The sequence below is a fragment of the Pseudomonas sp. A39 genome, assembly GCF_058145955.1.
Genome location: NZ_JBYVMD010000002.1, coordinates 56,770 through 111,497, shown reverse-complemented (window position 1 = coordinate 111,497; position 54,728 = coordinate 56,770). Strand labels below are relative to the sequence as shown.

Annotated in this window: 58 protein-coding genes (2 of these 58 only partly in view); 33 read left to right on the top strand and 25 right to left on the bottom strand. The window is 60.4% G+C overall.

Features of this window, described 5'->3' with window-relative positions:
• The 3 genes from AC3ZU9_RS02130 to AC3ZU9_RS02120 form a co-directional block, all read right to left on the bottom strand.
• Positions 1-130 carry the 5' end (the start) of a hypothetical protein gene (locus AC3ZU9_RS02130; RefSeq protein ID WP_015885787.1) on the bottom strand. The gene continues 437 nt to the left of window position 1, outside the view, so the window shows 130 of its 567 coding nt (coding positions 1-130); it begins with the start codon at positions 128-130; the stop codon falls past the left edge of the window.
• Positions 131-221: 91 nt separating this feature from the next.
• Positions 222-1,574: a sensor histidine kinase gene (locus tag AC3ZU9_RS02125; protein WP_490090259.1), complete on the bottom strand. Its 1,353-nt coding sequence runs from the start codon at positions 1,572-1,574 to the stop codon at positions 222-224.
• Positions 1,571-2,233 carry a response regulator gene (locus AC3ZU9_RS02120; RefSeq protein WP_015885789.1) on the bottom strand — a complete coding sequence of 221 codons (663 nt, stop codon included), beginning with the start codon at positions 2,231-2,233 and terminating at the stop codon, positions 1,571-1,573. Before AC3ZU9_RS02120 ends, AC3ZU9_RS02125 begins: the two co-directional genes overlap by 4 nt.
• A gap of 147 nt (positions 2,234-2,380) precedes the next feature.
• Here AC3ZU9_RS02120 and AC3ZU9_RS02115 point away from each other — a divergent pair, with 147 nt between their 5' ends.
• From AC3ZU9_RS02115 to AC3ZU9_RS02095, 5 genes are all read left to right on the top strand, one after another.
• Positions 2,381-2,647: a PepSY domain-containing protein gene (locus tag AC3ZU9_RS02115; RefSeq protein WP_490090258.1), complete on the top strand. Its 267-nt coding sequence runs from the start codon at positions 2,381-2,383 to the stop codon at positions 2,645-2,647.
• On the top strand, positions 2,647-3,192 hold the full coding sequence (locus tag AC3ZU9_RS02110) for a cytochrome b/b6 domain-containing protein (protein ID WP_015885791.1): 546 nt from the start codon (positions 2,647-2,649) through the stop codon (positions 3,190-3,192). Before AC3ZU9_RS02115 ends, AC3ZU9_RS02110 begins: the two co-directional genes overlap by 1 nt.
• Positions 3,193-3,213: 21 nt before the next feature.
• Positions 3,214-4,482, top strand: a complete 1,269-nt coding sequence (locus tag AC3ZU9_RS02105) for a sialidase family protein (protein WP_490090257.1) — start codon at positions 3,214-3,216, stop codon at positions 4,480-4,482.
• Positions 4,482-5,093, top strand: a complete 612-nt coding sequence (locus AC3ZU9_RS02100) for a hypothetical protein (RefSeq protein ID WP_490090256.1) — start codon at positions 4,482-4,484, stop codon at positions 5,091-5,093. Before AC3ZU9_RS02105 ends, AC3ZU9_RS02100 begins: the two co-directional genes overlap by 1 nt.
• 68 nt (positions 5,094-5,161) lie before the next feature.
• Complete coding sequence (locus AC3ZU9_RS02095) at positions 5,162-7,183, top strand: LTA synthase family protein (protein ID WP_490090255.1); 2,022 nt, start codon at positions 5,162-5,164, stop codon at positions 7,181-7,183.
• Here AC3ZU9_RS02095 and AC3ZU9_RS02090 read toward each other — a convergent pair whose 3' ends face one another.
• A complete protein-coding gene (locus AC3ZU9_RS02090) occupies positions 7,184-7,558 on the bottom strand; it encodes a c-type cytochrome (protein WP_015885795.1) in 375 nt (124 codons plus the stop codon).
• Between the two features lie 182 nt (positions 7,559-7,740).
• Here AC3ZU9_RS02090 and AC3ZU9_RS02085 point away from each other — a divergent pair, with 182 nt between their 5' ends.
• The 3 genes from AC3ZU9_RS02085 to AC3ZU9_RS02075 all read left to right on the top strand — a co-directional run bounded on the left by AC3ZU9_RS02085 (position 7,741) and on the right by AC3ZU9_RS02075 (position 11,171).
• Positions 7,741-8,121 (top strand): response regulator, encoded by a 381-nt coding sequence (locus AC3ZU9_RS02085; protein WP_015885796.1) that lies wholly within the window; start codon positions 7,741-7,743, stop codon positions 8,119-8,121.
• Between the two features lie 195 nt (positions 8,122-8,316).
• Entirely contained in the window at positions 8,317-8,931 is a 615-nt protein-coding gene (locus AC3ZU9_RS02080) for a biliverdin-producing heme oxygenase (RefSeq protein WP_015885797.1), read from the top strand.
• Positions 8,928-11,171, top strand: a complete 2,244-nt coding sequence (locus AC3ZU9_RS02075) for an ATP-binding protein (protein ID WP_490090254.1) — start codon at positions 8,928-8,930, stop codon at positions 11,169-11,171. The genes AC3ZU9_RS02080 and AC3ZU9_RS02075 overlap by 4 nt, the downstream gene beginning before the upstream one ends.
• Positions 11,172-11,710: 539 nt before the next feature.
• On the opposite strand, the gene AC3ZU9_RS02070 is transcribed toward AC3ZU9_RS02075, so the two are convergent.
• Together AC3ZU9_RS02070 and AC3ZU9_RS02065 are read right to left on the bottom strand one after the other, a co-directional pair.
• Positions 11,711-13,030 carry a sensor histidine kinase gene (locus AC3ZU9_RS02070; protein ID WP_122811861.1) on the bottom strand — a complete coding sequence of 440 codons (1,320 nt, stop codon included), beginning with the start codon at positions 13,028-13,030 and terminating at the stop codon, positions 11,711-11,713.
• Complete coding sequence (locus AC3ZU9_RS02065; RefSeq protein ID WP_122811860.1) at positions 13,027-13,737, bottom strand: response regulator; 711 nt, start codon at positions 13,735-13,737, stop codon at positions 13,027-13,029. Before AC3ZU9_RS02065 ends, AC3ZU9_RS02070 begins: the two co-directional genes overlap by 4 nt.
• A 164-nt stretch (positions 13,738-13,901) precedes the next feature.
• On the opposite strand from AC3ZU9_RS02065, the gene AC3ZU9_RS02060 reads away from it, so the two are divergent.
• The 6 genes from AC3ZU9_RS02060 (at position 13,902) to AC3ZU9_RS02035 (ending at position 19,083) form a co-directional block, all read left to right on the top strand.
• Positions 13,902-14,690, top strand: a complete 789-nt coding sequence (locus AC3ZU9_RS02060; protein WP_122811859.1) for an MlaA family lipoprotein — start codon at positions 13,902-13,904, stop codon at positions 14,688-14,690.
• A gap of 130 nt (positions 14,691-14,820) precedes the next feature.
• Entirely contained in the window at positions 14,821-15,027 is a 207-nt protein-coding gene (locus AC3ZU9_RS02055) for a hypothetical protein (RefSeq protein ID WP_490090253.1), read from the top strand.
• A 111-nt stretch (positions 15,028-15,138) separates the two neighbouring features.
• On the top strand, positions 15,139-17,028 hold the full coding sequence (locus tag AC3ZU9_RS02050; protein WP_490090252.1) for an alkaline phosphatase D family protein: 1,890 nt from the start codon (positions 15,139-15,141) through the stop codon (positions 17,026-17,028).
• Between the two features lie 192 nt (positions 17,029-17,220).
• A complete protein-coding gene (locus tag AC3ZU9_RS02045; protein ID WP_015885801.1) occupies positions 17,221-17,562 on the top strand; it encodes a type II toxin-antitoxin system RelE/ParE family toxin in 342 nt (113 codons plus the stop codon).
• A 10-nt stretch (positions 17,563-17,572) separates the two neighbouring features.
• Positions 17,573-17,881 (top strand): helix-turn-helix domain-containing protein, encoded by a 309-nt coding sequence (locus AC3ZU9_RS02040; protein WP_015885802.1) that lies wholly within the window; start codon positions 17,573-17,575, stop codon positions 17,879-17,881.
• Between the two features lie 191 nt (positions 17,882-18,072).
• Entirely contained in the window at positions 18,073-19,083 is a 1,011-nt protein-coding gene (locus tag AC3ZU9_RS02035) for a sensor domain-containing diguanylate cyclase (RefSeq protein WP_490090251.1), read from the top strand.
• 12 nt (positions 19,084-19,095) lie between these two features.
• Here the strand turns inward: AC3ZU9_RS02035 and AC3ZU9_RS02030 are convergent, their stop codons facing one another.
• Positions 19,096-20,124 carry an amino acid ABC transporter substrate-binding protein gene (locus tag AC3ZU9_RS02030; protein ID WP_046035205.1) on the bottom strand — a complete coding sequence of 343 codons (1,029 nt, stop codon included), beginning with the start codon at positions 20,122-20,124 and terminating at the stop codon, positions 19,096-19,098.
• A 143-nt stretch (positions 20,125-20,267) separates the two neighbouring features.
• On the opposite strand from AC3ZU9_RS02030, the gene AC3ZU9_RS02025 reads away from it, so the two are divergent.
• The 6 genes from AC3ZU9_RS02025 (at position 20,268) to AC3ZU9_RS02000 (ending at position 24,642) form a co-directional block, all read left to right on the top strand.
• The gene (locus AC3ZU9_RS02025; protein ID WP_490090250.1) at positions 20,268-21,161 is read left to right on the top strand and encodes a LysR substrate-binding domain-containing protein; all 894 of its coding nucleotides are present in this window, start codon (positions 20,268-20,270) and stop codon (positions 21,159-21,161) included.
• Positions 21,162-21,250: 89 nt separating this feature from the next.
• Positions 21,251-22,504, top strand: a complete 1,254-nt coding sequence (locus AC3ZU9_RS02020; protein ID WP_490090249.1) for a 2-aminoadipate transaminase — start codon at positions 21,251-21,253, stop codon at positions 22,502-22,504.
• A 285-nt stretch (positions 22,505-22,789) separates the two neighbouring features.
• The gene (locus AC3ZU9_RS02015) at positions 22,790-23,044 is read left to right on the top strand and encodes a type II toxin-antitoxin system Phd/YefM family antitoxin (protein WP_490090248.1); all 255 of its coding nucleotides are present in this window, start codon (positions 22,790-22,792) and stop codon (positions 23,042-23,044) included.
• Positions 23,041-23,295 carry a Txe/YoeB family addiction module toxin gene (locus tag AC3ZU9_RS02010; protein ID WP_490090247.1) on the top strand — a complete coding sequence of 85 codons (255 nt, stop codon included), beginning with the start codon at positions 23,041-23,043 and terminating at the stop codon, positions 23,293-23,295. The genes AC3ZU9_RS02015 and AC3ZU9_RS02010 overlap by 4 nt, the downstream gene beginning before the upstream one ends.
• 53 nt (positions 23,296-23,348) lie before the next feature.
• Positions 23,349-23,852 (top strand): DUF6622 family protein, encoded by a 504-nt coding sequence (locus tag AC3ZU9_RS02005; protein WP_015885809.1) that lies wholly within the window; start codon positions 23,349-23,351, stop codon positions 23,850-23,852.
• A 70-nt stretch (positions 23,853-23,922) separates the two neighbouring features.
• Positions 23,923-24,642 carry a hypothetical protein gene (locus tag AC3ZU9_RS02000; protein WP_046035200.1) on the top strand — a complete coding sequence of 240 codons (720 nt, stop codon included), beginning with the start codon at positions 23,923-23,925 and terminating at the stop codon, positions 24,640-24,642.
• 50 nt (positions 24,643-24,692) lie between these two features.
• Here the strand turns inward: AC3ZU9_RS02000 and ptaA are convergent, their stop codons facing one another.
• The 8 genes from ptaA to hmpA all read right to left on the bottom strand — a co-directional run bounded on the left by ptaA (position 24,693) and on the right by hmpA (position 33,501).
• Complete coding sequence (ptaA, locus tag AC3ZU9_RS01995; RefSeq protein WP_102062160.1) at positions 24,693-25,787, bottom strand: pyoverdine biosynthesis transaminase PtaA; 1,095 nt, start codon at positions 25,785-25,787, stop codon at positions 24,693-24,695.
• 159 nt (positions 25,788-25,946) lie between these two features.
• Positions 25,947-26,834, bottom strand: coding sequence for a heme o synthase (gene cyoE / locus AC3ZU9_RS01990; protein ID WP_015885812.1), 888 nt, complete (start codon positions 26,832-26,834; stop codon positions 25,947-25,949).
• Positions 26,835-26,845: 11 nt separating this feature from the next.
• Entirely contained in the window at positions 26,846-27,187 is a 342-nt protein-coding gene (gene cyoD / locus AC3ZU9_RS01985; protein WP_010206434.1) for a cytochrome o ubiquinol oxidase subunit IV, read from the bottom strand.
• Positions 27,187-27,813 carry a cytochrome o ubiquinol oxidase subunit III gene (locus tag AC3ZU9_RS01980; protein WP_010206435.1) on the bottom strand — a complete coding sequence of 209 codons (627 nt, stop codon included), beginning with the start codon at positions 27,811-27,813 and terminating at the stop codon, positions 27,187-27,189. Before AC3ZU9_RS01980 ends, cyoD begins: the two co-directional genes overlap by 1 nt.
• Positions 27,814-27,816: 3 nt before the next feature.
• Positions 27,817-29,835, bottom strand: a complete 2,019-nt coding sequence (gene cyoB / locus AC3ZU9_RS01975; protein WP_015885813.1) for a cytochrome o ubiquinol oxidase subunit I — start codon at positions 29,833-29,835, stop codon at positions 27,817-27,819.
• A gap of 3 nt (positions 29,836-29,838) precedes the next feature.
• Positions 29,839-30,780, bottom strand: a complete 942-nt coding sequence (gene cyoA, locus AC3ZU9_RS01970) for a ubiquinol oxidase subunit II (protein WP_043205874.1) — start codon at positions 30,778-30,780, stop codon at positions 29,839-29,841.
• A gap of 792 nt (positions 30,781-31,572) precedes the next feature.
• Complete coding sequence (locus AC3ZU9_RS01965; protein WP_015885815.1) at positions 31,573-32,079, bottom strand: disulfide bond formation protein B; 507 nt, start codon at positions 32,077-32,079, stop codon at positions 31,573-31,575.
• A 240-nt stretch (positions 32,080-32,319) separates the two neighbouring features.
• Complete coding sequence (gene hmpA / locus AC3ZU9_RS01960) at positions 32,320-33,501, bottom strand: NO-inducible flavohemoprotein (protein WP_064055171.1); 1,182 nt, start codon at positions 33,499-33,501, stop codon at positions 32,320-32,322.
• Positions 33,502-33,648: 147 nt separating this feature from the next.
• Between hmpA and norR the strand changes: the two genes are divergently transcribed.
• Positions 33,649-35,193, top strand: a complete 1,545-nt coding sequence (gene norR, locus AC3ZU9_RS01955) for a nitric oxide reductase transcriptional regulator NorR (RefSeq protein WP_490090246.1) — start codon at positions 33,649-33,651, stop codon at positions 35,191-35,193.
• Positions 35,194-35,296: 103 nt separating this feature from the next.
• On the opposite strand, the gene AC3ZU9_RS01950 is transcribed toward norR, so the two are convergent.
• Positions 35,297-36,199, bottom strand: a complete 903-nt coding sequence (locus tag AC3ZU9_RS01950) for a DMT family transporter (protein ID WP_102062158.1) — start codon at positions 36,197-36,199, stop codon at positions 35,297-35,299.
• 138 nt (positions 36,200-36,337) lie between these two features.
• Here AC3ZU9_RS01950 and AC3ZU9_RS01945 point away from each other — a divergent pair, with 138 nt between their 5' ends.
• Positions 36,338-37,213, top strand: coding sequence for a helix-turn-helix domain-containing protein (locus AC3ZU9_RS01945; protein WP_093543363.1), 876 nt, complete (start codon positions 36,338-36,340; stop codon positions 37,211-37,213).
• Here AC3ZU9_RS01945 and AC3ZU9_RS01940 read toward each other — a convergent pair.
• The 3 genes from AC3ZU9_RS01940 to AC3ZU9_RS01930 form a co-directional block, all read right to left on the bottom strand.
• Entirely contained in the window at positions 37,210-39,711 is a 2,502-nt protein-coding gene (locus AC3ZU9_RS01940; protein ID WP_490090245.1) for a LuxR C-terminal-related transcriptional regulator, read from the bottom strand. The two genes, AC3ZU9_RS01945 and AC3ZU9_RS01940, sit on opposite strands and share 4 nt — an antisense overlap.
• Before the next feature lie 241 nt (positions 39,712-39,952).
• On the bottom strand, positions 39,953-41,311 hold the full coding sequence (locus AC3ZU9_RS01935; protein WP_015885821.1) for a DUF1329 domain-containing protein: 1,359 nt from the start codon (positions 41,309-41,311) through the stop codon (positions 39,953-39,955).
• A gap of 26 nt (positions 41,312-41,337) precedes the next feature.
• Positions 41,338-43,128, bottom strand: a complete 1,791-nt coding sequence (locus AC3ZU9_RS01930; protein ID WP_122811852.1) for a DUF1302 domain-containing protein — start codon at positions 43,126-43,128, stop codon at positions 41,338-41,340.
• A 79-nt stretch (positions 43,129-43,207) separates the two neighbouring features.
• Here AC3ZU9_RS01930 and AC3ZU9_RS01925 point away from each other — a divergent pair, with 79 nt between their 5' ends.
• The gene (locus AC3ZU9_RS01925; protein WP_154845763.1) at positions 43,208-43,450 is read left to right on the top strand and encodes a hypothetical protein; all 243 of its coding nucleotides are present in this window, start codon (positions 43,208-43,210) and stop codon (positions 43,448-43,450) included.
• 161 nt (positions 43,451-43,611) lie between these two features.
• Here the strand turns inward: AC3ZU9_RS01925 and AC3ZU9_RS01920 are convergent, their stop codons facing one another.
• The 4 genes from AC3ZU9_RS01920 to AC3ZU9_RS01905 all read right to left on the bottom strand — a co-directional run bounded on the left by AC3ZU9_RS01920 (position 43,612) and on the right by AC3ZU9_RS01905 (position 47,092).
• Positions 43,612-44,523, bottom strand: coding sequence for an SDR family oxidoreductase (locus tag AC3ZU9_RS01920; RefSeq protein ID WP_122811851.1), 912 nt, complete (start codon positions 44,521-44,523; stop codon positions 43,612-43,614).
• A 173-nt stretch (positions 44,524-44,696) separates the two neighbouring features.
• Positions 44,697-45,602, bottom strand: a complete 906-nt coding sequence (locus tag AC3ZU9_RS01915; RefSeq protein ID WP_122811850.1) for an alpha/beta fold hydrolase — start codon at positions 45,600-45,602, stop codon at positions 44,697-44,699.
• Positions 45,602-46,384 carry a class II aldolase/adducin family protein gene (locus AC3ZU9_RS01910; RefSeq protein ID WP_490090244.1) on the bottom strand — a complete coding sequence of 261 codons (783 nt, stop codon included), beginning with the start codon at positions 46,382-46,384 and terminating at the stop codon, positions 45,602-45,604. Before AC3ZU9_RS01910 ends, AC3ZU9_RS01915 begins: the two co-directional genes overlap by 1 nt.
• Before the next feature lie 246 nt (positions 46,385-46,630).
• Positions 46,631-47,092 (bottom strand): flavodoxin, encoded by a 462-nt coding sequence (locus tag AC3ZU9_RS01905; RefSeq protein WP_015885826.1) that lies wholly within the window; start codon positions 47,090-47,092, stop codon positions 46,631-46,633.
• 129 nt (positions 47,093-47,221) lie between these two features.
• Between AC3ZU9_RS01905 and AC3ZU9_RS01900 the strand changes: the two genes are divergently transcribed.
• The gene (locus AC3ZU9_RS01900) at positions 47,222-47,689 is read left to right on the top strand and encodes a PAS domain-containing protein (protein ID WP_015885827.1); all 468 of its coding nucleotides are present in this window, start codon (positions 47,222-47,224) and stop codon (positions 47,687-47,689) included.
• Positions 47,690-47,750: 61 nt separating this feature from the next.
• Positions 47,751-48,356, top strand: coding sequence for a hypothetical protein (locus AC3ZU9_RS01895; RefSeq protein WP_015885828.1), 606 nt, complete (start codon positions 47,751-47,753; stop codon positions 48,354-48,356).
• A gap of 2 nt (positions 48,357-48,358) precedes the next feature.
• Here AC3ZU9_RS01895 and AC3ZU9_RS01890 read toward each other — a convergent pair whose 3' ends face one another.
• Positions 48,359-49,228: a MerR family transcriptional regulator gene (locus AC3ZU9_RS01890; RefSeq protein WP_231809111.1), complete on the bottom strand. Its 870-nt coding sequence runs from the start codon at positions 49,226-49,228 to the stop codon at positions 48,359-48,361.
• A gap of 301 nt (positions 49,229-49,529) precedes the next feature.
• Here AC3ZU9_RS01890 and AC3ZU9_RS01885 point away from each other — a divergent pair, with 301 nt between their 5' ends.
• From AC3ZU9_RS01885 to AC3ZU9_RS01860, 6 genes are read left to right on the top strand one after another with little or no spacing between them, the layout of a single operon-like run.
• Positions 49,530-50,090 (top strand): putative antibiotic biosynthesis monooxygenase, encoded by a 561-nt coding sequence (locus tag AC3ZU9_RS01885; RefSeq protein WP_093543370.1) that lies wholly within the window; start codon positions 49,530-49,532, stop codon positions 50,088-50,090.
• Between the two features lie 57 nt (positions 50,091-50,147).
• The gene (folM, locus tag AC3ZU9_RS01880) at positions 50,148-50,858 is read left to right on the top strand and encodes a dihydromonapterin reductase (protein ID WP_122811848.1); all 711 of its coding nucleotides are present in this window, start codon (positions 50,148-50,150) and stop codon (positions 50,856-50,858) included.
• A 20-nt stretch (positions 50,859-50,878) separates the two neighbouring features.
• Positions 50,879-51,439: a GTP cyclohydrolase I FolE gene (gene folE, locus AC3ZU9_RS01875; RefSeq protein WP_015885832.1), complete on the top strand. Its 561-nt coding sequence runs from the start codon at positions 50,879-50,881 to the stop codon at positions 51,437-51,439.
• Between the two features lie 2 nt (positions 51,440-51,441).
• Positions 51,442-51,819: a dihydroneopterin triphosphate 2'-epimerase gene (folX, locus tag AC3ZU9_RS01870; RefSeq protein WP_043205882.1), complete on the top strand. Its 378-nt coding sequence runs from the start codon at positions 51,442-51,444 to the stop codon at positions 51,817-51,819.
• 16 nt (positions 51,820-51,835) lie between these two features.
• Positions 51,836-52,132: a DUF1244 domain-containing protein gene (locus AC3ZU9_RS01865; RefSeq protein WP_015885834.1), complete on the top strand. Its 297-nt coding sequence runs from the start codon at positions 51,836-51,838 to the stop codon at positions 52,130-52,132.
• Positions 52,125-52,466 carry a HopJ type III effector protein gene (locus AC3ZU9_RS01860; protein ID WP_490090243.1) on the top strand — a complete coding sequence of 114 codons (342 nt, stop codon included), beginning with the start codon at positions 52,125-52,127 and terminating at the stop codon, positions 52,464-52,466. Before AC3ZU9_RS01865 ends, AC3ZU9_RS01860 begins: the two co-directional genes overlap by 8 nt.
• A 79-nt stretch (positions 52,467-52,545) precedes the next feature.
• Here the strand turns inward: AC3ZU9_RS01860 and trxB are convergent, their stop codons facing one another.
• Complete coding sequence (trxB, locus tag AC3ZU9_RS01855; protein WP_102062155.1) at positions 52,546-53,508, bottom strand: thioredoxin-disulfide reductase; 963 nt, start codon at positions 53,506-53,508, stop codon at positions 52,546-52,548.
• Positions 53,509-53,803: 295 nt separating this feature from the next.
• Here trxB and cysZ point away from each other — a divergent pair, with 295 nt between their 5' ends.
• Together cysZ and AC3ZU9_RS01845 are read left to right on the top strand one after the other, a co-directional pair.
• The gene (gene cysZ / locus AC3ZU9_RS01850) at positions 53,804-54,571 is read left to right on the top strand and encodes a sulfate transporter CysZ (protein ID WP_015885837.1); all 768 of its coding nucleotides are present in this window, start codon (positions 53,804-53,806) and stop codon (positions 54,569-54,571) included.
• A gap of 54 nt (positions 54,572-54,625) precedes the next feature.
• On the top strand, positions 54,626-54,728 hold the 5' end (the start) of the coding sequence (locus AC3ZU9_RS01845; RefSeq protein ID WP_015885838.1) for a glycosyltransferase family 4 protein. It continues 1,100 nt past the right edge of the window; 103 of the gene's 1,203 nt are visible here — the first part of the coding sequence; its start codon is at positions 54,626-54,628; the stop codon falls past the right edge of the window.

Genomic DNA, 54,728 nt, shown 5'->3' with positions numbered 1-54,728 from the left:
CCGCATCCACAGCCACGGTTTTCTGGCGAAACTGAATGCCGTCCTTGAGCAGGCTGGGCGATGAGTCACGTTGGTTGGATTGACAGGCGCCCAGGGCCAGGGCGAGGGAGAGCAGCACGATTCGCTTCACGGGGATGTCCTTATCGGGGAAGAGTGTGATGACTGGACCCGAATTTAAACGGATTGTTCCGTTTTAGGAGGGGATTAGCGGTGCGGCCGTTTCAAGTGCGGTCAAACACCAACCGCGCGCGCAACCCACCCTGCTCCCGGTTATGCAGCGCCAACCGGCAGCCGATCTTGCCGACGATCATTTGCACAATGGCCAACCCCAAGCCCGCGCCATTGGCATTGCCCCGGCTGTAGAACCGTTCGAACAGGCGCTCCATTTGCGCCTCATCAATTCCCGGCCCCTGGTCTTCCACGCTCAGGCAATGAGCACCAATCACCACCTTCACTTCACTGCCTGCCGGGGAAAAGTTAAGGGCATTGGTCACCAGGTTCTGCAATGCAATCGCCAACGCCGCCGGTTCGGTTTTCACCCAACATTGCTCCTCTCCTTCAAGCACCAGTTCCACACCTTTTTCCATGGCCAAGGGGGTCAACTCGGCAAGTTCTTCGCGCACCAGTTCGGTCAATTGCACACGTTCACACACGGGGTTGTTCAACTGCGGCTCGATGCGGGCCATGGTCAGCAGTTGGCTGCCGATGCGGGTGGCACGGTCGACGCCGTTGACCAAAAAGTCCAACGCCTCACGTCGCTGCGCCTCAGTGATGGCACTCTGCGCGTTCTGGGCGTGAATCCGCAGGATCGCCAGCGGTGTACGCAGTTCGTGGGCGGCGTCGGCGATGAAGCGGCGTTCGCGCTCCAGCAGCGCATCCACTTGCACCAACAGCCGGTTAAGCGCGGTTTGCATGGGTTCAAGATCGCTGGGCAAAGGCTTGAGGTGCAAGGGTTGCAAGGTCTCGGCAGTTCGCCCACGGATGGACAGGGCCATGGCGCGCAAAGGTTTGAAGCCCCAGCCGATTACCCACCAGATCAACAGCGTCAGCAGCGGCACGCCGATCAGCGTCGGCCAGAGGGTGTGGCGCATGATGCGCTGGATCACGTCCTGGCGAATGTCATCGCGCTCGCCCACCCAGATCAGCAATCCCTGTTGCGGATCGGCAAGGAGGAAGGCGCACCAGTCATTGCCGTTGTCCATCAGGTCGTGGGAACCGAGGGTCGTCGGCGGTGCCGCCAGCACGGGCGCTTCGGCGGAGCGCACGAGCAATTGACCCGCGCTGTTCCATACTTGGAAGGTCAGGCGGGTTTCATAGGGGTGGGCCACGCCATCTTTACCCACGCGACTCATGGCCTGGTCGAACGCCTGGTACAACCGCTCCCAATCCGCTTCCCCTGGATCCCGCTGGCGCAGCACGCCTTGCAGCAGGCGCGCGCTCTGGGCGAGTTGGGCGTCGTAGACTTCTTCGATTTCATGGTGGCTGTCGCGCAGCACCAGCCAGCTGATCAGGGCGTCACCCGCCAATATCAGCAGCAAGACCGGGATGAGGATACGTGCACGAACCGAGGTCATGGTTTGAGCGCCAGCACATAGCCGACACCGCGCACGGTGCGAATCAGCTCGGTGGATAACTTTTTGCGCAGGTTGTGGATCAGCACTTCCAAGGTATTGCTCTCGACCCGATCCTGCCAACCGTACAGCGCGCGGGACAACCGCTCGCGGGTCACGACTTTGCCGGGGCGCACCATCAGTTGGTGCAGCAGTTGGTACTCCATCGGGGTGACGATGATGTCGGCGTCCTGATAGCGCACTTGCTGGGTGGCCGGGTCGAGGCTGATGCCGGCGTGTTCCAACATCGGTTGTGCGCGGCCCTGGCTGCGGCGCAACAGGGCGCGCACGCGGGCTTTGAGCTCTTCGACGTCGAAGGGTTTGACCAAGTAGTCGTCGGCCCCCGCGTCCAAGCCGGCGATGCGCTCCGCGGTACCGTCGCGGGCGGTGAGGATCAGCACCGGCACGTCATGTTGCTCGGCGCGCAGTTGCTGCAACAGGTCGAGGCCGTCGAGGCGCGGCAGGCCGAGGTCGAGCAGCAACAGGTCGAAGCTTTCCGTGCGCAAGGCATGCAGGGCCGCAACGCCATCCTGCAACCAATCGAGGGTGTAGCCTTCGGCGCCCAATGCCACACGAATGCCTTGGCCGAGGGCACGGTCATCTTCGACAAGGAGTAGGCGCATAGCAGAATCTCTGTAGGAATCGGCGGCATCATGCCGGGTTCTGGCATGGGTTATTTCGGCAAAGATGTTACGGCGCGTTGCCAACTAAGGTTGCGCTAAGGTTGGTTTTGCACTGTGAAACCTCCCACCTCTGCTGAGAGCTTTTCCATGCGCAAAATTGTCCTGCTGTCCCTGATTCTCGCCAGCCCCCTGGCCGTCGCCGGCCCGCAGTGCACCACCGCCGAGCGCTCGCAATGGCAAGACGAAAAAGCCTTCCAGGACAAGCTCAAGGCTGAAGGCTACACAATCAGCAAGTTCAAAGTCACCGATGGCAACTGCTACGAGATCTACGGCTTCGACAAGGACAAGCGCAAGGTCGAGATCTACCACGACCCCGTCACCGGCAAAGCCGTGAAGACTGAGATCAAGGGCTGATGCCAGGCGAATCCCTGCGCCTGTGGGACCCGCTGGTGAGACTGTTTCATCTGTCGATCGCCGGGGTCTTTGTCGCCAATTACTTCTTTAACGAAGCAGGCGATGACTGGCATGTCTGGCTGGGCTACTACGCCATGGCCTGGCTGCTGGTACGGTGGGTGTGGGGATTTGTCGGACCGCGCAGTGCGCGTTGGGCGGACTTCTGGCCGACGCCAAAGCGCCTGACGGCCCACATGCGCTCGCTGCTCAACGGCCGGCCCCAGCATCGCCTGGGCCATTCGCCGATTGGCGCGCTGGTGATGCTGTTGATGTTGCTGGCGCTGCTGAGCATCGGCATCAGCGGTTTCCTGATGCAGGAAGTCGACGCCTTGTGGGGAGCCGATTGGCCGCTGCAAATCCACGAAACCGCTGCCAACGTGCTGCTCGGCCTGGTCTGCGTGCATGTGCTGGCGGCGGTGTTCGAAAGTATCCAGGTGCGGGACAACCTGCCGTTATCCATGCTCACCGGTCGCAGGAAGCGCCTGCCGGATGAACCTGCGCAGTAATCCTTTATCCACAGGTCCCCTATGCGCTCCGCCTTATTGATTTGCGGCCTGCTGGCGGTGTTTTTCGCCGCCTGGCAGAGCCATCCGCCCCATGTATTGGCGCCGTTTGCCCAGGCCAGCCCGAACACCGCAAAAGTCGCAGCGCCGGCGCAGTACAGCAGCCGGTTCGTGTCCACCCAGCTCACCGACTTTGTGCACTCGTCGTCCGTCACCGCCCTGCCCGGCGGCGACTTGATGGCGGTGTGGTTCGCCGGCTCCCGCGAAGGCGCGGCCGATGTGCAGGTGCGCACCGCACGCTTTGATGCACGCAGCGGCGAATGGGGCGCCGAACAGGTGCTGGCCACGCGCGAAAGCACCCGCGACGGCACCCAGCGCTACATCCGCAAGTTGGGCAACCCAGTAATCGCCCTGGGCCCGGATAAACGCCTGTGGATGTTTTACGTGTCGGTGTCAGTCGGCGGCTGGGCTACCAGTGCGATCAACCTGATGGTGTCGGACGACCTCGGCGCCAGTTGGTCGGCGCCAAGGCAACTGGTGACTTCGCCGTTCTTCAATATCAGCACCCTGGTGCGCGCCGCGCCGGTGTTCCATGCCGACGGTTCCATCGGCCTGCCGGTGTACCACGAGTTCATGGGCAAGTTTGCCGAATACCTGTACCTGAGCGCCGATGGGGCGGTGATCGATAAATTCCGCATCAGCCGCGGCAAGAATTCCCTGCAGCCGACCATCGTGCCGCTGGATGGCCAGCGCGCCGTAGCGATGTTGCGCTATGCCGGTGACACCCATCACCGCGTGCTCGCCACCCGCACCGAAGACGCCGGGCAAACCTGGAGCGAGCCGTATCCGTTGGAGCCGGCCAACCCCAATTCATCGCTGGCAGCAGTGGCCACGCAGGACGACGGCTTGCTGGTGGCCCTCAACGATCTGCAGGACGGCCGCTTCAAACTCAGTCTCTACGGCACCGACGCCCAGCTCAGCCAATGGCGCACGGTGGTGCAGCTGGATGAGTCTCCCGACCCGCTCGGCCAGCCATTCTCACCCGAGGCCTATAAAGAAATCATCGGCGAAGGTTTCCGTGCTTCCAGCGGCGCCCGGCGTTTGCCGTTGGAGCAGCGCTTCCTCAGCAACCTCGACTACCGGGTGTGCAAACCCCGTGGCTGCGATTTCGAATACGAGTACCCGTATTTCAGCCGCAGCCCGGACGGCATGTACCACTTGGTCTACTCGTGGAATAACACCTTTATCAAACATGTCAGCTTCAACGAAGCCTGGCTGGCGGAGCGGCTGTGATGGTTTATTTGTGGCAGGCGCATTTGAGTTTTGTGCTGTTGGGTTTTGTGTTCCTGAGCCTGTTTCGATTCACCGCGCCGTGGCGGCCGTGGTTGCTGCCGCTGTTGGCGGCGGTCAGTTTTATCCCGGTCAATGAATTGCCGCTGGCGGCGTATGTGCGCAGTTTTACCGATGACCTGGCGATCAGCACGTTGGTGTTGCTGGCGTGGGTTGCACTCAGTCGACTGGGCGTGGTGCAGCCGCTCAATCGACGGCACCACGTGCAGACGCTAATGGTGTTTGGGCTGTTGAGCCTGGCCCTGTACCCGGCCACGTTGGGCCTGACCTACTTCGATCCGTACCGCTGGGGCTTCAACCCCCGGCCGATGATTGTGCTGGTGGGCGCGGCCGCACTGCTGATGCTGTGGCTACGCAATGCCCAGGCGGTGTGGATGCTGGCGATCGGCACGCTGGCCTTCGCGCTGCGGCTCAAGGCGTCGGAAAACTATTGGGATTATCTGGTCGATCCGCTGTTGGCGGGTTACTGCATCGTCGCTGGACTGATGCCATTCAAACTGTGGGAGGGGGCTTGCTCCCGATGGCGGCGTGTCAGCCAGCACCTCCGGCACTGAACCACCGCCATCGGGAGCCCCCCGTCTCCCACATTGGATTTGTGTTGTTTTAGAGAATGGGAAAAATGATGAGTGCGTTGCAATCACGCCGCCTGCGCTACGGCGTGGGCGCGATCGGGTTGGTGTTTGCCTTGCTGGCCGCATTGCGGCTGGTGTTTGTGCTGGGTTTTTCCGGCCTTGATTTGAGTACCCCGGCACTGCTGGAAACCCTGGGCATCGGCCTGCGTTTCGACCTGCGCCTGGCGGTGCTGCTCCTGCTGCCGCTGGCGCTGCTGGCCTGGATTCCACGCTGGAACCTGACCACCCTCCCGGCCCTGCGCTGGCTGGCCCGCGCCTATCTGGTGGTGGCGCTGGCCGTGGTCGGCCTGGTGTACATCGTCGACTTCGGCCACTACGCCTACCTCGGCGTGCGCATCAACGCGACCGTGCTGCGTTACCTGCAAGACGCGCAGATTTCACAACAGATGGTGTGGGAAACCTACCCGGTGCTGTGGATAACCGCGTGCTGGCTGGCGGCGGTGGCCTTGTGGGTGTGGGCGCTGGTCTGCCTTGAGCGGTTGACCCTGGACCGCGCGCCCAGCACCCGCGGCAAACTGTCATTGGTGGCTGTTTCCGTCATCGGCGTGATCGGTGTGCTGCTGGCCCTGCTCGGCCGTGTCGCCCATCTCAACCTTGAGAACCCGGTGCCGCTGCGCTGGAGCGACGCGTTCTTTTCCGGCAACCCGCAGGTGGCCGCCGTGGGGCTGAACCCGGTGCTGTTTCTGTACGACACGCTCAAGGTCGGCCAATCGCAATTCGATGAGGTCCAGGTGCGCGAGCATTACCCACAGGTCGCCCACTACCTGGGCGTCGACCGCCCCGATGCCCAGCAACTGAACTTCATCCGCGAACAAGGCGTGCAGCCCTATCGACTGGCCGGCGAGCGAGCGCCCAACGTGATCTTCGTGATGCTCGAATCCCTCGGCACCAGCGCTGTCGGCGCCTACGGCAACCCACTCAACCCCACGCCGAACCTGGACAAACTGGCCACGCAAAGCTGGTTCTTCAAACACTTCTACGTGCCTGTCACCGGCACCGCCAAGACCGTATGGGCGAGCATCACCGGCGTGCCCGACGTCACCCGCCAGGAGACTGCCACCCGCAACCCGCTGATCACTCGGCAACACACGCTGATCAACGCGTTCGAGGGTTACCAGAAGTTCTACATGATCGGTGGCAACGCCGGCTGGGCCAATATCAATGCCTTGATCCGCCAGAGCATCGACGGCGTGCAGCTGTTTGAAGAAAACCATTGGCGCTCGCCACGGGTAGACGTGTGGGGCATTTCCGACCTGGATCTGTTCAAGGAAGGTGACGAACTACTGCGCGCGGTCCCGAAGGACCAACCCTTCTTTGCCTACCTGCAAACCTCCGGCAATCACCGTCCGTTCACCATTCCCAAGCACAACGATGGCTTCCAGGTCCGCGACGTGACGCTGGAGCAGGCCCAAGCCGCCGGTTCACGCAGTGTCGAGCAATACAACGCCGTGCGCCTGCTGGACTACAACATCGGCCGGCTGATGGAAATCGCCAAGGCGGGCGGTTACTACGACAACAGCATCTTTGTGTTCTTCGGCGACCACAACACCCGTATCAGCCAGATTCCGCACATGGCGCCGGCCTTCGAACAACTGGGACTGGAGAGCAATAACGTGCCGTTGCTGATCCACGCACCCGGCCTGCAACCCCGGGTGATCGAAGAAGCCGTCGGCCTGGCGGACTTGCTGCCCACCGTGGCCGGCTTGGCGGGTGTGCCGTTTAGTCACGGCACGATGGGGCGGGATATCCAGCAACCGGCACCGGAAGGCGAACGCATGGTGCCGCTGGTGTTGCGCGAGGGGACCTTCCCGGTGATCGGCGGCGTGACCCGCCACTTCCTGTTGCAGATGCAGCATGACGGCAGCTCACCGACCCTGCACGACCTGGCATCGCCCACCCCGCGTGACGACGTGGCTGCGCTGCATCCCGATGAGTTTAAGCGTTTGCAGGGGCTGACCCGAGGCCTGCATGAGAGCGCGCGGTTGATGCTGTTCAGGAATGTGCGGGAGTGATTATTTGTCCTGGAACGTTTCGAGGTACGCCAGGATGTTCTCGATCTTCTCCTGGTCACTGATGCCCCAGAAGATCATCCGCGTGCCACTCACCACTTTCTTCGGGGCCTCGATGTAAGCCGCGAGTTTGTCGCGGGTCCAGACCACACCGGAGTTCTTCATCGCATCGGAGTACTGATAGTCAGCGGTCGTCCCCGCAGGGCGTCCGATGATGCCGTTGAGTTCCGGGCCAAAGCCGCCGCGCGCGCCTTCGCCGATACTGTGGCAACCGCCGCAGGTCTTGGCGAAAAGCTTACCGCCCGCCTCGGCATCGCCCGCAGCAAACGCCGAGTGGGTATTGAGTAACAGGACGAGGGAGAGTAACGCGTACTTCATGATGGCTCCGCATCGGGCAAGGAGGGAGCGATTATGCCTGTATCCGCTGCGCTGCGCCGTTCGAGGAAACACTCTCTAAACCGCTCTAAAACGACCACCCATCGCCCCACAGACATCCAATCGAACCTATTCCAACCCATTCCACTCCACCTTACTGAACCCATGATGGAGGAGTAAGGATCATGGCTCAGCCATCGATTTTGGTACTGGAAGACGACGAAATCATTCGCGCGTTAATGGTGGATGTGCTGGAAGATTTCGGTGCAGTCGTCACGTCTTTTCCTTCGGCGGATGAGGGAATGATTTACCTGGAGCGGGCCGATGATCCGGTCGACTTGATTGTCAGCGATATCCAGATGCCTGGTTTACTCAATGGCTACGATTTGAGCCGCGTGGTTGCACACCGCTGGCCGTCGGTGCCCGTGCTGCTGACCTCCGGTAACACGAAAATTGCGTCGCAGCTGGGGGGGTCGGTGCGGTTTCTGCCCAAGCCGTGGAGCACTGAGCACTTGATTGAGTGTGTGCAAACAGCATTGACACAGCAAGGCATGTCCATGCATTGATAGCGTCGCGATATCACGCTTACCGAACTTCGTTGCAGGCTCGGAGGTCATTATTGATGCAAGGAGCGACTTTTCTGATCCGTCGGTCAGCCTTTTCGCCTTGTGCGCTCAGTTGCCGACGATGAGTTGTGTAGAATTGTCGCCCATTTCCATGCGTCATTCATGGCCGAGAGGCCCACAGTTCGAGCTCATTGAATGCATTCACAGGCCCCTGACGTCGGTGCGCCCTCAACGCTGGAAGCGCTGCGCACCGGTACGGCCCTGCTGCACGTGGCGCTGGAAAAGCGCTTGCCGTTTTTTTCCGAGCGTTTGGATGCCAGCTGGTATCAGCGCTTACTCCAGGCGTACTACGGCTTTTATGCGCCGATGGAAGCGGTACTGTACGACGGTGAGTTGATCCCCGAAGGCTTCGACCCGGTGATGCGGGTGAAAACGCCTACGCTGGTGAACGACCTTCACGCCCTTGGCCTGAATGACCGCGCTATCAACACCCTGCCCCGCTGCGCCAACCTGCCGCCCCTGGATACTCCCGCCGCCTGCCTGGGTGCCCTGTACGTGCTGGAAGGCGCGACCTTGGGTGGCCAGGTACTGCGCCGGGAAATGGCCGAGCGCCTGGACGTGAGCGGCGACAACGGCGGCGCGTTCCTCAACGTATACGGCGCCGAGACCGGCCGTCGCTGGAAAGAATTCCTTGATTACCTGGGCCGCCTGCCGCTGGACGCTCTCGCCAGACAGCACGCTGTGGACGCCGCCCGTTCGACATTCAGCTGCTTTGAGCAATGGCTCGACAGCCAGGAGGTACTGCTATGAAACCCGACGATTTTGAAGAGCTGCTTGCCAACTGTGCCGACGAGCCCATCCGCTTTCCAGGGGCGATCCAGCCCCACGGCGTGTTGCTGACGTTGTCGGAGCCGGACCTGAAGGTCATTCAGGTCAGCGCCAACATCGGCACCTTGTTCGGGCATGCGCCCGAAGCGCTGCTGAACCAGCCGCTGCACACCCTGGTGGGCACCGAGCACGCCAAGGCCGTCGCCGCCATGGCCGAAAACAACACGTTTTTCGACGCCCCGCCGCTGCACGTCAGTTTTAACGGCGCGGAGTTCGAAGGCCTGCTGCATCGCCATCAAAACGTGCTGGTGCTCGAGTTCGAACCCCTGCTCAAGGATTTCCGCCCACGGGCGCTCAACGGTCGCACCAGCGACCTGGGCAAGATGCTGCAACGCCTGCAGTCGGCAAAAACCCTGCAAGCGCTGTACGAAATCAGCGTGAATGAAATCCAGGCCATGACCGGCTACGACCGTGTGCTGATCTATCGCTTCGAAGAGGAAGGCCACGGCCAGGTGATCGCCGAGGCGTCCGCGCCGTCCATGGAGCTGTTCAACGGACTCTTCTTCCCTGCGTCCGACATCCCGGAGCAAGCCCGCGAGCTGTATCGCACCAACTGGCTGCGCATCATCCCGAATGCGGCCTACGAGCCGGTCCCCCTGCTGCCCAAGCTGCGCCCGGACACCGGCCAGCCGCTGGACTTGAGTTTTGCCACCCTGCGCAGTGTGTCGCCGATTCACTGCCAGTACATGCAGAACATGGGCGTGTTGTCGTCCATGAGTATCTCGCTGATGAAGGGCGACAGACTCTGGGGCCTGATCAGCTGCGGCAACCGCCAGCCACTGTTGGTGCCTAACGACCTGCGCACCGCCTGCCAGACCATCGGCCAGGTACTGTCGTTGCAGATCAGCGCGATGGAAGCCCTGGACCTGAGCCGCCAGCGCGAGGAGAAAGTCGAGGCTTTGGCCCTGCTGGATCGGGCGATGAAGGCGTCGGAAGTGAATGTATTCGACGGCCTGGCACAGCAAGGTCAGTTGCTGATGGACCTGACGCTGTCCGGCGGCGTGGCAATCATCGAAGACAAGCAACTGCACCGCTACGGCAACTGCCCGGAACCGGCGCAGATCCGCGCGTTGCACAGGTGGCTGCAGGAGAGTGGCGAGCCGGTGTTTTCCAGCCATAACCTGGCGTCGGTCTACCCGCCGGCGGTGGAGTTCCAACAGATAGCCAGTGGTGTATTGGCCATGAGCTTGCCCAAGCCCGTGGATAACGGCGTGCTGTGGTTCCGCCCGGAAGTGAAAGAGAACATCAACTGGAGCGGTGACCCGACAAAGCCGCTGGACCTGGAAAATTCCGACGCCGGCCTGCGCCTTCGCCCACGCACCTCGTTTGAAATCTGGAAGGTAGAAATGGCCGGCATCTCCACCAAGTGGAGCCATGGCGACCTGTTTGCGGCCAACGACCTGCGCCGCTCCGCGCTGGAAAACGACCTGGCGCGCCAGGTGCAACGTGAGCAACAAGCCGTGCGTGCGCGTGATGAGCTGGTGGCGGTGGTGTCCCATGACTTGCGCAACCCGATGACCGTGCTTTCCATGCTCTGCGGCATGATGCAAAAAGCCTTCAGTTCCGATGGCCCACATACTTCGCGGCGGATTTCCTCGGCCATCGACACCATGCAACAGGCCGCCGCGCGCATGAACGTGCTGCTGGAAGACTTGCTCGACACCTCGAAAATCGAGGCCGGACGCTATGTGGTCAAGCCGGTTGCGCTGGACGTGAGCCAGATGTTCGAAGAGGCCTACTCGTTGCTCGCACCGCTGGCGATGGAGAAAGGCATCGACCTATCGTTCAACGCCGAGCCCGGGCTGCAGATCAATGGCGACCCCGAGCGCCTGTTCCAGGTGCTGTCGAACCTGATCGGCAACGCCATCAAGTTCACGCCGCGTCAGGGCAATATCGGCATCAGCGCCATGAGCAATGGCGAAGAAATTGTCTTCTCGGTACGCGATTCCGGCGAAGGGATTGCGCCGGAACAACTGCCGCATGTGTTTGATCGCTACTGGACCCAGACGGAAAACAACCCGACCGGTAGTGGGCTGGGGCTGTACATCACGCAAGGTATCGTCCAGGCCCATGGCGGCAAGATCGTTGCCGAGAGTGAAGTGGGTCGGGGGAGTGAGTTTCGGTTTACGGTGCCGAGGGTCATCGAAGACTCGTATACCTGACGCGGTAAGAATGTAAGGTTTGCGTGGGAGCCGGGGTTGCCCGCGATGGGCATAGGTATCTACACCACGCTGGGTACGGCGCTGGACCTGTGGCGAGGGAGCTTGCTCCCGTGGCGGCCTGACAGCTGACCTGGATGTTGGATCGGACCGGGTACATATCTGTTATTTAGGTAACGGCCACTATGGGTTCCGCTTTTACAGCGGCTCACTTTTGAAGAGCGCAAAAGTAAGCAAAACGCTCTTGCCCCAACACTCGGCACCTCGCTCACGCTCGGTGTGCCCGTAATCCGACAGGTATTTGGGGGGCCGCCGCCACGCGCCATCCATGGCGCGGGGCGGCTAAACCGGCATCCCTGCCGGTTTACCCCCCAAATCCCTGTCGAATTCCGGCCAGCGTGTTTGACGGGGCGCCTGAGATCAAAAGCTAGATCAAGATCACGATCAAGAGCGGCTCGCTTCGCATCGTGGTTACGTGGTTGCTACAACGTTGTGTAGTTAGTTATGGCTATCGCAACTTGTTTTGCATTGCCAGGTAAACCTCATACGGGCAACACCACCACTGCCTCCAACCCTCCGCCCTGGCGTTCTGTCAGGGTCAGCGTTCCGCCGTGCTCCAGCACAATCGCCCGTGCGGTCGATAACCCCAGCCCGACACCGCCGGTGCTTTTGTTGCGCGAGCCTTCGAGGCGATAAAACGGCAGGAACACCTGTTCCCGATATTCAGCCGCGATGCCGGGGCCTCGGTCCAGCACCCGAATCACCACTTCTTCCGGCCTTTGCTGCAACTCGATCTCCGGCGCCACGCCGTAGTGGATCGCGTTGTCCATCAGGTTGGTCATCACCCGTTTGAGGCCCAGGGGCCGGCCGAAGTACACCAGGCGCGGGGGGCCACGAAAGGTGAGGTCGAGGGACTGGTCGCGGTAGTCATCGATCAGGGTTTGCAGCAATTCCGCCAGGTCCAGTTGGGTGGCCTGCTCCAGGCGGGCGTCGTCGCGGAAAAATTCCAGGGCGGTGTTGATCATGGCTTGCATTTCATCGACGTCGCGGAACAGTCGCTGTTGTTGGTCCGCATCTTCGATGAACTCACCGCGCAGGCGCAGGCGGGTCAAGGGTGCGCGCAGGTCATGGGAGATGGCCGCAAGCATTTGGGTACGGTCCTGGATGAAGTGTCGCAACTGCGCCTGCATGCTGTTGAAGGCAAGAATCGCCTGGCGCAGTTCAAGAGGGCCCATCGGTTCGATGGGCGGCGCACGGAAGTCGGCACCGAAACGTCGCACGCCCAAGGCAAAGTGTTGCAGAGGCCGAGCCAGGCGACGGGTCGCGACCAGGGTGACCAGCGCGGTGGAGATCAGCACCAACAGCGCCACGATCAGATGGCGCGCGCCATCGTCCAGCCCCCAACTGCGCGACGACGCGCTGAACATCAGCCAGGACCGGTCAGCCAATTGCACCAGCAGCGCGTAGTGGCCGTTGCCCTCCGGCCAATCGGAGGGTTCATAGGCTTCCATCGGACGAGGCGGCCCCTGGAGCAGGTGCTTGAAGACCTGCTCGCCCGAGTGGAAATCAGGATCGTTCAGAACGGGTAAACCCAGCGCCTGCCGCTGGGCCGCCCACGTCACCTTGAACCCCTCATCCCCCACCGCCTGGGCCAGACGTGCCCGTTGTGGCGGCTCCGAGGCCTCGACTACGCGCACCACCACGGCGATTTTTTCCAGCAATCCGGTTTCGGCCAGCGGCGGTCGTGCCCACACCCCTGCCAGCTGTACAAACAAGGCGTTGAACGCCAGGGCGGTAAGCATCGCGACCAGGATGGTCAGGGCAATCCAACGGGCCACCGTATCGCGCGGTAGTCGGCTCATGAGCGGGTCACACTGGCGGTGAACTGATAACCGCCATTGCGCACCGTGCGGATCATTGCCGGGCGCTTGGTATCGAATTCCAGCTTGCGGCGCAGGCGGCTCACTTGCACGTCGATGCTGCGATCGAACGCGTCATGGCTATGGCCCCGCGCCAGGTTCAGCAGTTGCTCGCGGGTCAGTACGCGCTGGGGGTGTTCGGCGAACACCAGCAGCAGGTCGAATTCACCGGACGACAGCGGGATCATCACGTGGTCGGGCGAACGCAGCTCGCGGCGCATGAGGTCCAGCTGCCAGCCGGCAAAATGGATCAACGGGCGCGCGACCTCGCCCACGGGCGCCCGGTGTTCACCCGCCCGGCGCAATACCGCCCGCACCCGCGCCAGTAATTCGCGGGCGTCGAAGGGTTTGCTCAGGTAGTCGTCGGCCCCCATTTCCAGGCCCACCACGCGGTCGCTGAGTTCGCCCATGGCCGTGAGCATGATCACCGGCGTGGCGTATTGCTGGCGCAGGCGCTGGCAGAGCAGCAAACCGTTATCGCCGGGGAGCATCAGGTCGAGAATGATCAGGTCGGTAGGCTGGCGCTCCATGGCCGCCCACAGCTCGGTGCCACTGGCCACGGTCTCGACCGCATAGCCGTGTTGCAGGAAAAATTTCTTCAGCAGGGCGAGGACTTCGAGGTCATCGTCCACGATTAACAGGTTGCTCACCGGCAGGCTTCACTGGGCTGGGTCGAGGTGCCATCTAAAACCATTCGACGCGGCCCGTCATATATTTCAATCGTGCAATAAAGCGTCAACGGCGCAATAAACCAGACATCTTTGCGCAAGACCACAATGCCAGGATCGGCCTCCTTTTTGCGGAGACTGTGCCCATGCGTTCGCTGACCTACCCCCAGCATCTGGCCCGCCAGGCCGTGCTGTTGCTGACTGTATCTTACCTGACGGGCTGTGCGAGCCCGGCCCCCGTAACACCCACCACCGGCTGCGCGCAGGTGAGCTCGCCCGTCTATGACCCGGGCGAGCCGGTCAACCGCAGCGTGTTTGCATTCAACCGCGCGGTGGATCACTACGCCCTGGCACCTGTGGCTCGCGGTTACCGTGACCTGCCAGATTTTTTTCAACAGGGTGTGCATAACTTCGCGAGCAACTTCAGCGAGCCGAAGGTGTTTATCAACGACGTGTTGCAAGGCAACCCGCGCCGCTCAGTCAATACCCTGGGGCGTTTTGCTGTGAATACCACGGTGGGCGTGGTGGGGCTGTTCGATGTGTCGGACCGCTTGGGCATCCCGCGCCATACAGCCGACTTCGGCCAGACGTTCGGCGTGTGGGGTGTCGGCAATGGACCGATTGTGGAATTGCCATTGCTGGGCACCAGCAACAGCCGGGATGCGGCAGGCAAAGTGTTGAGCTTCCTGGTTTCACCGCTGGGGGATAGCGATACGGTGCAGACGCTGGGCACCATCAGCCTGATAGGCGGCACTGTCGATACAAGGGCCTCGCTGTTACCGCTCACCGACAGCCTGCAGAAGCTACCGGATTACTACAGCGCGTTACGCAATGTGGTGGCGGAAAATCGGCTGGCCTTTGTGCAGGAGGGTAAAGAAGGCGCGACCTCTCCCGGGCTGGACGGCTGCGCGAAGGGCCGCGCGGATGACTTCTGATTCGAACCCCGCAGGGCAGTCATATCTTGCAGCAGCGTGTTTATAGCCGACCCGCTTTGGCCTCTATAAGTTTGGCCTCACTTCGCTCCGACAGGCGAAGTAACCCTCTGCTCAATAGAAGGAAACATCCATGCTTAGCGCTATCAACCACTCACTGGGCAATATTCAATACCCTCCCCTGCAGCAGGATGATGCAGAGCCCCAGCGCAAGAAGCGCAGCGCTGATGCAATGCACACGCAACCGTACGCTGCCGACGCCCCCCACACAGCAGCCAACGACCGGCCCCGCAAGAACGGCGGCGGGCTAGACAGCCTGGGTCAGGGCAACATCCTTTAAACCGCCTGATGCGAAGGGCAGTGCACGGCCCTTCGTACTCGCCCTTAACAAAACCATGACATTCACTGGATTAATCTTGCTGGTTCTATCCAGTCTGGAATCCATAACTGCATGCCGCACACCGATACACTGCCCGCCGTACTGGCCGGCCCACTGCTGCGACGCCTCGAACCTCGGCGCCTGGTTATGTGGTTGGTGGGAAGTCGAACACTGGCGTTGACGCTGAAGCTGCACCTGCCCGCGCAGACGGTGGAGATAAACCTCGACCCGTGCCAGGTCATCCCCGTGGGGCGCCATGCCTTTATCCACCTGATCGATGTGCCGTTGAGCGATGCCCTGCCCCTCGACGTGGTCATCAGCTACGACCTGTTGTTCGACAACACCGGCATCGCCGACTGGGCACCGCACCTGCTGTACGCCGACGCCCAACTGCCCAGTTTCGTTTTGCACAGCCGTATCCATCAGTTGGTGCACGGCTCCTGCCGCAAACCCCATCACAGCGCAGACGAAGGCCTGCTGTGCGTCGACCGCCTGCTGGCCGACGCCCGTACCCCGGCCGACCGCCCCGCCCTGCTGATGATGAGTGGCGACCAAGTCTACGCCGACGATGTCGCCGGCCCGATGCTACGGGCGATACATGCGTTGATCACACGCTTGGGCCTCTTCGACGAATACCTGGAGGGCGCCGTGGTGGATGACAGCGCCAGCCTCTATGGGCATCGCGCCAGTTATTACCATCGCGCCGACTTGCTGCCCGCACTGGACAGCAACGAAACCCTGCGCGAGCGGTTTTTTGGTGGCGTGAAAAAACCGATCTTCACCAGCAGCACCGCCGACAATCACCTGGTGACCTTCGCTGAAGTCATCGCGATGTACTTGCTGGTGTGGTCGCCCACGCCCTGGACGCTGATCGCACCGCAAACGCCGCAACTGAACACAGAAGAACAGCAGCGCTATGCCCGCGAACAGGTGCAGGTCGATACATTCCGCGACGGCCTGCCGGGCGTTGCGCGGGTCTTCGCCCACCTGTCCACCTTGATGATCTTTGACGATCACGACATCACCGACGACTGGAACCTCAGCGCACAGTGGGAAGAAACCGCCTACGGTCACCCGTTCTCCAAACGCATCATCGGCAACGCCCTGCTGGCCTATCTGCTGTGCCAGGGTTGGGGCAACCAGCCGGATGTGTTTGACGGGCTGATAAAGCAAAGCCAGGCGCTCACCCTCCAGCCCCAGGCCAACCACCTGGATGCCGCCGCGCAGGATGAATTGCTCGAAGCGCTGCTCATGTTCCAGCACTGGCACTACGTACTGCCCACCACCCCTGCGCTGGTGGTGCTCGACACCCGCACCCGCCGCTGGCGCAGCGAGTTCACCTTCAAGCAACCTTCCGGCCTGCTCGACTGGGAAGCCTTGAGCGAACTGCAACAGGAACTGCTCGACCACCCTTCAGCCATCATCGTCTCGCCCGCGCCGATCTTTGGCGTCAAGTTGATCGAGACAGTGCAGAAAATCTTCAGCTGGTGCGGCCACCCCTTGCTGGTGGACGCAGAAAACTGGATGGCCCATCGCGGCGCAGCCCAGGTGATCCTCAATATATTCCGCCATTCGCGAACGCCGGGTAACTACGTGATCCTGTCAGGTGACGTGCATTACTCGTTCGTCTACGAAGTGCTGATCCGTCATCGCAACGCCGGCCCCCGGATCTGGCAGATCACCAGCAGCGGCATCAAGAACGAATTCCCTCCACGCTTGCTGGAATGGTTCGACCGCCTCAACCGCTGGCTCTACTCGCCGCGCTCGCCCCTCAACTGGTTCACCCGCCGACGCACCATGCAGGTGGTGCCGCATATTCCGGAACATGCCGAAGCGGGCGAACGATTATGGAATTCGGCGGGGATTGGCCAGGTGTTTTTCAACCAACAAGGCCAGCCTGAAGCGATTTACCAGCACAACGCGGATGGCAATGCGCCGACGAGGATGGTGGCGCCGAAGTAACCCTTCCCACAGATATGAAAGCACGTTCACACCAAGCGTGTGGAAATTTCACAAGCATCTGTTTTAGTTGAATTTATTTGAAAAAATTCAACCCCGTCTTCATTCAAAAAAAATGCCAGGCTCTGACCTCTCCTCGCGATAAGCCTTATCAATCGCCGATGGTCAAATGAACCTTTTTTGGTACAATCTCCAGTGAACGACCTACATTTCGTGCTGAACGTTGTTTTCTATCGAACCGATGCGGGTAACGAGCCGGTACGCGAATGGTTAATGGAGCTACCTAGGGAAGCCAGAAAACTCATAGGTATCGACATCAAATCCGTCCAGATCGGATGGCCGCAGGGAATGCCTCTGGTTCGAAAGCTGGAGCACCGGCTTTGGGAGGTCAGAACCGATCTTGGGAGGCATATCGCACGGGTGATTTTTACGCTGGTTGACGGTGAGATCGTGCTGCTGCACGGCTTCATTAAAAAGAGCCAGAAAACGCCTGTGGTAGAGCTGGATACCGCGCGGCGTCGTAAAAACAAGCTATGAGGAAAACCACATGAACAAACATATCGGTTCCAACTTCGACGATTTTCTCAACGACGACGGGCTCATTGAGGAAGTATCCGCCGGAGCGTTGAAACGTGTTATCGCCTGGCAGTTGGCTGAAGCGATGAAGGCGCAGAAAATCAGCAAAAAAGCGCTGGCTGAACGTATGCATACCAGCCGCACCGCCGTAGATCGCGCACTCGATCAGAACGATGCAGGCATGACCTTGGCCACTCTGGCAAGTGCAGCACGGGCACTGGGCCAACGGGTAGAAGTTCGGCTTGTACCTGATTCAGACGCAAGGCCCTCGATAAACTGAAACACTGCGTGACCCTTGGATATCGCGAAACACATCTACAAAAATGCAGAAATAGCCAAAAGCCATCAACCTTTAGCCTTACATCTGCCCTATTCAAAGCATCCAAGCCCCGTTGTACAGTAGCGCCAGCCACGGAGTATCGGCGTCAACAATGGCAGGCCTTGACGGCTGCCCACGCAAGGAATGCGCAGATGGACGATACCTCCGACAACACTCCGTTGAGGCAAGATTTCTCTCACTTCAACGCCGACATGCTGCACACCGTTCTGGAGTTGGTCAGCGATGGAATCTGGGATTGGAACGCCAATACCGGGTTCGTCTACCGCAACCCAGGGTGGTACGAAATGCTCGGCTATCCCCGCCATGCGCTGGAGAACAGCGTGTTCACCTGGGAAAACGTGATTCACCCGGAGGACTATCCTCAGGTGATGAAGCTGTTTGACGACTACATTCACCGTCGGGCGCCCCACTATCAAGCCGAGTACCGTTGCCGCAAAAAAGATGGCAGCTACCTGTGGATCGAAGACCGGGGCTACGTGATTGCCCGTAATGCTGACGGCTCCGTGGCGCGCATGGTGGGCGCCCACCGCGATATTCATCTCAGAAAATGTTCCGTCGAACAGTTGGAACGACGCAATCAATCCCTCGAAGCGCTGGTGGCAGAACGCACGCACGAACTGTCGCGGGTCAATCAGCAGTTGCAACTTCAGTTGGACGAGAACCGCTCAATGGCCGAGCGGGATGCACTGACCCTCGTCGCCAATCGCTATCGCCTGGAAAAAGTGCTGCTGGAAGAATGTGACCGTGCCCAGCGCTTTCGCCTGCCGCTTTCAATGATTGCGATGGATATCGATGATTTCAAGCCGATCAATGACCGATACGGTCATGGCGTGGGCGACCAGACGCTGGTACGGGTGGTGGAATGCCTGGAACACGCTATTCGCCCCGATGACCTGCTGGCCCGCTGGGGTGGCGATGAGTTTGTGCTGGTCCTGCCAAAGACCTCGCTGGAGGTTGCAACGGCATTGGCAGAGCGCATTCGGCAAACGTTGAAGAACCTCCCGAGTGGTGACTTCAAGGTCACCCTGAGCCTGGGCGTGGCCCAGCGAAAAACGCATGAAGCCCCCGCCGCCCTGATGATGCGCGCCGACCAGGCGCTGTATCGCGCAAAGGCTGCGGGAAAGGACGGGGTGTCGGAGTAACACCCCGCAAGGCTATCGAACCGGCGGCGCGTACTGGATGCCGCCGTTGTTCCACAGCGCATTGAGCCCGCGCTTGATCTTCAGCACGCTGCCCTGGCCGATATTGCGCTCGAACACTTCGCCGTAGTTGCCCACTTGCTTGACGATCTGCACCACCCAGTCCTTGCGCAGTTTCAGGTCTTTACCGTATTCGCCGTCGGCACCCAGCAAGCGTGCAATGTCAGGGTTCTTGGTGGTCTTGGCCTGCTCTTCGACGTTCTGCGAGGTGATGCCCATTTCCTCGGCATTGAGCATGGCGAACAGGGTCCACTTGACGATGCTGAACCACTCGTCATCGCCTTTACGCACCAGCGGCCCCAACGGCTCCTTGGAGATCACTTCCGGCAGCACCACGAACTCGTCCGGGTGGGCCATCTTGATGCGCTGGGCGTACAGGCCCGACTGGTCGGTGGTCAGCACGTCACACCGCCCGGCCTCCAGGCCCTTGGCGCTTTCGTCGGCCGTGTCGAAGGTGATCGGCGTGTACTTCATGCCATTGGTACGGAAGTAATCGGAGACATTGAGTTCGGTGGTGGTACCCGCCTGGATGCACACCGTCGCGCCGTCCAATTGCTTGGCACCGGTGACGCCCAACTTGTTGTTCACCAGAAAGCCGATGCCGTCGTAGTAAGTCACACCGGTAAACACCAGGCCCATGCCCGAGTCACGGGAGCTGGTCCACGTGGTGTTGCGTGAGATCACGTCGATCTCACCGGACTGCAGCGCGGTGAAGCGCTCCTTGGCGGTCAACTGGGTAAACTTCACTTTCGATGCATCGCCGAAGACCGCCGCCGCCACCGCGTGGCACACGTCCACATCGATGCCAGTCATCTTGCCATTGCTGTCCGGTACGCCGAAGCCCGGCAGCCCGTCACTGACGCCGCATTGGATGAAGCCTTTTTTCTGGATGGCGTCCAAGGTCACGCCCGCCTGAGCGGTGCTCGCCAGGCCAAGGGCCGCGGTGGCGCCGATCGCGGCCAACGTCGTTTTGAATGGGTTCATGCAAGGCTCTCCCTGTCATTCCTTATTATTCGGCGCCCCACAGCCCGCGCCGGTTTATAGTGCTGCCGGGCAGTATCAACGGCTTATACCACTGCCACAAACGACCTTTAGGCAAAGGCTCCTTCCGATTTGGAATGAACTGCATGATTTCAAAACGCTTGACCCCTTCGATGACGGCCCTGCAGTGCTTCGAAGCCGCCGCCCGCCATTTAAGCTTCACCCGCGCCGCCGAAGAGCTGCACCTGACCCAGAGTGCCGTGAGCAAGCAGGTGGCGCAGTTGGAGGAGATGCTCTGCCACAACTTGTTCGAACGGGTGCGCCAGCGCTTGTACCTGTCGCCGGCGGGGTCGCTGTACCTCGCCGAAGTGCACAAGATCCTGACCCAGGTGGACATCTCCAGCCGCTATATCCTCACCTACGGCGGCGAAACCGAAGTGCTGCGCATCGCCACCCAACCGACCTTCGGCGACCGTTGGCTGGTGCCCAAGCTCAAGGATTTTGCGGCGAAACATCCGAAAATTCACTTGGATGTGCGCAACGAGCTGGAGCCTTTTGACGTGTTGCAGGCCAAGGCCGATATCGCGTTTTTCTTCGGCCAGGGCTCATGGCCGGGGGCGACTTGCATCGAGTTGTTCCGTGAGGCGGTGGTGCCGGTGTGTGCACCGGGTTTTGTCCCCGAGGGCAGCGATGCTTCGTCGCGCCACACCTTGCTGCAATGCACCTCGCGCCCGGAGGCCTGGCACGAATGGTTCCTGGAACAGGGCCTGCATTCGCAGAACAGCTACCACGGGCCGCGTTTCGACACGTTCTACATGTGCATTCGCGCGGCGCAATCGGGTTATGGCGTGGCGTTGGTGCCGCAGTACCTGGTGGCCGAAGAACTGGCCCAGGGCAGCCTGATGATTCCGTGGGACTACGCGATGCCCAGCAGCGGCGCGCACTTTATTGCGCATGCCGAACATGCCGGTGAGATTCCCAAGGTGAACGCTTTCCTGAACTGGATGGTGGAATACACCCAAGCACATCCCGACTTTTAATAATGACCCGGCGATTTTATTTCGTTTGCGACAAGGGCGGGCACCCGGCTTAGATAAAAACAAACCTGTCACTGCCGAGTCCCCGATTCATGAGCCGCGAAACCATCAGCCAGTCGATTTCCATCGTTCACCCCATCAGCCTCAGCCACGGTAAAAACGCCGAGGTCTGGGACACTTCGGGCAAACGCTATATCGATTTTGTCGGCGGTATCGGCGTGCTCAACCTCGGCCATTGTCACCCTGGCGTGGTCGAGGCAATTCGTGAACAGGCGACCCGGCTGACCCATTACGCGTTCAACGCCGCGCCTCACACGCCCTACCTCGAGCTGATGGATCGCCTGACGGCGTTCATCCCGGTGGACTACGCGGTCAGCGGCATGCTCACCAACAGCGGCGCGGAAGCGGCGGAAAACGCGCTGAAGATTGTGCGCGGCGCCACCGGCCGTACGGCGGTGATCGCCTTTGACGGCGCCTTCCATGGCCGCACCCTGGCCACGCTCAACCTCAACGGCAAGGTGGCGCCCTACAAACAAAAGGTCGGTGTACTGCCGGGCCCGGTGTATCACCTGCCCTACCCCAGCGCCGACAACGACGTGACCTGCGCCGAAGCGCTGAAGGCCATGGACCGTTTGTTCAGCGTGGAAATCGACGTCAACGACGTAGCGTGTTTCATCATCGAGCCGGTGCAGGGCGAAGGGGGTTTCCTTGCGCTGGGCATCGAGTTCGCCCAGGCCCTGCGGCGCTTTTGCGATGCGCACGACATCCTGCTGATTGCCGATGAAATCCAGTCGGGTTTTGGTCGTACCGGCCTGCGTTTCGCGTTCTCGCGCCTGGGTATCGAACCGGACTTGATCCTGTTGGGTAAAAGCATCGCGGGCGGTGTGCCGCTGGGCGCAGTCGTCGGACGCAAGGCGCTGATGGACAACCTGCCCAAAGGCGGCCTGGGCGGAACGTATTCCGGCAACCCCATCGCCTGTGCGGCGGCCTTGGCCACGCTGGATGCAATGACCGATGAGCACCTGAAAACCTGGGGTTCACAACAGGAAGAGGCCATCGTCCGCCGTTATGAAACCTGGCGCGCACAGGGCCTGACGCCCTACCTCGGCCGGCTCACCGGCGTCGGCGCCATGCGCGGTATCGAGCTGGCCAACGCCGATGGCACCCCAGCGCCAAAACAGCTGGCTCAATTATTGAGCCTGGCGCGGGACGCCGGGTTGCTGCTGATGCCCAGCGGCAAGGCGCGGCACATCATCCGTTTGCTGGCCCCGCTGACCATCGAGTCCGCGGTGCTGGAGGAAGGCCTGGATATCCTCGAGGCCTGCTTCAAGCAGTTGGACTCGTAACGCGCATCCACGGGTTGGCCTGTCCTTGACCTTGCCGGGGACGTCCGGGCTCGCTTGCCCCGAGAAATACGCCGCCACGTCCACCGCACCCTGGCTGGGTGCAGGTCAGTGGTCGCTTTTATAGGTTCATCAGGCCAGTATGTTTCAACGGGTTTAGCGAAAAGGGCCGTTGATAGGGGTCAGGACGAATCGATGACAACAACTTGCACTTGACCGTTGATAAGATGCCGTTTGATGACATGTACGTATTTCTGTACGTTTCAACCATCGATCGAGGACGCCATCATGGAAACCATCAACTCCACCAATGCCCGCGCCCATCTTTCCGAAACGATGGATCGGGTTAACGAAGACCACGTACCACTGCTGGTAACACGGCAAAAAGGTGAGCCGGTGGTGATGATTTCGTTGTCAGAGTTCAATGCGCTTGAAGAGACGGCCTATCTGCTGCGCTCGCCTAAAAATGCCGAACGCCTCATCAACTCAGTCAACAGCCTGCAAGCTGGCAAAGCCAAGCCAAGGCGGTTGATTGAAGAATGAACATACCCTTTACCCCTGAGGGCTGGGACGACTACCTCTGGTTTCAACAAAACGATAAGGCCGGGCTCAAGCGTATCAATTTGCTGATCAAGGCCATCCAGAGAGATCCGTTTGATGGGGTTGGAAAACCTGAACCCCTCAAGCACAACCTGAGTGGTTTCGGGTCGCGGCGGATTACAGCAGAGCATCGTCTCGTATATGGAATAGAAGACAATGAGGTACAGATTCTGATGTGCCGCTATCACTACTAACAACCTGCTCAGACCGATCTGAAATTGCCCAATGCAGCGCAAGGAAGCATTCGATGCTTGATATCCTCCAAGGCACGCCCGTTTGGGTTTACGCCATCTACCTGTGGGTCTGCTACTACGGCATCAAGGCCTGCCTGGGCGGCCGCGAGAATCGTCGCTCGCTGGTGATCTTGCCGGTGGTGCTGGTGGTGTGGTCGCTGATGTCGCTGGCGCCTTCAATCTTGTCGAGCGGCGCCTGGGGCGGCGGCGCGGCTCTGGGCAGCCTGGTGGGCATGCTGCTGTTCAATGCGCAAGGCGCCCGGCTGGATGCCAATGGCGAAACCCTGGTGTTGCCAGGCACCTGGAAGACCCTGCTGATCTCACAGTTGTTCTTTGCGGTGAAGTATTACTTCGGCTACCAACAGGCGGTACATCCGTTGCTGCTCAGCACGCCGTCGATGCTGATGACGCTGGGCGGCGTATCGGGCTTTACCGTGGGCCTGTTTTGCGGACGGGCAATCCGGTTGCAACGGACGCTGACGGCATTGCGTCGGGACAAGGGCATTGTGCTGCCTTGACCTGATCCCCCTGCGCGCTGAAAATGCGCGACGCTTTTTTGTCCTCGTTTACTGAAGTAGTGAAATTTCAATGTCCGATTCTTACACCGAAAAATCCGCCCCCGAAGAATCCGTACTCGCCTTGCAGTCCAAAGCCGAGTACGAAAACGCCATCAATCTTTCACAGCATGTGCCGGCCGCCAAGATCATCAGCGAGATGGTGCTGGACGCTTTCCACACTTCCAAGGAAAGCGACCAGATCCGCGAGCTGCGCGTGGCGATCCGCCAGGCCCATGACGCCTTCGACGACGACAAGGCCTATGACCTGATGGGCCAGCTCAAGCAACTCAAGGATGCAGAAGCCGCGGACAACGCCGCCCTGGAAAACCTGAGCAGCCAGTTTTCCATCAGTCGCATCCTGTCCAGCTTCAAGGACGACCCCGAGTTTCAGGAGTTGGTCTACGGTTTGGCGTTGAAGGTGCTGAACCAGAGCCACCAGGCCATCAGCAACCCGAGCGCCGGCAAGAGCAAGGCGTCACGGCCCAAGAAAGAAGCCGAGGTGTTTGTGATCAGCAAGGATGGCATCAGTGTCACCCTACCGTTGCGCACGCCGCGCTCGAAGCTGAACGTTGACCGTGAGGCGTTCGAGTTTTTGGGCTTCAGCTTTGTGGGTGAAGGCGATGAAGCGGAGCTGGAGGTGGAGAGCTTTGTGGATAACGCCGGCGCCGAGCAGCCGTTGAGCCGCAAGAGCGTGATCACTGCGTTGCAGCAGCAGACGGCGTTTGAGGGGTACAGCATCGCGCAGCAGTAACTGACACCATGGAGTAACTGTGGGAGCCCCCTCCCACAGCTTGAATTGTGTCAGTTGATCGGTTCGATCTGCGCCGCAAACACTTCGCGAAACCGCTCCATCTCCCGCTTGTTCCCTACTGTCACCCGCACCCACTGCGGCCAGTCTTTCCACACCCGTCCGATCAGCACGCCTTGCGCGGCCAGTTTCTCGATCACCTGCGCCGCCGGCTGTTTCACGTCGATCATGAAACAGTTCGCCTGGGAGGCCGTGCAGGTGAACCCACGCCCTTTCAGCCAGGCTACCGTCTCGTCGCGCAGTTGGTTATTGAGCGCCTTGCGTTGCGGCAGCAGTTTCACATCTTCAAGGCTGGCGAGGCCGCCAAGCAGGGTACAGCCCGCCGGGACGTTGTCGCCGCCAAACACGGCCAGCCGCTCCAACAGCGCCGGGTGGCCGATCGCCAAGCCCAGGCGGGCGCCGGCCATGCCATAGATTTTCGAGAAGGTGCGCAGCACCAGCAGGTCGTCGTGGTCCTTGACCCAACTGACGACGCTGGGCACGTCGGCGAAGTCGATATAGGCCTCGTCCACCACCAGCACGCTGCCTTTGGGTTTATCCGCCAAGGCTTGGCGGATGGCGTCGATGGGGGTCACGGTGCCTGTGGGGTTGTTGGGGTTGCACAGGTAGAGCATCCCGGCCTGTGGATCGGCGGCGAGCATGGCCGGGATGTCGTGGGCGTGGTCGGCGTTCAGGCTGACCTCCTTCACCGGCGCCCTGCTCGACTCGGCGGCCTGACGCGGCACTTCGTAAGACGGCGTGGGCATTACCAGGCCGCGGGTTTCGCTGGTGAATGCCAGCACGGCATAACGCAACGCGGCCATCGAGCCTGCGAAAACGGCCACTTGCTCCTCGGCAATGCCTTGCTGCTGGGCAAACAACCCGGCCAGGGCGTACATGTGTTTGTAGGGATAACGCCCGGACGTGGCGATCCCTTGCTGCATTGCGTCACGGGCGGCGCGTGAGGGCCCGTAGGGGCTTTCGTTGTAGTTGAGCAGCACCTTGTCAGTCTTGGTCGGCGGTGGGCTGGCAACGGCCCAATCCAGGCGCCCCAGCAGTGGCAGGGCTGCGCCCAGGGCGAGAAGGGACCGGCGACTGACGGTGACCATAGGGCTACTCCTTGTAAAGACGTCCTTGTAGACGGGTGATGGATTCGCACAACTCGTACAGAGGGGTATGACGAGATAAACCTCCGCAGATTTAAACCCGCGCCCAAGAAAAAGCCCCGCGCTTCTCTCGAAGGCGGGGCTTTTTCACTGCGAGGCCACTCAGTGAGCGTAGGTCAGCAACAGCTCTTTCGGCACTTGGAAATCCAGGGACATCATCACGCTGAGCGCGGTGATGGTGAAGATCGAGAACACGAACAGCTTGCGGGCCCAGACGGTGTCGTCCACCGCCTTGTAGCCGGTCCAGGCCATGTACAACCAGTACATGCCCATGGCCGCCGCGACGGCGAGGTAGCTCATGCCGGCGTAGCCACTGAAGGTCAACATCAAGGTCGCCACGAGGAAGGCCAGGATGTACAGCAGGATGTGTTTCTTGGCGACCTGGATGCCACGCTTGACCGGCAATACCGGAATCGACGCAGCCAGGTAGTCGTTGAAACGGAAGATCGCGATGGCGTAGGAATGCGGCATCTGCCACAGGCTGAACATCACCAGCAGCACCAGCGCAGCCATGTCGAAGCTATTGGTCACAGCCACATAACCAATCACCGGCGGCATCGCCCCCGACAGACTGCCCACCAGCGTGCCGTGAACCGACTTGCGCTTGAGGTACAGGCTGTAGAGGCCGACGTAGATGACAAAGCCGATCACGGCAAACAACGCCGCCAACGGATTGGCCACCTTGTACAACAACACCACGCCGGCGACACCCAGGACGGTCGCGAAGATCAGTGCCAGCTTCAGGGAGATCAAGCCCTGAACCAGCACGCGATTCTTGGTGCGCTCCATCTTGATGTCGATGTCGCGGTCGATGCAGTTGTTGAATACACAACCGGAAGCTACCACCAGGGACGTACCGATCATCGCAGCCAGGAAGATGGCCAGATCGACATGTCCCTGGGAGGCCAGGAAGAAACCGCCCGCCACAGAAAGCACGTTACCGAAAATGATCCCCGGTTTGGTGATTTGGATAAAGTGCTTAAGCGACATCGGGTCTTACCTCACTTCGCCATCATGAACGTATGGATGCTGAACATGATCCATATCGACAGGCCAACCAGCAGCAGGATTACTAAGCCTGCGAAGACGAACGCAATCACGTTATCGCGCTGCTCTTTAGAGCGGTCCAAGTGCAGGAAGTACACCAGGTGAACCAGCACCTGAATCACCGCGAACGCCAAGACGATCATCAAGGTGATCGACTTCGGCAGGGTCGGGTACATCACCAGACCGAACGGGATGAGCGTCAGGATTACCGACAGGATGAAGCCGATAGCGTAAGACTTAACGCTGCCGTGGCTCGCATCATGGCTGTCATGGTCATGGGAGTGTGCATTAGCCATTACAGAGTCCCCATCAGGTAAACAACGGTGAAGACGCAGATCCAGACCACGTCCAGGAAGTGCCAGAACAGGCTCAGGCAGCTCAGGCGAGTCTTGTTGGTGTTGGTCAGGCCGTGTTTATTGACCTGATACATCATCACCGCCATCCACAGCAGGCCGGCCGTTACGTGCAGACCGTGGGTGCCGACCAGCGTGAAGAACGCCGACAGGAAACCGGAACGGTGCGGGCCGTAGCCTTCGGAGATCAGCAGGTGGAACTCGTTGATCTCCATGCCGATGAAGCCCAGGCCGAACAGGAAGGTCAGTGCCAACCAGCTCAGTACGCCTTTTTTGTTGCCCTTGTAGAAGGCCAACATGGCGAAGCCGTAGGTGATCGAACTGAACAACAGCAAGGCAGTTTCGCCGAGCACGTAAGGCAGTTCGAAGATGTCGTGGCCCGACGGGCCACCCGCTACGTTGTTTACCAGTACCGCGTACACCGCGAAGATCGACGCAAACAAGATGCAGTCGGTCATCAGGTAGAGCCAGAAACCGAAAACGGTCATCGGCCCCGAGTCGTGGTGATGGTCATCGTGCCCATGGTCATCGACATGGGCGTGTCCAGCATTGGTCACTAAGTTCGACATGGTTTAAGCCTGTTCCAACGAGGTTTCTACACGGTTGGCCGGGATTTTCTTCTCGGCGACCAGGCGAGCGTGTTGCTCGGCTTCGATGCGTTCGATCGTTTCGACCGGCACCATGTAGCCTTGATCATCACGTGCAGCGTGGACGATGAAGTAACCGATGGTGCCCACCAGGCCCACGATTGCCAGCCACCAGATGTGCCAGATCATCGCGAAACCGAACACGGTCAACAGCGCACCCATCACCACGCCGGTGGCGGTGTTGTTTGGCATGTGGATCGGTTCGTAGTGCTTAGGACGCTGGTACGCAGTACCGTCTTCCTTGGCTTCGGTGAACGCATCAATGGTGTTCGCAGTCGGGATCACGGCGAAGTTGTAGAACGGTGGTGGCGACGAGGTCGACCATTCCAGGGTGTGGCCATTCCATGGGTCGCCAGAGTCGCAAGCGTTCTGCTTACGGTCACGGATGCTCACGTACAGCTGGATCAACTGGCAGGCGATACCCACAGCGATCATGATTGCACCGAACATGGCGACGTACAGGTACGGCACCCACTCAGGGTTGGTGGTGGCGTTCAGACGACGGGTCATGCCCATGAAGCCCAGTGCATAGAGCGGCATGAACGCGACGAAGAAGCCCGAGATCCAGAACCAGAATGCAGCCTTGCCCCAGCCTTCGTGCAGCTTGAAGCCGAACGCTTTCGGGAAGTAGAAGCTGAAACCAGCGATGTAACCGAATACAGCACCACCGATGATCACGTTGTGGAAGTGAGCGATCACGAACAGGCTGTTGTGCAGGACGAAGTCAGCACCCGGGATGGCCAGCAGTACGCCGGTCATGCCGCCGATGGCGAAGGTCACCATGAAGCCCAGGGTCCACAGGACCTGGCTGGTCATGCGCAGACGGCCGTGGTAGATGGTGAACAGCCAGTTGAATAGCTTCACCCCCGTCGGGATGGAAATCAGCATCGTCGCCAGGCCGAAGAAGGCGTTGACGCTGGCCCCCGAACCCATGGTGAAGAAGTGGTGCAGCCACACCATGAAGCCCAGTACGGAGATTGCGCCCGATGCGTAAACCATCGAGTGGTGACCGAACAGGCGCTTGCCGGTAAAGGTCGAGATCACTTCGGAGAAGATACCGAACGCTGGCAGGATCAGGATGTACACCTCAGGGTGACCCCATGCCCAGAACAGGTTCACGTACATCATTGGATTGCCACCAAGTTCGTTGGTGAAAATGTGGAAATCCAGGTAACGGTCAAGCGACAGCAGCGCCATGGTAGCGGCCAGGATCGGGAACGAAGCCACGATCAGGACGTTGGCCCAGGTGCAGGTCCAGGTGAAGATCGGCATGTCCATCAGTTTCATGCCAGGGGCGCGCATTTTCAGGACGGTGGCCAGGAAGTTGACCCCCGTCAGTGTCGTCCCGAGTCCTGATAACTGTAGCGCCCAGATGTAGTAGTCCACACCCACGCCAGGGCTGTATTGCAGGCCCGACAATGGCGGATACGCAACCCAACCGGTCTTGGCGAATTCGCCGACACCCAGGGATACGTTGATCAGCACAACGCCGGAAACCAGCAGCCAGAAGCTCAGGGAGTTCAGGAACGGGTAGGCAACGTCACGGGCGCCAATCTGCAGCGGCAAGGCAAGGTTCATCAGGCCGGTGAAGAATGGCATCGCCATGAAGATGATCATGATCACACCGTGGGCGGTGAAGATCTGGTCATAGTGTTCAGGTGGCAGGTAGCCAGGCGAACCCTCGGTGGCCATGGCCAACTGGGTACGCATCATGATGGCGTCGGCAAAACCACGCAGCAGCATGACCATGGCCACGATGACGTACATGACACCGATTTTCTTGTGGTCGACCGACGTCAACCACTCGGTCCACAGGTAGGTCCACTTCTTGAAATAAGTGATTGCTGCAAACAGTGCCAGACCACCCAGCGCGATCATGGCGATGGTAATCATCACAATCGGCTCGTGGAACGGGACCGCATCCCAACTTAATTTACCAAACATCGTTTACTCCTCTGCCCCAGCAGTTGAATGCGAGCCCGTGTCAGAACCTTCAACCGCGGCCACTTCTTTCTTCTCGTGCTTGACCGGCTTGCCTGGTTTCATGCCTTCGTACTTGTCGACGATTTTCTGAAACAGGTTCGGCTCATACGTGGAGTACAGGGCGACTGGGTTGTTCTGGCTTGGTTTGGTCAGGGCGTCGTATTCAGCTTGATCAAGCTGTTTAGGTGCGGCCTTGACTTCGGCTACCCAGGCGTTGAAATCTTCCTGGCTCGTCGAGATGGCTTTGAATTTCATGCCGGTGAAGCCAGCGCCGCTGTAGTTCGCGGAGATGCCTTCCATTTCAGCTTTTTCGTTGGCGATCAGGTGCAGTCGGGTCTGCATGCCTGCCATCGCGTAGATCTGACCGCCCAGGGCAGGGATGAAGAACGAGTTCATCACGGCGTCGGAGGTGATCCGGAAATTAAGCGGGGTGTTTTCCGGGAAGCGGATCTGGTTAACGGTGGCGATACCCAGGTCCGGGTAGATGAACAGCCACTTCCAGTCCAGCGCGACCACTTCGATGTTGATCGGCTTGACGTCGGACTCCAGCGGACGGTACGGGTCCAGCTCGTGGGTCGACTTATAGGTGATGTAACCCAAGGCGATGATGATGAGGATCGGAACCAGCCACACCGCGATTTCGATCTTGGTGGAGTGCGACCACTTCGGCGCGTAGGTCGCGTTGGTGTTCGACGCGCGGTATTTCCAGGCGAAGGCGAAGGTCATGATGATCACAGGCACCACGACCAACAGCATCAGCAGGGTGGCGGTGATGATCAGGTTTCGTTGATCCAGACCGATCTGTCCTTTTGGGTCCATCAAGGTCCACTTGCAGCCTCCCAGCATTAACATCATGCCCAGCAGCGGCAAAAAGCCTAGTAATCGGGGGTACCTGTTTTTACTCATCTCACGACCTCTAAAGCAGCTTGCGCAATGCAGTTGGGTTTTGATCGCCAACACTTCACCCTGCCAAGGGTTGGCATTTCTCTTCGATTGAATAAGAGCCTGCCCGTCACGCCATAACTGTACGTTTCACGGACCTGCGGTGAGTTCTTATTCGATTTCGTGGTTAAAGGCCTTGTTACAGACCAATTCCATTTGGTGCGGATAGTTGAAAGGCTGCCGGAACCTTGGGGTCGCACAGAGCCATCCATCTGCCCCTCGACCGCTCCAGTGCTCAAATATTGAACAGCACAGGACATTCAGTGCGGGCGATTGTAGTTAGCTAGCGATGTATAAACCATGTCTTATAAAGAAATAATTTTTATCGATTACAGCAATAATCCTTCACCATTATTGCAACGGTTCGCGATCTTATCGCGTTCAATTCTCAACAAAAACCACAAAAATTGCCGTGTTATAGGGCAATCCGCCACAGCCCTTACAGCGCGTAAGGGCATGCCAAACCGATGCAACCCCCCATAAAACAAGGCATTCGGACATCACCGAATCGCTGGTTCGGCGTGAGGTGCGTGGCATTGGCGCAACCACAAACTGACAGCACATCTTGGCCGCTTGATGCAAATTTAAGCAGCCGTTTGGCCGGTCAGAAACGTCCTGCGGACGCTTCCGTGTGACAACATGTCGCACGCTGCGCGCACCTGAAATTGTCCGGCGTCACGTTCTGTTCACAAATCCCCACAAGCAAAAACGCCCCGGCCTTCCGTTAAGAAAGACCGGGGCGTTTGGGTGATGGGCTCAGGCTGTGTGCTGGCGATTCCGGTAGATACCCAGCGGTACCAGGATCACCGTCAGCACGAAGGCGACCAATGCCCACTGCGCCAGTGACAGACCGAGTACGGGTGGATAAGGGGTGCTGCAGAAGCCATCAACCTGGAAGCCCAGGGGAAACACCTTGGCCAGGGGCAGGTCATCGACAATCGGTTGCAGCACATCGATGCCGCAGCTCACCTGAGGGAAGAACTGGGTGTACACATGATGGCCGGCGGCGGCCACCCCGCCGAGGGCGCTGAGTATCACCAGGCCTTCAAACAGCGTGAGGGCGCCTTTGGTGCGCATGGCTGCGCCGATGAACGCGAAGATCGCGATCAACAGCAAGGCGTAGCGTTGCAGGATGCACAGCGGGCATGGGGCCTCGCCCAGTACGACCTGCATGTAGAGCGCACCGCCGATCAGCGCCAGGCAGATGATGCCCAGCAACACCAGAAAGCGCCGCTCCCTGCCTAAACGCAATTCGTCACTCATCTCCGTTTCCCTTTGCCTGATTATGGTTGTGGCGTATGGCCGCAAGTTTACACACAGGGAGTGGTTTAAACAGAGGGGGTTAACGGGGGATTAATCATGGGAAATGTTGTGGCGGACCTGTGGCGAGGGCGCTTGCTCCCGTTGGGCTGCGAAGCGGCCCTAAAAAGATGGGAGCGCTGCGCACTGGAGCGCCAGCCCGGTCCAACGGGAGCAAGCTCCCTCGCCACAGGTTATGTGTACCTATTCCAGGGCCGCCGCTGGGCCGAAGAATTCATAGCGGCTTTGTTTTTCGGGGACACCCAAGGCTTTGAGGTGGCGTTTGATCGCGGCCATGAAGCCTTTAGGGCCGAGGAAGTAAGCATCGATGTCGCGCTGCTCGGGCAACCAGGCGGCCAGCTGTTCCTGGCTCAGCAGGCCGACGTTGTCCGCTGCGGGGCTCACACCGTCGTCTTCGGCGTAGCAGTAGTAACGCTTGAGTTGCGGGTGCTGGGCCGCCAGGGCATCCACCCAGTCGCGGAACGCATGCACGGCGCCATTACGTGCGCAGTGGATAAAGTGCACCGGGCGCTCAGTGGCCAAGGCGGCTTCGAGCATCGGCAAGGTCGGCGTGATGCCTACCCCGCCGCTGATCAGCACCAACGGTTTGTCGCTGGCCGCCAGGGTGAACTCGCCCGACGGTGGGAACAGGTCGATGGTCGCCCCGACGTGCAGTTGGTCGTGCAGGTAGTTGGACACCCGCCCACCCGCTTCGCGCTTGACGCTGATGCGGTACTGGCCCGCATCGGTCAGGGCCGACAGCGAATAGTTGCGGCGTACTTCTTCACCCTCCAGCACCAGCTTCATGCCGATGTACTGGCCAGGCGCGGCGGCGAGGACTGGGCCGTTATCCACCGGGGCGAAATAGAAGGAGGTGATTTCAGCACTCTCCTCCACGCGCTTGACCAGCGTGAACGGCCGCGCACCGCGCCAGCCGCCGGGGGCCTGGGCTTTCTCCTCATAGATCGCCGCCTCGGCGCCAATCAGGATATCCGCCAACTGGCCGTAGGCTGCACCCCAGGCATTCATCACCTCGGGGGTCGCGATCTCGCTGCCGAGCACTTCGGAAATGGCGCGCAGCAGGCAGGCGCCGACGATCGGGTAGTGCTCCGGCAGGATCTGCAGCGCCACGTGCTTGTTGATGATCTTGGCCACCAAATCGCCAAGCTGGTCCAACTGGTCGATATGCCGCGCGTACATCAACACGCCGTTGGCCAGGGCGCGAGGTTGGTCACCGCTCGCCTGGTGCGCCTGGTTAAACAGCGGGCGAACCTCCGGGTACTCAGAGAGCATCATGCGGTAGAAATGGGTGATCAGCGCTTCGCCACCGCTTTCCAGCAAGGGCACGGTGGATTTGACGATGGCACGGTCTTGGGCACTAAGCATGGGAGCCTCCTGGGCTTCTTCACTGATTACCCTGACGTACTCAGTATTCGTACCAACTTATAAACCTATATTTTTCAATGAGTTAAATAACTAGTAGTCAATATGACTTCCTACAATCTATAGTCATAAGGACTACAAGGAGTCATTATGACTGCGAAATCACTGCTCACCACCCTGCTGCCCTTGGTCGCCGACCTGTCCCGCGAACTGCCCGAAGGCGAGCGTTACCGCCGCCTGCTGCAAGCCATGCGCGCCCTGCTGCCCTGCGACGCCGCCGCGCTGTTGCGCCTGGACGGCGACTCGCTGGTGCCGCTCGCCGTCGACGGTTTGAGCGCCGATACCCTGGGCCGGCGCTTCAAGGTCAGTGAGCATCCGCGCTTCGCCGTATTGCTGAGCAGCCCCGGCCCCACGCGCTTCGACAGCGACAGCGAATTGCCCGACCCCTACGACGGCCTGGTCGATGGACTGCACGGCCACCTGGAAGTGCACGACTGCATGGGCTGCCCACTGTTTGTCGACGACCATCCCTGGGGCTTGCTGACCCTGGACGCGCTCGACACCGAACGTTTCGAACGCGTTGAGCTGGATGCCCTGCAAGCCTTCGCCAGCCTCGCCGCCGCCACCGTCAACGTCGCCGAGCGCATCGAGCGCCTGGCCCTGCGTGCCGAAGACGAACACCAGCGTGCCGAGATCTACCGCCAGGCCAGCGGCCAGCAGCACAAGGAAATGATCGGGCAGAGCAAAACCCACAAACGCCTGGTGGAGGAAATCAAGTGGGTGGGCGGCAGCGACCTCACCGTGCTGATCACTGGCGAAACCGGCGTGGGCAAGGAACTGGTGGCCCAGGCCATTCACGCCGCCTCACATCGCGCGGACAAACCGCTGATCAGCCTCAACTGCGCCGCCCTGCCGGAAACCCTGGTGGAAAGCGAGCTGTTCGGCCATGTACGCGGCGCCTTTACCGGTGCGCTGAACGAACGCCGGGGCAAGTTCGAGTTGGCCAATGGCGGCACGCTGTTCCTGGATGAAGTGGGCGAGCTGTCGTTGACGGTACAGGCCAAGCTGCTGCGGGTGCTGCAAAGCGGCCAGTTGCAGCGCCTGGGGTCGGACAAGGAGCATCAGGTGGATGTGCGCTTGATCGCCGCCACCAACCGCGACCTCGCTGACGAAGTACGCAACGGCCGCTACCGCGCCGACTTCTACCACCGCCTCAGTGTGTACCCGCTGCAAGTGCCGGCGCTGCGCGAGCGCGGGCGCGATGTGTTGCTGCTGGCCGGTTTCTTCCTTGAACAGAACCGCTCACGCATGGGCCTGGGCAGCCTGCGCCTGACCAGCGATGCCCAGGCGGCGCTGTTGGCCTATAACTGGCCAGGCAACGTACGAGAGCTGGAACATTTGATCGGACGCAGCGCGCTGAAAGCCCTCGGCAACTGTCGCGAGCGTCCGAAGATTCTCAGCCTGAGTGCACAGGACCTCGACCTGCCCGATATCAGCGCGCCGGTGGTCGAAGCGCCGGCCGACACCGGCCTCGCCGTCACCGGCGACCTGCGCCAGGCCACCGAGCAATACCAACGCCAAGTCATCAGCGCCTGCCTGGAACGCCATCAGCACAACTGGGCCAGCGCCGCTCGCGAACTGGGCCTGGACCGCGCCAACCTCGGCCGCATGGCCAAGCGCCTGGGGATGAAATAAAAGGATCCCCCCCCTCTAAATGGGGGCTTGCCTGCGATAGCGGTGAACCAATCAAAGATAAGGCGGCTGACACAACGCCATCGGGGGCAAGCCCCCTCCCACACTAGACTGCCTTCGCTTCGAAAACCGGGCTCGTAACCTTCGGTTTCCTAAACACCAACACATTCCCCACCATCACCAGCACCAACCCCGCCAACGCCGGCGCGGTCCACTGATACCCCTCGGCAAACGCCGACACATTCAACGCCACCACCGGGAACAGCACCGTGCAATACGCAGCACGCTCCGGCCCCATGCGCCCCACCAGCGTCAGGTACGCCGTGAACCCGATCACCGACCCTGGGATCACCAAGTACCACAACGCCGCGACATACCGCGCACTCCAGTCCATCTCGAACGGGATCCCGCGCACCGCGCAATACGTTGCCAGCATCGCCGCGCCATACGCCATGCCCCAGGCATTGGTGGTCAACGGCCTGAGCCCAGCCTTCTGCTGCAGACTCGAGAGCATATTGCCGGCCGAGAAACACATCGTCCCCAACAACGCCAAGCCCAGGCCAAGCAGGGTCTGCGGGCTAGCGGTATGCCCCACCACTTCCGGCCAGAACAACAAGCCCAACCCGGCCAACCCCAGGCCGCCGCCCATCAACACATTACGCGCGACCCGCTGGCCGAAAAACACCCGGGCATTGAGTGCGTTCCACAACGTGGCCGTGGAAAACACCACCGCCACCAGGCCGCTGGGGATCCATTGGCTGGCGGTCAGGAAGCACATGAAGTTAACGCAGAACAGGCACAAGCCCTGGGCGACGCAGATCAGGTGCCCGCGGCGGTTCATCACCTGCAACTTGCGGCTCAGCAGCAACAGCGCAAACAGCACCAGCGCCGCCAGGCCGAAGCGATACACGATGGACACAGGAATCGCCACCACGCCCAGCTGCCATTTGAGGGCAATCCAGGTGGTGCCCCAGATCAGCACGGTGAGTAAGTAGAGGGAAAGGTTCATGACGGGCTCCGGTGATTGAGCCCCAGTGTCACCCTGCCCCCGCGGAAGGGTCTTGCACAATCTTGCGCTTTTGTCGGGCAGCGGGAGCACAGCGCCAGCATCGCGGAGTAGGATGCAAGGCGTCGGAGAGTATTCACCATGCCAGATCTGGAATCCCTGCAAGTCTTTCAAGCGCTTAACCGCTCGCCCAACGCACGGCTCGAAGCCTGCGCCGAGCTCGGTGACGGCTTGTCTGCAGCCTTGTGGAGCAACCACCACGACTCGCAGGATTACCAGGCGCCCAGCCATCACACCCTGTCGTGCTACATCGGCGGCGGCACCGGCACGTTCCGGCGCGACCAGCCCGGCACCAAGGGTGGGCCGGACAAGCTGTGCATCCTGCCCGCCGAGCATCAGTCGGCGTGGGTGATCAACGGCGAGATTCGCCTGGCCCACGTGTATTTCAGCCCGGAGCAATTTGCCCTCGGTTGCATCACCCTGCTCGACCGCGAGCCCCGCGCGTTGCAACTGCGGGAAAGCACCTTTCTGGAGGACGCCAGCCAGGCCCGACGCTTTCACCAGTTGATCGCCCTCAACTGGCACGAACCCGCCGAGCGCCTGCTGACCAGCAGCCTGGCCCATGAAATGCTCAGCCATACCTTGCTCAGCCAGGTAGGCGCGCGCGAGGGGCTGCGTTTGAAAGGCGGGCTGGCGGCGCATCAACGGCGGCGATTGGTGGAGTACATCGACCAGCACCTGGAAGACCCGATCAGCCTGGGCCAACTGGCCGGGATGTGCGCGTTGTCCGAGTACCATTTCGCGCGGATGTTCCGCCAAAGCTTCGGCCTGCCGCCCCATCAATACCTGCTGGCACGGCGGCTGACCCGCGCCCAGGCGCTACTGCGCAGCGGCGCCTTGCCCCTGGGCGAGATCGCGTTGCTGTGCGGTTTCTCCAGCGCCAGCCACTTCACCCATCGTTTTCGCCAAGCCATGGGCGCCACGCCCGGCGAATACCGCCAGGCGCTCGGCGCTTAGGTCATCAACCCCAGGGCCTTGGCCTTGGCCACCGCTTGTGTACGTCGCTCCACACCCAACTTGCTGTGGATGCGCCGCGCATGGGTTTTGACGGTGTGCAGGGAGATAAACAGCCGATCGGCGATTTCCAGGTTGGAGTTACCAAGGGCGATCAACTGCAGCACTTCCAATTCGCGCTGGCTCAGGGGGTTGTCCACCGCGCCCGGCGTTGACGCCTGCGGCTCCATCCCCAGCTCACGCAACAACCCCGGCGAACGCAAACGCAGTTCACGAATCGCCTGCTGCACCTGACAACGACCGGCCAGTTCCAAGCCGGTTTGCAGCGAGCGACGCGCCAGGGCAGCGTCGCCCAATTGCCAGGCCACTTCACCCAACACCAGGTGCAGCTCGGTTTCCAGGCAGAGCATGCCGCGCTGGTGGGTGGTTTCCAGCAAGGCACTGAGCCGCGCCACCGGTTGTTCGGCGCAGCCCAGTTTGACCTCTGCCAGCACCAGCAAATATTCCAGGCGCGGAATCAATTCCAGGGTGGCCGGCGGCGCCTGTTTGGCCAGGGGCCCACGGAAGTGGCGGAGCACACGGCGCACCGCTTCTGCGGTCAGTTCGGCGCGACCTTGCTGCAGCCAGAAATGCCCGCTGACCAACAGCAGCACCGCACGGTACACCGTCTCGGGCACCTGGCGTTGCTGCATCAGCCGTTCCGCGTCGCGCAGCTGCACAAAGGCCTGGGCGTAGTCGCCACGGTTGGCGGCCAGCAGGGCCAGGCCGAGAAACCCATAAAGGACGCGCTTATCCTGGCTGTGCAGGCACATTTTCAAGCCTGCCTGGAAACAGGCGTCCGCCAGGCTGTCTTGCCCCTGGCGCAATGCCAAGTGCCCGCGCCGCAGGGCAATACGTCCCACCAATGGCCCGGCCTTGAGCCGCTGCTTGAGCAACATCGCCTGCACGTTTTCCAACAAACTCTGTGCCCGATAGGGGGCACCGCGCTGTTCCAGCAACTGTGCGTGATCCAGTTCGAGCAGGGCCTCGAGCAACAATGAACCCTGGGCGCGCGCCAGGCACAGCGCTTCACGGTTCAGGGCCTGGGCAATGTCCAGCTCGCCGCGCAGCAAGGCTTGCTGGGTCAGGCCCGACAGGCACATCAACCGCGAGGTCCAGGCGCTGTCGGGCAAGGCTTGCAACGCTTCAAGGAAATGCTCGCGGGAACGCTCGGCGTCACCGCCCAAGTGCAACAGCCAGCCCCACTGCGCTTGCCAGCGCGCGAGTAAATGCCGCTGCAGTGCCGCCGTCGGTTGCGGAGCGAAGCGCGCCAACTGGTCGATGCATTGCGCGGCCTGGTCGAAGCGCCCGGCGAACAGCAGCGCCGCCGTCACCAGCCCCACCAGTTGTGCCGAGCCGAGCATCAATTCGTCGCCGTGCTGTTCATGCAGGCGCAACAGCAACACCGCGTTCTGCTGACGGAACAAGTCCTCGAAACTGAAATGCTGTAACAGGCTCACCGCCACTTCATATTCTTCGGCCAGCAGCGCTTGTTCAAACGCAGCCTGCCAGTCCTGCTCGGTGGTGAACCACTGGCAGGCGCGACGGTGCCAGGAACGTTTGGCCGGCCAGGGCTCATCGCGCAGCAATTGGGCAAGCGGTGGAAAAACCTGCAACCAGTCGGTGTCTTCCCAAGGCTGGATAAACGCACCGAGGGCCTGCAGGTCGCGCAGGTAGTGGTCACCGTCGCCAAAGCCGAACAGGTGCTCACACAATCCGGTGTTGAAGCGCGGCAGATGGGCGAGCACGCGCCAGGCTTCGGCCAGTTCCGGCGGCAAGGTACTGAACAGTTCGTGCTGCAAGTAGTCGAGCAAGGTCTTTTCCGGGTGCCCTTCCCCGAGCAAAGCGATACGCACACCGGCGCACCAACCGCCGCTGAACTGCAGCACGCTGTCGACAGAAAGCCCCAGCGCAGGATTGAGCAGTTGCTGAATCTCCTCTGGGCTGAACGCCAGATCGGCACCGCACTCCAGCAACTCATCGTCGAGCAGCAACCGTGGCCAATTGCACATCGGCCGGCGCCGCGCCCCCAGCCACCACGTCAACGCCGGGCTGCTGACGGTGAGCAAGCGGTCGAGCAACGCGTCGGTGTCGGGGGTGGGCAAGCGACAGAAGTCATCGAGAAACACCCACGCCGGCGTCTGCCACTGAGTGAGGTCCAGCAGCAGCGTCGCTTCATCGGTGAATGACAGGCCGAGGTTCTGCGCCAGGCGTCGGCAAACGTCGACCGGGCTTAAAGCAACACCGTTGAACGGCAGCCAGTACACCTGGCACCCCACCGGCGCCTGCAATGCACACTCGGCCAGCAACGCACTCTTACCGCTGCCACCCGGGGCGCACAGCAATTTGACCCTGACCTGCGCCGCCAGCAAAGGCTCGGCCAGGCGTGGGCGCAGCAGATGGTGGGCGGACAGCCGAGGCATGAATCCAGGACGGTCCAGGCAGCGTGTCATGGCGGTCATTGCTGCATCCTGCGTTCTTATTGTTATGCAACCAGGCACCTACCCTAGTCCTGTGTTTGGCGGTTGTTGAAGAAGTATTCAGCGGGGTGATTTCCAGCCATGCATAAAACCCCATGTGGGAGGGGCGGTGCGACGATTCGACTTGCTCCCGATGGCGGTGTATCAGTCGGCCCATCCATTGACTGACACGCCCTCATCGGGGGCAAGCCCCCCCACCTGTTTGACCCTGCTTCGATCCGGATCAGCGCACCCCTTCAGCCCTCAGCGCAGCCGGCGTGTAGTCCGCCGCCTTGGCATTGAAACCAAACACAAAGCTGCTCTTCTCCTCGTTCTTCATGCCCAGCGCGATGTAGCGCCCGGCGATGATGTCGTAGAGGGTTTCCACGGTGTACGCCGGGGTCTGGTGGTTGTAGTAGAACTGCGCATGACCTTCGGCAACCCGCCACAGTTGGCCACGGCCGTCGTAGTGGTCCACCAGCGCCACCTGCCAGCTGTCCTCGTCGATGTACATGTGGCGCTTGGCGTAGATATGCCGCTCACTCGGCTTGACCGTGCCCACCACTTCCCACACGCGGTGCAGCTCATAGCGGGTCAGGTCCTGGTTGATGTGGCCGGCCTTGATGATGTCGTCGTACTTGAGCGTCGGTTGGTCGAGCTTGTAGCTGTTGTAGGGAATGTACATCTCCTTCTTGCCCACCAGCTTCCAGTCGTAGCGGTCCGGGGCGCCGGAGAACATGTCGAAGTTGTCGGAGGTGCGCAGGCCGTCCGAGGCGGTGCCCGGCCCGTCATACGCCACTTGCGGCGCACGGCGTACGCGGCGTTGGCCGGCGTTGTAGATCCAGGCCAGGCGCGGCTCTTTCACCTGGTCGAGGGTTTCATGCACCAGCAACACATTACCCGCCAAGCGCGCCGGCGCGGTCACCGACTGCTTGAAGAAGGTCAGCACGTTGGCGGCCTTGGCCGGGTCCATGTCGGGGATCAGTTGCGGCACGGCCACTTCTTCCTCGAAGCGGATCGGCGTGTAGCTGCCGTTGGTCTGCGGCGTGGCCTGGGTGATGATGCGCCGCAGGTTGCCGCCGTGATAACGGGTGATGTGGTTCCACAGCACCTCCACGCCATTCTTCGGAATCGGGAACGCGTAGTAGCGGTTGCCGGTGAAGTTCTCCAGGCCGTTGCCGTCGTTGATCGGCTTGACGTTCAGCGCGCTGCGCTTGATCGATTCGTAGATCTCCGGCGGCAGGTTGACCGTGCGGTGGGTCGGGTACACCGGGATCTTGTAGGTCTCGGGGTAGCGCTTGAACATCGCCACCTGGCCGTCGGAGAGTTTGTCCTTGTACTTGTCGACGGTGGCGGCGGTGATCACGAACAGCGGCTTTTCACTGGCAAACGGATCGGCCAGGAAACCCTTGCTGTCCACCGCACCGGCGTTTTTCGGAATGCCGCCGGTCCAGGCCGGAATCGAGCCGTCGGCGTTGCCGGCTTTTTCGGCGCCTACCGGGGTCAGGGTAGTGCCGAGCTTGGCGGCTTCTTCCGGTGACACGGCGGCCATCACGTTGGCTGCCAGCAGGCTGAGGGCCATTACCGCAAATATCTTACGCATAGAGTCTTGTCCTTCTTTAAGCCAGATCAGAAGTTCACGCCGAAGCTGAGGGCGAGGAAGTCACGGTCGGTCAGGGTGTTGTAGTCGCCACCAAAGAAGTCGGTGTAGCTGAGGCTCGCGGTGTAGGTGTTGCGGTAGTCCGCATCCACGCCAACACTGATGGCCTTGGCGCCTTTGTTGAACAGGCCGTTGGGGCCGTAGCCGGCAACGTCGTGGGACCAGGAGAGGTTGGGCTTGAGGTTCACCCCGGCAATCGCGTTGTTGTAGTCCAGGATCGCCCGTGCGCGGTAGCCCCAAGAGGTAGAGGTGACAAAGCCGTCGGTATCACCCTGAAAACCGTAGGCACCGTAAACCGAGTCTCGGCCGTAACGCAGCTTGGATTTATCTTCCAGGCCGGCGACATGCACAACAGCCGCTTCGCCCACCAACGTCAGGCGCTCGGCGCCCAGGACCTGGTCGAAGAACTGGGTCATGGTGCTTTGGATCTGGGTGATTTCCTTGCGGCGGTAGCCTTTGTTATCGTCGCCGAAATTGCTGCGAATGGGTGAGGCCAGTTGGCCGGAAGTGGGGTTGATCAGGGCCAGGGTGAGGTCGGTTGTATTCAGTTGCACCGGTGCGTTCGGCCGGTAGCTGATCTCGCCAGTCCACGCCGTACCGGTGGGCAAGGTGGTGGAGAAGCTGGCACCAAACAGGCGGATATCTTCCGGGTATTCAAGGTAATACTGGCCACGGCCGAGCATAGTGCTGGTGACCAAACCGTCTCCGGTTCCCGGCCGCAGGAAGTTGGCAAGGTTACGGATGGAAGTCATCGTCGTCGCGTTAGAGTTGTTGGTAATCGTGCCTACCGTGGGCGTTCGACTGTGGTAATTCATGAAGTACACGCCGTACTCGGTGTCATCGCCCAACCAACGCAGGGCGGCACCAAATTGGCCGGAGTCGCGTGCGTCACGGTCGCCGGCGCGGCGCACGATTACCCCCTCGTTGGTCACACTGAACCCTTGGCCAAAGTTCGCTGCCACCGGCTGCAAAGGCGCAATCGCCGGGTTCCCCACGGTGTAGTTGTTGGTGCAGCCGTCCGCCGCCACATCGCCACCAAAGAAGGTGCCACAGTTGTCCAGCACCGTCTGGTCCCACTCCAATTGGTAGAACCCTTCCAAGGTCAACTGGTTGGTCAGGCTTTGGGAAGCGAACAGCATGTTGACCGGAATCAACCCCTCCTTGATCTCGGCGCCCGGCCGACGAAATGCCGAGACGTCGATGGGGTTGATGCTGTTGATGGAGTTACCGATGAAGGTGCTTTCGCCCCAGCTCACCACCTGCTTGCCCACCCGCACCGTGCCCGGCAAATCACCCAGCGAATAGTTGTGGTAAACGAAGGCGTCGAGGATTTGCGCGCCGCTGGACTTGGCGCCTTCCTTGCGGTTGTGGTTGCTGATCGGCTTGAACTCGCGGTCTTCGTCCTGGAGCTCGAAGTCGTACCAATATTTGCCCCGCACAAACACGCCCGTATCGCCGTACTTCAATTCAAGGTCGTGCAGGCCCTTGAAGATCTTGGAAAAGGTTTCGCCCTTCTTGAAGTTCAGCCGGCCGTCATCCCCGGTGGACGCTTGCCCGGTGCCGCCATTGACGGTGCCCACCAGCTTCTTGTCCGCATCGCGCATGCCCCAACTCGCGCCCACCGACAGCGAGGAATCGAATTGCCCTTCGATCTCGCCAATGTTGAACGAAACAGCCTGTGCCTGCGCACAGCAACCCAACGCAACCGCAGCGGCCAGCGCCTGTGGCTTGAAGATGGCGCGCATTGTTGTTTTTGTCATGCGTCTTCCCCGGTGAGTGACAGAAGGCCCCACCCTACTGCCGACTATCGGGAGCGATAAGCGCACCAAGGAGGGATTCGTGTTGTCGCTCGAAAGGATGACAAGGCGCTCTGGCCGGGGTCTGGGCGCACGCATGCGTCGGGTGGATGGCGGGTTATCAGGAGAATGGATGGAGCGCAGCGTGACTGTTGCCGATTCAGCAACAGTCCTTGTCATGAATCGGCATTACTCATTTTGTTACAAGCCGCTATTCTTGCCGGGCTTTCAGGGCAAACCGCTCGCTTCCGCCTCCGGAAGAAAAGCCAGCCTCAAGATGGATTGATGTCTCTATTCAATCTGTTACCCGTGTTAACGGACGTTGATTTGTCGCTCCTTGATCCAACGTCTTACTTCAGCCGCTGCCTTTGCAGCGGCTTTTTTTTGCCAAAAATAAAACGGGGCGCCATCAGCGCCCCGTAGGATTAAAGCTTTTTCAAGCAATGATCACAGGCTGTACTTCTGCAAATTGGCCATCATTTCCTTCAATGCCTCGATGTTGTCCTTGGGGTGTGCCGCCCCTTCGAAGTCGCAGATCTGCTGCCAGTGCGCCGCCACATCCGCGGGTGAAAAACCCGCCTCTGGATCAAAGCCTATACCCAGGCTGCGCTCCCAGCGAGTCTTGCCGATCCAGCCGCCGCCCACTTCAAACAAGCCCGAGGTTTCCTGGCACGCCTCACTGCCCAGGTACACCACCAATGGGCTGACCAACTCCGGCTTGAGGCGCTCGAACACTTGCGGCGGGATCAGGCCTTCGGTCATGCGCGTGCCGCCTGTTGGGGCAATGGCGTTGACCAAGATGTTGTTCTTGCGCCCTTCCAGCGCCAGGGTGCGGGTCAACCCATACAGCCCAAGCTTGGCCATGCCGTAGTTGGACTGACCGAAGTTGCCGTAGATGCCCGAGGTGGACGCGGTGAAGATCACCCGGCCATACCCTTGCTCGCGCAGATGCGGCCAGGCGGCGCGAGTGACTTTGTAGGCGCCTTCGACATGCACCCGGTAAACCAGGTCCCAGTCGCTGTCGTCCATTTTGTGGAAGGTCTTGTCACGCAGGATACCGGCGTTGTTGACCACCACGTCGACACGGCCGAAGGCGTCGAGGGCGTTCTGCACGATCTTGTCACCGTCGGTGACAGAGTCATGGTTGGCTTCGGCGATACCGCCGGCTTCGCGAATCTCAGCCACCACACGGTCGGCGGCCGAAGCATTGGCACCTTCGCCCTGGGTGGAGCCGCCCAGATCGTTGACCAACACTTTGGCGCCATGCCTGGCGAACAACAGCGCATGGGCCCGGCCCAATCCGCCGCCGGCACCGGTGACGATCACGACCTTATCCTGGAACTGCACTGACTCACTCATACCAAACTCCAATGGCGACAATGGGAATGGGTCGAGTGTCAGGCACAGGGGCCATGGTCACAATAACCACGACTGAGCCTGAATGGTGCTCGATAAGGCAGAGGGATGATCATGTGGGCGCAGGCGTACCTGCGATGCAAGCGCCTCGGTCTTTCAGTTGAACCGCCGCGATGCTATCGCAGGCAAGCCACACCCCACACTGGGCCAGCAATGCGCTCACGAAACGCCAGATAGTGCTTGAGCACCTGCACCGGCGCCTCGATCTGCGGGTAGTGACCGATATTGGCCAGCAGCACCGTATCCGCGTGGGGCACCAATTCGCGGTAACGCTCGACCATGTGGGCACCGGAGATCGGGTCGATCTCGCCATCGATCACCCGCAGCGGCACGTCATCCCGTTGCATCGCCTGCACCCAACGCTCACGCAAACGGCGCCGTTGTGGGACGTAGGCGATGAGTTTGTGCAGGATGCGCGTGCCTTCGTGACTATTGATCAGGCTCCAGAAGTCATCCAGAGCGCTCTCACTCGGGCGGGTATTGGGGCCGAAGATCTGGCTGAAGCTGTCCGCCAGGGCATTACGCCCGAAGGCTCGGCCGATCATCCAACCCAGCGGGCTGAGCAAAAGCTTTTGCACCAGCGCGGCGCGATGAGTTTCAGGGAACAACCCACCATTGAGAAACACACAGCTGGCCATGTGAAAACGGCCCTCGTAGTGCCGAGCCAGCAACTCCTGGGCGACGCTGTCGCCGTAGTCGTGGGCCAGCACGTGCACCGGTTGCTCGACGCGCAGGTGTTCCAGCAGCGCCTGTTGCAAATCCGCCTGTTCCAACAGGCAATAACCGTGGTCCAGGGGTTTTGCGGAATCGCCAAAACCGAGCATGTCGCAGGCGATCACCAGGTTGCGCTGGGCCAGCGGTTGCCACAGGTAATGCCAGTCCCAACTGGCGGTGGGGAAACCATGGATCAACAGCAACGGCTCACCCTGCCCTGCCACCCAGTAACGGATAGTGCGGCCATGGAAGTCGAAGGTCTGGCTGCGTTTGCGCCAGACACTGAGGGGGATCTCGGCGAGTGGCATCAGGTTTTATACTCAGGATCGACGCGGTCCAATTTGCGCAGCAACGCCGGCCAGGCCAGCGCGCCCCCCATACCTTGAGCGCTCTTGGTGACCGCCGCCGCCATCGCCTTGGCACCGGCGAGTATCTGCGGCCCAATGGCGATCAATTCGGCGCCGCCGTTTTGCGCCAGCACCTGGATATCGCAGGCGCGCTGGAAGACAAACATCATCAAAAAGGTGTCGGCGATGGTGTCGCCGCAGGTCAGCAGACCGTGGTTGTGCAGCATCAGGAAATTGTTGTCGCCCAGGTCGGCCTGCAAACGAGCCTTCTCTTCGTGGTTCAGCGCCACCCCTTCGTAGGCGTGATAGGCCAGGCTCGACAAGACGAATATCGACTGCTGGCTGATTGGCAATACGCCCTGTTTCTGCGCCGCCACCGCGACACCGGCAGCGGTGTGGGTGTGCAGCACGCAGGTCACGTCGTGACGCACTTCATGGATGGCGCTGTGGATGGTGTAGCCCGCAGGGTTGATCTCGTAGGGGCTGTCCATCAGCTTGTTGCCGGCCTGATCGACCTTGACCAGGCTCGACGCGGTGATTTCGTGGAACATCAGCCCATAGGGGTTGATCAGGAAATCATCGGTACCCGGCACCTTGGCCGAGATGTGGGTGAAGATCAGGTCATCCCAGCCATGCATCGCCACCAGGCGATAACAGGCGGCCAGGTCGACGCGGGTTTGCCACTCGGCGGCGCTGACCTGATCTTTGATACTCAACGACGATAGGACCGGGGCTAAACTCACAATAATGACCTCCTTGGCGCATTTTTTTATTGTTTTTTTGAGTGATGGGCCAGTCTAGTCAGAGGTCGTGGCTGGAGGAGTTGCCTTGGCAGCCAGCTTGATGACCGTGCGGGTCAGCGTTGAGAATAGTTTAAATCCCCACAAGCGGCGTCAGAGAAGTGCCGCCAATAAAGGCGCGGCGCGGGCGATTTTCATGCGCGCCGCCACCGCCAGCCACCGCACTGGATGCCTGGGAATCAAGCGAATTTACGCTAAAGCGCGCAGTGCAGTGACCAGCTCAGCCAGCCAGGGCTCGGCGTCGGTTTCCGGGGTGACGCTTTCGCTGGCATCCAGGCGCAGCATCGGCAGCACTTCACGCACGCCCAGCTCGCCGAACAGCTCGCGCATCTGCTCGCCGCCACCACAAAAGGTATCGCCATAGCTGGCGTCGCCCAGGCCGATCACCGCACCGGGCAGGCCGCGCCAGGCGGCGGGCAATTGGTCGCGAATGCTCGAATACAGCGGTTGCAGGTTGTCGGGCAGTTCGCCCATGCCGGTGGTAGAGGTCACCGCCAGAAAGGCCTGCGGGGCAAACGCCTGTACATCCGCCAGGCTGGCACGGGGGTTATGCCAGGCTTCGAAGCCGGCCTCTTTGAGGAGGTCGGCAGCGTGACGGGCGACTTCTTCAGCGGTGCCGTAGACCGAGCCGGAAAGGATGGCGACTTTCATCAATCTGATCCTGTAGTTGAGCGAAAGCCTGGGATATTAACAGCTGACACAAATATTTCGGCGCACCCCGTGCAACATTCAGAGCATGTCATAAACTGCCAACTCCAATCACAAGCCATGGACCGCTCAATGATTAACGCCAAGCTGATGCAACTGGTCATCAACGCTTCCAACGACGGCATCGTCGTCGCCGAACGCGAAGGCAAGGACAAGCCGCTGATCTATGTCAACCCGGCATTCGAACGCCTGACCGGCTACACCCTGGATGAAATCCTCTACCAGGATTGCCGCTTCCTGCAATCGGGCGACCGCGATCAGCCGGCCCTGATGGCAATTCGGGAAACACTGGAGAGCGGTGGCGCATGCCGGGAAATCCTGCGCAATTACCGCAAGGATGGCAGCCATTTCTGGAACGAACTGTCGCTTTCGACGGTGTATAACGAAGCCGACAAGCAGACGTATTTTGTGGGTGTACAGAAAGACGTCACCTTGCAAGTCAAGGCCCAGCAGCGGGTGGGTCAACTGGAAGCCGAACTGAACCAGGTAAAAGCCGAGCTGGCTGCGCTCAAAGCGACGAGCGGATTCAACAAAATTTAGGAGATGTCATCATTAGAGGCGATAATGGCATTTTAATACCTCCTACCATTGAGCAAGAGCGATGCAACGCGACGCGCTTCTGACCCAGGATGAGTTGGATTTCATTCAGAATATGCAGCACAACCCGCAGCTCAACCTGCGGGATACTTCGTCGAGCCTGACAGTCAACGGCGGTGCACAGATTCGCGACTTGCTCACCCGACTCGCCGCCCACGACCATCTCACTATCCAGGCGCAGTTCGATAACCAGCAACTGACCTTCCCGCTGCACCTGGTGGAAGATGAGTTTCACGCCGTGCACCTTCGCCTGGGGGTGCCGAGTATCTTCGAAGACGGGCCCATGATCCGTCCGTGGCGTCTCGCGCTTGAGGCCCCGGTGGCACTGGAAAACGTCAACGGCATCGCCGGCGCACTGTGGGTGCACGAAGTGTCATTCAAGGGCGTACTGGTGGAAGTTCGTGGTCGGGTAAAGCCGCCGAAGACCTTTTCGCTTTGGTTCAGCCCATCCGGCTACGAGCGCATCGCATTGCGCGGGACACTGGAGCGGGAAACCGCCCGGGGCTTGTTTGCCTACCGCCTGAGCCAAAGTGATGCAGATGAAATCGAGCGCCTGCGCCAATTCATTCTGCATCAGCACCGCATGGTGCACCCGCAGGCGCACGCCTGATTTCAGGTATCCAGGTTACCGCTGAGAAACTGCTGCAAGCGGCGCTGCATCAGGCGCCCTTCACTGCCCAGGCAACCGATCGACGAACCTGCCAGCGCTTTCTGCGCCAGGTCTGACGCAGCACCCGCCAGGAACAGCGGGCAATCCAGGGTCAATGCCAGGCGATTGAGGCGCCCGGGCAGGTCATGGTTATGTGCGTGGTTGGAAAAGATGATCAGTGCCTGGGGGCGAGTCTTTTCACAGACCAGGGTTAATTCATCAAACGGCTGGCCCATGCCCAGCACCTTAACAGCCAGATCATCCCGACTGATCAACAGCGCCGCCACCAGCAGCTCCAATTTGCGGCACTCGCCAGGCATGGCCGTCAGCAATACACGGGGCGCAGGCGACAGGGTCGCGGTTTGCAGGCGCTGGAAGGTATGGATCCGCAGGAAGGCGTCGAAGAACAGCCACTCACTGGCTTGGCCGAAACGCCCCTGGTGACGCAACAGCTCGTTCCATAAGGGCATAAGAATGTCCTGGAACGCCACGCTGATGGGGTAGAGCGCAAAAATCTGGCCGTACAGGCTCTCCAGTTGTCGGTCGTCAAAGGCGCTGACGGCGTGTAACAGCCGCGTCCGCCATTGTGGCAATTCACCTTCCTCGATCACATCGTGCCCAGCGCGAACCACGTTGGCCTGCAAATCGTCGCGGGCGAGAATCTTGCCCACCTTGCTCACCGCTACACCTCGCTCAATCCAATCGAGGATGCGATTAACGGTCGCAATGTCGGCCTTGGAGTAGAGGCGGTGCCCACTCTCGGTGCGTACGGGCTGGATCAGACCATAACGCCGCTCCCAGGCACGCAGGGTGACCGGATTGATGCCTGTCATTCTCGATACTTCACGAATCGGAAACAGCTCATCTGAATCGAGGGATTCCAGATGCAAATTGCTATCACTTGAGGCAGTAATCACGGGTATGAGAGACCAAAAGACCAACGAAAATTGGATCCTCATTTAACGCCTTTAGACCTGTCTTTTTCAAGGTCCCTGCTTATTCGACCAATGCCTCTGGTGTATTTCTACAAAACGGGAATAATCCTTGCCTGTTTTTACGTAGCGGCACTACCCCGCCGCTATGTTTGTGCGCCCCCTACCCGGCCCAGCGCACCCGAATACTTGGAGATACACAATGTCTACCTCTCCCGTCACCTTGATGGTTGCGCGTCGCGTGGCCAAGGGTCGCTACGAAGAACTGATGGCCTGGCTGCGCGAAGGCGAGCAATTGGCCACGGACTTTCCCGGCTACCTGGGCTCAGGCGTACTTGCCCCGCCGCCCAACGATGATGAATTCCAGATCATTTTCCGCTTCGCCGATGAAAAAACCCTGCATGCCTGGGAGTTTTCAGCCTCGCGCAGTACGTGGCTGAGCCGTGGCAGTGAACTGTTTGCCGACCCTTCCGAGCACCGCGTACGCGGCATTGATGGTTGGTTCGGCGCGGCGGGTGCACGCCCTCCTCGCTGGAAACAGGCCGTGGCGATCTGGCTGGCGTTTTTCCCGGTGTCGCTGCTGTTCAACTTTGTGCTGGGACCACTGCTCGGCGGGCTTGACCTGGCGCCGCGCGTACTGGTCAGCACCCTGGCGCTTACGCCGCTGATGGTTTATTGGTTCATCCCGTTGTCGACCCATCTGTTGGCAAACTGGCTGCATCCTGCCCCGGCACCGCGCAAGGGCACTGAAGCTGCGGCGTGAATACAGGGGCGGCCGGTCGCTGGTATAGTTTCAATCTGCCAGCGATTCGAGCTCCCCATGACCGCAACAAACGCCCCGATCCTGATCACCGGCGCCGGCCAACGTGTCGGCCTGCATTGCGCCCAGCGCCTGTTGGACGAGGGCCACTCGGTTATTTTCAGCTACCGCAATGAGCGCCCCGGCGTGCATGCCCTGCGTGAACGCGGCGCGATCGGTGTGTATGCCGACTTCTCCAGCGAGGCCGGGATTCTGGCGTTTATCGCTGAGCTCAAGACCCGGACCGACAGTCTGCGCGCGATCATCCATAACGCCTCGGCCTGGGTCGCGGAAACGCCTGGCGACGAAAGCCGCGCTTTTACCGACATGTTCAGCGTACACATGCTTGCGCCGTACCTGATCAACCTGCATTGTTCGCCTTTGCTGCAACGCTCTTCACCCGCCGATATCGTGCATATCAGCGATGACGTGGTGCGCAAGGGCAGCCGCCGACACATCGCCTATTGCGCCACCAAGGCAGGGCTCGACAGCCTGACGCTGTCGTTTGCCGCGCAGTTTGCGCCGTCGATCAAGGTCAACGGCATCGCGCCGGCCATGGTGATGTTCAACGACGGCGACGACGCAGCCTACCGCGCCAAGGTACTGGCCAAGTCGGCACTGGGCATCGAACCCGGGCCCGAGGTGATCTACCAGAGCGTGCGCTACCTGCTGGACAACCCCTATGTCACCGGTACCACCCTGACCGTCAACGGCGGGCGGCATATCAAGTAAGCCGTTTGTGAGGATGTTGTATGACCTTATCCCTGCCCCACCATTACCGCGAGATCCTCAAGGGCTTGGGCGAAGACCCCGAGCGCGAAGGCTTGCTCGACACCCCCAAGCGCGCCGCCAAGGCCATGCAATACCTGTGTCATGGCTATGAGCAGAACCTGGAAGAGATCGTCAACGGCGCGCTGTTTACCTCTGACAATGACGAGATGGTGATCCTCAAGGACATCGAGCTGTACTCGCTGTGCGAGCACCACCTGCTGCCCTTCATCGGCAAGGCCCACGTGGCCTATATTCCGACCGGCAAGGTATTGGGCCTGTCGAAACTGGCGCGCATCGTCGATATGTTTGCACGCCGCCTGCAGATCCAGGAAAACCTCACCCGGCAAATTGCCGACGCTATCCAGGACGTGACCCAGGCAGCCGGTGTGGCGGTGGTAATCGAAGCCAAGCACATGTGCATGATGATGCGCGGCGTGGAAAAACAGAATTCAACCATGAACACCTCGGTGATGCTCGGCGCGTTCCGCGAGTCGAACACCACGCGCATGGAGTTCCTGCAACTGATCGGACGGAGCAAGTAGCAATGCCACAACTTCAACCAGGCATGGCGCGCATCCGGGTCAAGGACCTGTGCCTGCGCACCTTTATCGGCATCAACGAGGACGAGATCCTCAACAAACAGGATGTGCTGATCAACCTGACCATCCTGTATGCCGCCCAGGAAGCCGTGCGCGACAACGATATCGACCACGCGCTGAACTATCGCACCATCACTAAGGCGATCATCGCCCACGTCGAGGGCAACCGTTTTGCCCTGCTGGAGCGCCTGACCCAGGAGCTGCTGGATTTGGTGATGAGCAATGAGTCGGTGCTGTACGCCGAAGTCGAAGTGGACAAGCCCCATGCGCTGCGCTTTGCCGAATCGGTTTCGATTACCCTGGCAGCCAGCCGCCACCCCTGAATTGTCAGTGAGCCCTATGAACGACCAACAACGCCTCGAACTCGAAGCCGCCGCCTTCCGCCGGCTGGTGGCCCACCTGGACAGCCGCAAGGATGTGCAGAACATCGACCTGATGAACCTCTCGGGCTTCTGCCGTAACTGCTTGTCCAAGTGGTACAAGGCCGCGGCCGATGAACGCCAGATCGACGTCAGCCTCGATGACGCCCGTGAAGTGGTGTACGGCATGCCGTACGCCGAGTGGAAAGCCCAGTACCAAAAAGAAGCCAGTGCCGACCAGCAGGCGGCGTTCGCCAAAGGAAAAACCCATGACTGACCTGAACACCCTGCGCGCCAGCCTCAACAGCGGCGAACACGTTTTTGCCGATACCTTGGCGTTTGTTGCCGCAGGTTATGACTACCAGCCCCAAGCCTTTACCAATGGTGATGTAGAAAATGCGGCGGGGCAGAACGAAGGGTCGTGCAAGACCTTGGGCCTGGCACTGCTGGAAGGCTTGAGCGACCAGGAAGCGTTGTTGGCATTTGGTGAGCATTACCGTTCGGTGGTGGCGACGCCTGAGGGCAATGACCATGGCAATATCCGCGCATTGATCGCAAACGGCCTGGCCGGTGTAAAGTTCACCGCCCAGCCCCTGACTCGAAAATCCTGAATCATACGCGGATCAAAATGTGGGAGGGGCGGTGCGACGATTCGACTTGCCCCCTCCCACATTTGTTTTGCGGTGTTAGTTAGAACGCAGCGTTCTGCAGGCCGTCGAGGTAACGCTCGGCATCCAATGCCGCCATGCAGCCAGCACCGGCCGAGGTGATGGCCTGACGATACACGTGGTCAGCCACGTCACCGGCGGCGAAGATACCTTCGATGTTGGTGGCAGTGGCGTTGCCTTCGCGGCCGCCCTGCACCACCAGGTAACCGTCTTTGGCGTCCAGCACGCCTTCGAACAACGAAGTGTTCGGCGTGTGGCCGATGGCGATGAATACGCCGTCGACTTTCAGCTCGTCGAAGCTGCCGTCGTTGTTCTTCAGGCGCGCACCGGTCACACCCATGTTGTCGCCCAGGACTTCATCCAGGGTGGCGTTGAGCTTGAGGATGATCTTGCCTTCAGCGACACGGGCGTGCAGCTTGTCGATCAGGATCTTCTCGGCACGGAAGGTCTCGCGGCGGTGAACCAGGGTCACAGTGCTGGCGATGTTGGCCAGGTACAGTGCCTCTTCCACGGCCGTGTTACCACCACCGACCACGGCGACCGGCTTGTTGCGGTAGAAGAAACCGTCGCAGGTCGCACAGGCGGAAACGCCCTTGCCCATGAACGCTTCTTCCGATGGCAGGCCCAGGTAACGGGCGCTGGCGCCGGTGGCGATGATCAGCGCGTCACAGGTGTACACACCGCTGTCGCCGGTCAGGCTGTAAGGCTTCTTGGAGAAGTCGACCTTGTTGATGTGATCAAACACGATCTCGGTTTCAAAGCGCTCGGCGTGCTCTTTCATGCGTTCCATCAGCACCGGGCCGGTCAGGCCGTGGACGTCGCCCGGCCAGTTGTCGACTTCGGTGGTGGTGGTCAATTGACCGCCCGCCTGCATGCCGGTGATCAGCAGCGGCTTGAGGTTGGCCCGGGCAGCGTAGACCGCAGCGCTGTAACCGGCAGGGCCGGAACCGAGAATAATCACTCGCGAATGACGGGTATCAGACATGACTCACTCCTATCGACCGCCCGGACTACAAGGCGGCTGGAATAAAAAAGGGACTACGAAGCACTTGGGGAAGGCTTGAACTCGCAGGCCCTGAAAAATAATGGGTGCAGCGTATCGAGGGGGGCAAGATTAAGGAAATACGGAATAACAATCCAGCTCATAGGTGGTCTCTATGCAGTCGACCAGGTTGATCGACAGGATTCTTGCCTAGATGTTACTTATGATGTCGCCGCTTTCACCCAAGGTTTAAAGCCGGTAAGGTCGGCGCGTTCGTCCCCCTTGCTCGGAGTTCTCCATGCCCGCCCCTGCTCTTTCCGGCCCACAATACCTGCGTGAAGGCCTCAAACTGGTGTTGAGCCCCGGCCTGCGCCTGTTTGTGCTGCTGCCGCTGGCGATCAACCTGGTGCTGTTCGTCGGCTTGATCTATTTCGCCGGCCATCAGTTCAGCCTGTGGGTCGACCACTTGATGCCGACGCTGCCGAGCTGGCTGAGCTTTCTGAATTACCTGCTATGGCCACTGTTTGTGGTGCTGGTAGTGCTGATGGTGTTTTTCACCTTCACCATGCTGGCCAATATTATCGCGGCGCCGTTCAACGGTTTTCTTTCGGAAAAAGTGGAAGTGGTGGTGCGCGGCACCGATGACTTCCCGGCCTTCAGCTGGGGGGAATTGATCGCCATGGTGCCGCGCACGCTGGCACGGGAAATGCGCAAACTGGGCTACTTCCTGCCACGGGCCATCGGCCTGTTTATCCTGTCGTTCATTCCTGTGGTCAACCTGATCGCTGCGCCGCTGTGGCTGTTGTTTGGCGTGTGGATGATGGCGATCCAATACATCGACTACCCGGCCGACAACCACAAGCTGGGCTGGAACGAAATGCTCGCTTGGCTGCGCCAGAAGCGCTGGCAGAGCATGAGCTTCGGTGGCATCGTCTACTTGGTACTGCTGGTGCCGGTGGTCAACCTGCTGATGATGCCGGCAGCGGTGGCCGGGGCCACGCTGTTCTGGGTGCGCGAACAAGGCGCCGAGGCCATGGCACCGCAGCAAAAAGTGACCCGGTCATAAATCCATCATCTCGATGACACAATGACGACATGGCCCACGGTGACACTGTGGGTCATGACGACAGCCTCGCTTCACATCACCCTCATTACCGAAACCTTCCCGCCAGAGATCAACGGGGTGGCCAATACCCTTGGCCGCCTGTGCGAGGGTTTGCGTT

Excerpts from the sequence above, each read along its gene's own strand:
- AC3ZU9_RS01980 (WP_010206435.1), bottom strand. The coding sequence starts at position 27,813 with ATGTCGAACTTAGTGACCAATGCTGGACACGCCCATGTCGATGACCAT.
- AC3ZU9_RS01905 (WP_015885826.1), bottom strand. The coding sequence starts at position 47,092 with ATGAAAGTCGCCATCCTTTCCGGCTCGGTCTACGGCACCGCTGAAGAA.
- AC3ZU9_RS01900 (WP_015885827.1), top strand. The coding sequence starts at position 47,222 with ATGATTAACGCCAAGCTGATGCAACTGGTCATCAACGCTTCCAACGAC.
- AC3ZU9_RS02070 (WP_122811861.1), bottom strand. The coding sequence starts at position 13,030 with ATGAGCCGACTACCGCGCGATACGGTGGCCCGTTGGATTGCCCTGACC.
- AC3ZU9_RS02040 (WP_015885802.1), top strand. The coding sequence starts at position 17,573 with ATGAACAAACATATCGGTTCCAACTTCGACGATTTTCTCAACGACGAC.
- ptaA (WP_102062160.1), bottom strand. The coding sequence starts at position 25,787 with ATGGTCACCGTCAGTCGCCGGTCCCTTCTCGCCCTGGGCGCAGCCCTG.
- AC3ZU9_RS01920 (WP_122811851.1), bottom strand. The coding sequence starts at position 44,523 with ATGAGTGAGTCAGTGCAGTTCCAGGATAAGGTCGTGATCGTCACCGGT.
- AC3ZU9_RS02035 (WP_490090251.1), top strand. The coding sequence starts at position 18,073 with ATGGACGATACCTCCGACAACACTCCGTTGAGGCAAGATTTCTCTCAC.
- AC3ZU9_RS02085 (WP_015885796.1), top strand. The coding sequence starts at position 7,741 with ATGGCTCAGCCATCGATTTTGGTACTGGAAGACGACGAAATCATTCGC.
- AC3ZU9_RS02055 (WP_490090253.1), top strand. The coding sequence starts at position 14,821 with ATGCTTAGCGCTATCAACCACTCACTGGGCAATATTCAATACCCTCCC.
- AC3ZU9_RS02010 (WP_490090247.1), top strand. The coding sequence starts at position 23,041 with ATGAACATACCCTTTACCCCTGAGGGCTGGGACGACTACCTCTGGTTT.
- AC3ZU9_RS02015 (WP_490090248.1), top strand. The coding sequence starts at position 22,790 with ATGGAAACCATCAACTCCACCAATGCCCGCGCCCATCTTTCCGAAACG.
- AC3ZU9_RS02090 (WP_015885795.1), bottom strand. The coding sequence starts at position 7,558 with ATGAAGTACGCGTTACTCTCCCTCGTCCTGTTACTCAATACCCACTCG.
- hmpA (WP_064055171.1), bottom strand. The coding sequence starts at position 33,501 with ATGCTTAGTGCCCAAGACCGTGCCATCGTCAAATCCACCGTGCCCTTG.
- AC3ZU9_RS01930 (WP_122811852.1), bottom strand. The coding sequence starts at position 43,128 with ATGACAAAAACAACAATGCGCGCCATCTTCAAGCCACAGGCGCTGGCC.
- AC3ZU9_RS02020 (WP_490090249.1), top strand. The coding sequence starts at position 21,251 with ATGAGCCGCGAAACCATCAGCCAGTCGATTTCCATCGTTCACCCCATC.
- AC3ZU9_RS01935 (WP_015885821.1), bottom strand. The coding sequence starts at position 41,311 with ATGCGTAAGATATTTGCGGTAATGGCCCTCAGCCTGCTGGCAGCCAAC.
- AC3ZU9_RS02115 (WP_490090258.1), top strand. The coding sequence starts at position 2,381 with ATGCGCAAAATTGTCCTGCTGTCCCTGATTCTCGCCAGCCCCCTGGCC.
- AC3ZU9_RS02060 (WP_122811859.1), top strand. The coding sequence starts at position 13,902 with ATGCGTTCGCTGACCTACCCCCAGCATCTGGCCCGCCAGGCCGTGCTG.
- folM (WP_122811848.1), top strand. The coding sequence starts at position 50,148 with ATGACCGCAACAAACGCCCCGATCCTGATCACCGGCGCCGGCCAACGT.
- AC3ZU9_RS02095 (WP_490090255.1), top strand. The coding sequence starts at position 5,162 with ATGAGTGCGTTGCAATCACGCCGCCTGCGCTACGGCGTGGGCGCGATC.
- AC3ZU9_RS02080 (WP_015885797.1), top strand. The coding sequence starts at position 8,317 with ATGCATTCACAGGCCCCTGACGTCGGTGCGCCCTCAACGCTGGAAGCG.
- AC3ZU9_RS02075 (WP_490090254.1), top strand. The coding sequence starts at position 8,928 with ATGAAACCCGACGATTTTGAAGAGCTGCTTGCCAACTGTGCCGACGAG.
- cyoE (WP_015885812.1), bottom strand. The coding sequence starts at position 26,834 with ATGTCGCTTAAGCACTTTATCCAAATCACCAAACCGGGGATCATTTTC.
- AC3ZU9_RS02100 (WP_490090256.1), top strand. The coding sequence starts at position 4,482 with ATGGTTTATTTGTGGCAGGCGCATTTGAGTTTTGTGCTGTTGGGTTTT.
- AC3ZU9_RS01895 (WP_015885828.1), top strand. The coding sequence starts at position 47,751 with ATGCAACGCGACGCGCTTCTGACCCAGGATGAGTTGGATTTCATTCAG.
- cyoD (WP_010206434.1), bottom strand. The coding sequence starts at position 27,187 with ATGGCTAATGCACACTCCCATGACCATGACAGCCATGATGCGAGCCAC.
- AC3ZU9_RS01950 (WP_102062158.1), bottom strand. The coding sequence starts at position 36,199 with ATGAACCTTTCCCTCTACTTACTCACCGTGCTGATCTGGGGCACCACC.
- AC3ZU9_RS02120 (WP_015885789.1), bottom strand. The coding sequence starts at position 2,233 with ATGCGCCTACTCCTTGTCGAAGATGACCGTGCCCTCGGCCAAGGCATT.
- AC3ZU9_RS02000 (WP_046035200.1), top strand. The coding sequence starts at position 23,923 with ATGTCCGATTCTTACACCGAAAAATCCGCCCCCGAAGAATCCGTACTC.
- AC3ZU9_RS02005 (WP_015885809.1), top strand. The coding sequence starts at position 23,349 with ATGCTTGATATCCTCCAAGGCACGCCCGTTTGGGTTTACGCCATCTAC.
- AC3ZU9_RS01890 (WP_231809111.1), bottom strand. The coding sequence starts at position 49,228 with ATGACAGGCATCAATCCGGTCACCCTGCGTGCCTGGGAGCGGCGTTAT.
- AC3ZU9_RS01965 (WP_015885815.1), bottom strand. The coding sequence starts at position 32,079 with ATGAGTGACGAATTGCGTTTAGGCAGGGAGCGGCGCTTTCTGGTGTTG.
- cyoB (WP_015885813.1), bottom strand. The coding sequence starts at position 29,835 with ATGTTTGGTAAATTAAGTTGGGATGCGGTCCCGTTCCACGAGCCGATT.
- folX (WP_043205882.1), top strand. The coding sequence starts at position 51,442 with ATGCCACAACTTCAACCAGGCATGGCGCGCATCCGGGTCAAGGACCTG.
- AC3ZU9_RS01915 (WP_122811850.1), bottom strand. The coding sequence starts at position 45,602 with ATGCCACTCGCCGAGATCCCCCTCAGTGTCTGGCGCAAACGCAGCCAG.
- folE (WP_015885832.1), top strand. The coding sequence starts at position 50,879 with ATGACCTTATCCCTGCCCCACCATTACCGCGAGATCCTCAAGGGCTTG.
- AC3ZU9_RS01885 (WP_093543370.1), top strand. The coding sequence starts at position 49,530 with ATGTCTACCTCTCCCGTCACCTTGATGGTTGCGCGTCGCGTGGCCAAG.
- AC3ZU9_RS02030 (WP_046035205.1), bottom strand. The coding sequence starts at position 20,124 with ATGAACCCATTCAAAACGACGTTGGCCGCGATCGGCGCCACCGCGGCC.
- AC3ZU9_RS01940 (WP_490090245.1), bottom strand. The coding sequence starts at position 39,711 with ATGACCGCCATGACACGCTGCCTGGACCGTCCTGGATTCATGCCTCGG.
- AC3ZU9_RS02110 (WP_015885791.1), top strand. The coding sequence starts at position 2,647 with ATGCCAGGCGAATCCCTGCGCCTGTGGGACCCGCTGGTGAGACTGTTT.
- norR (WP_490090246.1), top strand. The coding sequence starts at position 33,649 with ATGACTGCGAAATCACTGCTCACCACCCTGCTGCCCTTGGTCGCCGAC.
- cysZ (WP_015885837.1), top strand. The coding sequence starts at position 53,804 with ATGCCCGCCCCTGCTCTTTCCGGCCCACAATACCTGCGTGAAGGCCTC.
- cyoA (WP_043205874.1), bottom strand. The coding sequence starts at position 30,780 with ATGAGTAAAAACAGGTACCCCCGATTACTAGGCTTTTTGCCGCTGCTG.
- AC3ZU9_RS02025 (WP_490090250.1), top strand. The coding sequence starts at position 20,268 with ATGATTTCAAAACGCTTGACCCCTTCGATGACGGCCCTGCAGTGCTTC.
- AC3ZU9_RS01860 (WP_490090243.1), top strand. The coding sequence starts at position 52,125 with ATGACTGACCTGAACACCCTGCGCGCCAGCCTCAACAGCGGCGAACAC.
- AC3ZU9_RS01865 (WP_015885834.1), top strand. The coding sequence starts at position 51,836 with ATGAACGACCAACAACGCCTCGAACTCGAAGCCGCCGCCTTCCGCCGG.
- AC3ZU9_RS01945 (WP_093543363.1), top strand. The coding sequence starts at position 36,338 with ATGCCAGATCTGGAATCCCTGCAAGTCTTTCAAGCGCTTAACCGCTCG.
- AC3ZU9_RS02125 (WP_490090259.1), bottom strand. The coding sequence starts at position 1,574 with ATGACCTCGGTTCGTGCACGTATCCTCATCCCGGTCTTGCTGCTGATA.
- AC3ZU9_RS02050 (WP_490090252.1), top strand. The coding sequence starts at position 15,139 with ATGCCGCACACCGATACACTGCCCGCCGTACTGGCCGGCCCACTGCTG.
- trxB (WP_102062155.1), bottom strand. The coding sequence starts at position 53,508 with ATGTCTGATACCCGTCATTCGCGAGTGATTATTCTCGGTTCCGGCCCT.
- AC3ZU9_RS02105 (WP_490090257.1), top strand. The coding sequence starts at position 3,214 with ATGCGCTCCGCCTTATTGATTTGCGGCCTGCTGGCGGTGTTTTTCGCC.